The 55,261-nt window shown below is 67.8% G+C and carries 55 protein-coding genes, 1 tRNA gene and 1 pseudogene (2 of these 57 cut by a window edge); 24 read left to right on the top strand and 33 right to left on the bottom strand.

The window, feature by feature from the left end; genetic code table 11:
• The 8 genes in view from dhaK (AC1DXX_RS02000) to AC1DXX_RS01965 are tightly spaced (at most 26 nt apart) and all read right to left on the bottom strand, a layout consistent with a single transcriptional unit that may run on beyond the window.
• Positions 1–409: the start of a dihydroxyacetone kinase subunit DhaK gene (gene dhaK / locus AC1DXX_RS02000; RefSeq protein WP_478132485.1), read on the bottom strand. 575 nt of this gene lie to the left of the window's left edge; 409 of the gene's 984 nt are visible here — the first part of the coding sequence; its start codon is at positions 407–409; its stop codon lies off the left edge, out of view.
• Positions 406–1,038: a dihydroxyacetone kinase subunit DhaL gene (gene dhaL / locus AC1DXX_RS01995; RefSeq protein ID WP_478132484.1), complete on the bottom strand. Its 633-nt coding sequence runs from the start codon at positions 1,036–1,038 to the stop codon at positions 406–408. Before dhaL ends, dhaK (AC1DXX_RS02000) begins: the two co-directional genes overlap by 4 nt.
• Before the next feature lie 8 nt (positions 1,039–1,046).
• Positions 1,047–2,057, bottom strand: a complete 1,011-nt coding sequence (locus tag AC1DXX_RS01990) for an ABC transporter ATP-binding protein (RefSeq protein ID WP_478132483.1) — start codon at positions 2,055–2,057, stop codon at positions 1,047–1,049.
• On the bottom strand, positions 2,044–3,159 hold the full coding sequence (locus AC1DXX_RS01985; RefSeq protein WP_478132482.1) for an ABC transporter ATP-binding protein: 1,116 nt from the start codon (positions 3,157–3,159) through the stop codon (positions 2,044–2,046). Before AC1DXX_RS01985 ends, AC1DXX_RS01990 begins: the two co-directional genes overlap by 14 nt.
• A 1-nt stretch (position 3,160) precedes the next feature.
• Complete coding sequence (locus AC1DXX_RS01980; protein ID WP_478132481.1) at positions 3,161–3,334, bottom strand: hypothetical protein; 174 nt, start codon at positions 3,332–3,334, stop codon at positions 3,161–3,163.
• 8 nt (positions 3,335–3,342) lie between these two features.
• A complete protein-coding gene (locus tag AC1DXX_RS01975) occupies positions 3,343–4,290 on the bottom strand; it encodes a carbohydrate ABC transporter permease (protein ID WP_478132480.1) in 948 nt (315 codons plus the stop codon).
• On the bottom strand, positions 4,287–5,240 hold the full coding sequence (locus AC1DXX_RS01970; RefSeq protein WP_478132479.1) for a carbohydrate ABC transporter permease: 954 nt from the start codon (positions 5,238–5,240) through the stop codon (positions 4,287–4,289). The genes AC1DXX_RS01975 and AC1DXX_RS01970 overlap by 4 nt, the downstream gene beginning before the upstream one ends.
• 26 nt (positions 5,241–5,266) lie before the next feature.
• Positions 5,267–6,604, bottom strand: a complete 1,338-nt coding sequence (locus tag AC1DXX_RS01965) for an ABC transporter substrate-binding protein (RefSeq protein WP_478132478.1) — start codon at positions 6,602–6,604, stop codon at positions 5,267–5,269.
• Positions 6,605–6,826: 222 nt separating this feature from the next.
• On the opposite strand from AC1DXX_RS01965, the gene AC1DXX_RS01960 reads away from it, so the two are divergent.
• The 3 genes from AC1DXX_RS01960 (at position 6,827) to AC1DXX_RS01950 (ending at position 10,033) form a co-directional block, all read left to right on the top strand.
• Positions 6,827–7,858: a LacI family DNA-binding transcriptional regulator gene (locus AC1DXX_RS01960; RefSeq protein ID WP_478132477.1), complete on the top strand. Its 1,032-nt coding sequence runs from the start codon at positions 6,827–6,829 to the stop codon at positions 7,856–7,858.
• A gap of 61 nt (positions 7,859–7,919) precedes the next feature.
• Positions 7,920–8,906, top strand: a complete 987-nt coding sequence (dhaK, locus tag AC1DXX_RS01955) for a dihydroxyacetone kinase subunit DhaK (RefSeq protein WP_478132476.1) — start codon at positions 7,920–7,922, stop codon at positions 8,904–8,906.
• A 116-nt stretch (positions 8,907–9,022) separates the two neighbouring features.
• Positions 9,023–10,033, top strand: coding sequence for a LacI family DNA-binding transcriptional regulator (locus AC1DXX_RS01950; protein WP_478132475.1), 1,011 nt, complete (start codon positions 9,023–9,025; stop codon positions 10,031–10,033).
• A gap of 124 nt (positions 10,034–10,157) precedes the next feature.
• Here AC1DXX_RS01950 and AC1DXX_RS01945 read toward each other — a convergent pair whose 3' ends face one another.
• Together AC1DXX_RS01945 and AC1DXX_RS01940 are read right to left on the bottom strand one after the other, a co-directional pair.
• On the bottom strand, positions 10,158–11,210 hold the full coding sequence (locus AC1DXX_RS01945; protein ID WP_478132474.1) for an L-idonate 5-dehydrogenase: 1,053 nt from the start codon (positions 11,208–11,210) through the stop codon (positions 10,158–10,160).
• A 12-nt stretch (positions 11,211–11,222) separates the two neighbouring features.
• Entirely contained in the window at positions 11,223–12,176 is a 954-nt protein-coding gene (locus tag AC1DXX_RS01940) for a 2-hydroxyacid dehydrogenase (protein ID WP_478132473.1), read from the bottom strand.
• Positions 12,177–12,343: 167 nt separating this feature from the next.
• Between AC1DXX_RS01940 and AC1DXX_RS01935 the strand changes: the two genes are divergently transcribed.
• The 4 genes from AC1DXX_RS01935 (at position 12,344) to AC1DXX_RS01920 (ending at position 14,912) form a co-directional block, all read left to right on the top strand.
• Positions 12,344–13,105, top strand: a complete 762-nt coding sequence (locus AC1DXX_RS01935) for an SDR family oxidoreductase (protein WP_478132472.1) — start codon at positions 12,344–12,346, stop codon at positions 13,103–13,105.
• Entirely contained in the window at positions 13,105–14,013 is a 909-nt protein-coding gene (locus tag AC1DXX_RS01930) for an NAD(P)-dependent oxidoreductase (RefSeq protein WP_478132471.1), read from the top strand. The genes AC1DXX_RS01935 and AC1DXX_RS01930 overlap by 1 nt, the downstream gene beginning before the upstream one ends.
• A gap of 46 nt (positions 14,014–14,059) precedes the next feature.
• Positions 14,060–14,398, top strand: a complete 339-nt coding sequence (locus AC1DXX_RS01925; protein ID WP_478132470.1) for a putative antibiotic biosynthesis monooxygenase — start codon at positions 14,060–14,062, stop codon at positions 14,396–14,398.
• An 85-nt stretch (positions 14,399–14,483) separates the two neighbouring features.
• Complete coding sequence (locus AC1DXX_RS01920) at positions 14,484–14,912, top strand: YXWGXW repeat-containing protein (RefSeq protein WP_478132469.1); 429 nt, start codon at positions 14,484–14,486, stop codon at positions 14,910–14,912.
• 30 nt (positions 14,913–14,942) lie between these two features.
• Here AC1DXX_RS01920 and AC1DXX_RS01915 read toward each other — a convergent pair whose 3' ends face one another.
• The 13 genes from AC1DXX_RS01915 to AC1DXX_RS01855 form a co-directional block, all read right to left on the bottom strand.
• Positions 14,943–16,910, bottom strand: a complete 1,968-nt coding sequence (locus tag AC1DXX_RS01915) for a CHASE2 domain-containing protein (RefSeq protein WP_478132468.1) — start codon at positions 16,908–16,910, stop codon at positions 14,943–14,945.
• Positions 16,911–18,149: a FecR domain-containing protein gene (locus AC1DXX_RS01910; protein ID WP_478132467.1), complete on the bottom strand. Its 1,239-nt coding sequence runs from the start codon at positions 18,147–18,149 to the stop codon at positions 16,911–16,913.
• Between the two features lie 71 nt (positions 18,150–18,220).
• On the bottom strand, positions 18,221–18,937 hold the full coding sequence (locus tag AC1DXX_RS01905; RefSeq protein ID WP_478132466.1) for a response regulator transcription factor: 717 nt from the start codon (positions 18,935–18,937) through the stop codon (positions 18,221–18,223).
• A 105-nt stretch (positions 18,938–19,042) separates the two neighbouring features.
• Positions 19,043–19,888 (bottom strand): OmpA family protein, encoded by an 846-nt coding sequence (locus AC1DXX_RS01900; RefSeq protein WP_478132465.1) that lies wholly within the window; start codon positions 19,886–19,888, stop codon positions 19,043–19,045.
• A gap of 21 nt (positions 19,889–19,909) precedes the next feature.
• On the bottom strand, positions 19,910–21,133 hold the full coding sequence (locus AC1DXX_RS01895) for a hypothetical protein (protein WP_478132464.1): 1,224 nt from the start codon (positions 21,131–21,133) through the stop codon (positions 19,910–19,912).
• Positions 21,134–21,232: 99 nt separating this feature from the next.
• The gene (locus AC1DXX_RS01890; protein WP_478132463.1) at positions 21,233–21,496 is read right to left on the bottom strand and encodes a hypothetical protein; all 264 of its coding nucleotides are present in this window, start codon (positions 21,494–21,496) and stop codon (positions 21,233–21,235) included.
• 43 nt (positions 21,497–21,539) lie between these two features.
• A complete protein-coding gene (locus tag AC1DXX_RS01885) occupies positions 21,540–21,857 on the bottom strand; it encodes an NIPSNAP family protein (RefSeq protein WP_478132462.1) in 318 nt (105 codons plus the stop codon).
• A gap of 39 nt (positions 21,858–21,896) precedes the next feature.
• Positions 21,897–22,874 (bottom strand): Bug family tripartite tricarboxylate transporter substrate binding protein, encoded by a 978-nt coding sequence (locus AC1DXX_RS01880; RefSeq protein WP_478132461.1) that lies wholly within the window; start codon positions 22,872–22,874, stop codon positions 21,897–21,899.
• 30 nt (positions 22,875–22,904) lie between these two features.
• Entirely contained in the window at positions 22,905–24,590 is a 1,686-nt protein-coding gene (locus tag AC1DXX_RS01875; RefSeq protein ID WP_478132460.1) for a thiamine pyrophosphate-binding protein, read from the bottom strand.
• A 122-nt stretch (positions 24,591–24,712) separates the two neighbouring features.
• Positions 24,713–25,600, bottom strand: coding sequence for a helix-turn-helix domain-containing protein (locus AC1DXX_RS01870; RefSeq protein WP_478132459.1), 888 nt, complete (start codon positions 25,598–25,600; stop codon positions 24,713–24,715).
• An 11-nt stretch (positions 25,601–25,611) separates the two neighbouring features.
• Positions 25,612–26,331, bottom strand: coding sequence for a GntR family transcriptional regulator (locus AC1DXX_RS01865; RefSeq protein ID WP_478132458.1), 720 nt, complete (start codon positions 26,329–26,331; stop codon positions 25,612–25,614).
• A 6-nt stretch (positions 26,332–26,337) separates the two neighbouring features.
• Positions 26,338–26,889, bottom strand: coding sequence for a cupin domain-containing protein (locus AC1DXX_RS01860; protein WP_478132457.1), 552 nt, complete (start codon positions 26,887–26,889; stop codon positions 26,338–26,340).
• 8 nt (positions 26,890–26,897) lie between these two features.
• Positions 26,898–28,007, bottom strand: coding sequence for an alcohol dehydrogenase catalytic domain-containing protein (locus AC1DXX_RS01855; RefSeq protein WP_478132456.1), 1,110 nt, complete (start codon positions 28,005–28,007; stop codon positions 26,898–26,900).
• A gap of 148 nt (positions 28,008–28,155) precedes the next feature.
• On the opposite strand from AC1DXX_RS01855, the gene AC1DXX_RS01850 reads away from it, so the two are divergent.
• The 6 genes and pseudogenes from AC1DXX_RS01850 to AC1DXX_RS01825 all read left to right on the top strand — a co-directional run bounded on the left by AC1DXX_RS01850 (position 28,156) and on the right by AC1DXX_RS01825 (position 34,178).
• Complete coding sequence (locus tag AC1DXX_RS01850) at positions 28,156–29,754, top strand: bifunctional 3-(3-hydroxy-phenyl)propionate/3-hydroxycinnamic acid hydroxylase (protein WP_478132455.1); 1,599 nt, start codon at positions 28,156–28,158, stop codon at positions 29,752–29,754.
• A gap of 55 nt (positions 29,755–29,809) precedes the next feature.
• A complete protein-coding gene (locus AC1DXX_RS01845) occupies positions 29,810–30,220 on the top strand; it encodes a nuclear transport factor 2 family protein (protein WP_478132454.1) in 411 nt (136 codons plus the stop codon).
• A gap of 69 nt (positions 30,221–30,289) precedes the next feature.
• Complete coding sequence (locus AC1DXX_RS01840) at positions 30,290–31,912, top strand: sensor histidine kinase (RefSeq protein WP_478132453.1); 1,623 nt, start codon at positions 30,290–30,292, stop codon at positions 31,910–31,912.
• A gap of 10 nt (positions 31,913–31,922) precedes the next feature.
• A pseudogene (locus AC1DXX_RS01835) lies at positions 31,923–32,607 on the top strand (response regulator transcription factor).
• A 165-nt stretch (positions 32,608–32,772) separates the two neighbouring features.
• Positions 32,773–33,252: an SgcJ/EcaC family oxidoreductase gene (locus AC1DXX_RS01830; RefSeq protein ID WP_478132550.1), complete on the top strand. Its 480-nt coding sequence runs from the start codon at positions 32,773–32,775 to the stop codon at positions 33,250–33,252.
• A gap of 176 nt (positions 33,253–33,428) precedes the next feature.
• Positions 33,429–34,178, top strand: coding sequence for a TerC family protein (locus tag AC1DXX_RS01825; protein ID WP_478132452.1), 750 nt, complete (start codon positions 33,429–33,431; stop codon positions 34,176–34,178).
• A 131-nt stretch (positions 34,179–34,309) separates the two neighbouring features.
• Here AC1DXX_RS01825 and AC1DXX_RS01820 read toward each other — a convergent pair whose 3' ends face one another.
• Positions 34,310–35,227: a LysR substrate-binding domain-containing protein gene (locus AC1DXX_RS01820; protein ID WP_478132451.1), complete on the bottom strand. Its 918-nt coding sequence runs from the start codon at positions 35,225–35,227 to the stop codon at positions 34,310–34,312.
• A 71-nt stretch (positions 35,228–35,298) separates the two neighbouring features.
• Here AC1DXX_RS01820 and AC1DXX_RS01815 point away from each other — a divergent pair, with 71 nt between their 5' ends.
• Genes AC1DXX_RS01815 through AC1DXX_RS01805 form a run of 3 tightly spaced genes read left to right on the top strand, consistent with a single transcriptional unit; the run spans position 35,299 to position 40,015 of the window.
• Entirely contained in the window at positions 35,299–36,708 is a 1,410-nt protein-coding gene (locus tag AC1DXX_RS01815) for an aminotransferase family protein (protein ID WP_478132450.1), read from the top strand.
• A 47-nt stretch (positions 36,709–36,755) separates the two neighbouring features.
• Positions 36,756–37,733, top strand: coding sequence for a Bug family tripartite tricarboxylate transporter substrate binding protein (locus AC1DXX_RS01810; RefSeq protein WP_478132449.1), 978 nt, complete (start codon positions 36,756–36,758; stop codon positions 37,731–37,733).
• The gene (locus AC1DXX_RS01805; RefSeq protein ID WP_478132448.1) at positions 37,730–40,015 is read left to right on the top strand and encodes a N,N-dimethylformamidase beta subunit family domain-containing protein; all 2,286 of its coding nucleotides are present in this window, start codon (positions 37,730–37,732) and stop codon (positions 40,013–40,015) included. Before AC1DXX_RS01810 ends, AC1DXX_RS01805 begins: the two co-directional genes overlap by 4 nt.
• A 158-nt stretch (positions 40,016–40,173) precedes the next feature.
• Here AC1DXX_RS01805 and AC1DXX_RS01800 read toward each other — a convergent pair.
• A tRNA-Ser gene (locus AC1DXX_RS01800) sits at positions 40,174–40,263 on the bottom strand.
• 59 nt (positions 40,264–40,322) lie between these two features.
• Positions 40,323–41,654, bottom strand: a complete 1,332-nt coding sequence (serS, locus tag AC1DXX_RS01795) for a serine--tRNA ligase (protein WP_478132447.1) — start codon at positions 41,652–41,654, stop codon at positions 40,323–40,325.
• Between the two features lie 61 nt (positions 41,655–41,715).
• Here serS and AC1DXX_RS01790 point away from each other — a divergent pair, with 61 nt between their 5' ends.
• Complete coding sequence (locus tag AC1DXX_RS01790; protein ID WP_478132446.1) at positions 41,716–42,117, top strand: VOC family protein; 402 nt, start codon at positions 41,716–41,718, stop codon at positions 42,115–42,117.
• Positions 42,118–42,121: 4 nt separating this feature from the next.
• On the opposite strand, the gene AC1DXX_RS01785 is transcribed toward AC1DXX_RS01790, so the two are convergent.
• From AC1DXX_RS01785 to AC1DXX_RS01775, 3 genes are read right to left on the bottom strand one after another with little or no spacing between them, the layout of a single operon-like run.
• Entirely contained in the window at positions 42,122–43,084 is a 963-nt protein-coding gene (locus AC1DXX_RS01785; RefSeq protein WP_478132445.1) for a threonine/serine dehydratase, read from the bottom strand.
• Positions 43,081–44,049, bottom strand: a complete 969-nt coding sequence (gene ispH / locus AC1DXX_RS01780; RefSeq protein ID WP_478132444.1) for a 4-hydroxy-3-methylbut-2-enyl diphosphate reductase — start codon at positions 44,047–44,049, stop codon at positions 43,081–43,083. Before ispH ends, AC1DXX_RS01785 begins: the two co-directional genes overlap by 4 nt.
• A complete protein-coding gene (locus AC1DXX_RS01775; RefSeq protein WP_478132443.1) occupies positions 44,046–44,489 on the bottom strand; it encodes an FKBP-type peptidyl-prolyl cis-trans isomerase in 444 nt (147 codons plus the stop codon). Before AC1DXX_RS01775 ends, ispH begins: the two co-directional genes overlap by 4 nt.
• A gap of 108 nt (positions 44,490–44,597) precedes the next feature.
• Here AC1DXX_RS01775 and radC point away from each other — a divergent pair, with 108 nt between their 5' ends.
• Both radC and AC1DXX_RS01765 read left to right on the top strand, forming a co-directional pair.
• Positions 44,598–45,275: a RadC family protein gene (radC, locus tag AC1DXX_RS01770; RefSeq protein WP_478132442.1), complete on the top strand. Its 678-nt coding sequence runs from the start codon at positions 44,598–44,600 to the stop codon at positions 45,273–45,275.
• Positions 45,275–45,931: a Smr/MutS family protein gene (locus tag AC1DXX_RS01765; protein WP_478132441.1), complete on the top strand. Its 657-nt coding sequence runs from the start codon at positions 45,275–45,277 to the stop codon at positions 45,929–45,931. The genes radC and AC1DXX_RS01765 overlap by 1 nt, the downstream gene beginning before the upstream one ends.
• A 131-nt stretch (positions 45,932–46,062) precedes the next feature.
• On the opposite strand, the gene AC1DXX_RS01760 is transcribed toward AC1DXX_RS01765, so the two are convergent.
• The 4 genes from AC1DXX_RS01760 to fabV all read right to left on the bottom strand — a co-directional run bounded on the left by AC1DXX_RS01760 (position 46,063) and on the right by fabV (position 51,150).
• Complete coding sequence (locus AC1DXX_RS01760; RefSeq protein ID WP_478132440.1) at positions 46,063–48,123, bottom strand: bifunctional 2',3'-cyclic-nucleotide 2'-phosphodiesterase/3'-nucleotidase; 2,061 nt, start codon at positions 48,121–48,123, stop codon at positions 46,063–46,065.
• A gap of 127 nt (positions 48,124–48,250) precedes the next feature.
• On the bottom strand, positions 48,251–49,474 hold the full coding sequence (locus AC1DXX_RS01755) for an NAD(P)/FAD-dependent oxidoreductase (protein ID WP_478132439.1): 1,224 nt from the start codon (positions 49,472–49,474) through the stop codon (positions 48,251–48,253).
• Positions 49,475–49,506: 32 nt separating this feature from the next.
• Positions 49,507–49,926 carry a group II truncated hemoglobin gene (locus AC1DXX_RS01750; protein ID WP_478132438.1) on the bottom strand — a complete coding sequence of 140 codons (420 nt, stop codon included), beginning with the start codon at positions 49,924–49,926 and terminating at the stop codon, positions 49,507–49,509.
• 27 nt (positions 49,927–49,953) lie between these two features.
• Positions 49,954–51,150, bottom strand: a complete 1,197-nt coding sequence (gene fabV, locus AC1DXX_RS01745; protein WP_478132437.1) for an enoyl-ACP reductase FabV — start codon at positions 51,148–51,150, stop codon at positions 49,954–49,956.
• 163 nt (positions 51,151–51,313) lie between these two features.
• Here fabV and AC1DXX_RS01740 point away from each other — a divergent pair, with 163 nt between their 5' ends.
• The 5 genes from AC1DXX_RS01740 to AC1DXX_RS01720 all read left to right on the top strand — a co-directional run.
• Entirely contained in the window at positions 51,314–52,141 is an 828-nt protein-coding gene (locus AC1DXX_RS01740; RefSeq protein WP_478132436.1) for an ABC transporter substrate-binding protein, read from the top strand.
• A 73-nt stretch (positions 52,142–52,214) separates the two neighbouring features.
• On the top strand, positions 52,215–52,910 hold the full coding sequence (locus AC1DXX_RS01735; RefSeq protein ID WP_478132435.1) for an amino acid ABC transporter permease: 696 nt from the start codon (positions 52,215–52,217) through the stop codon (positions 52,908–52,910).
• Between the two features lie 13 nt (positions 52,911–52,923).
• Positions 52,924–53,652, top strand: coding sequence for an amino acid ABC transporter permease (locus tag AC1DXX_RS01730; protein WP_478132434.1), 729 nt, complete (start codon positions 52,924–52,926; stop codon positions 53,650–53,652).
• The gene (locus AC1DXX_RS01725) at positions 53,649–54,392 is read left to right on the top strand and encodes an amino acid ABC transporter ATP-binding protein (protein ID WP_478132433.1); all 744 of its coding nucleotides are present in this window, start codon (positions 53,649–53,651) and stop codon (positions 54,390–54,392) included. The genes AC1DXX_RS01730 and AC1DXX_RS01725 overlap by 4 nt, the downstream gene beginning before the upstream one ends.
• A 16-nt stretch (positions 54,393–54,408) precedes the next feature.
• A protein-coding gene (locus AC1DXX_RS01720) for an isopenicillin N synthase family dioxygenase (protein WP_478132432.1) crosses the window boundary here: on the top strand, positions 54,409–55,261 show its 5' portion. Its footprint extends 155 nt past the window's final position; only the first 853 of its 1,008 coding nucleotides appear in the window; its start codon is at positions 54,409–54,411; its stop codon lies off the right edge, out of view.

The raw sequence follows: 55,261 nt of genomic DNA, 5'->3' as shown, positions 1-55,261 counted from the left end.
TCTCGACCGCCACGTCGTCGTTCACGAGCACGGTCGCGTTCTCGGTGTCGAGCATCTCGCTCGCCATCTGGAAGTTCATGCCGTCGCCGGCGTAGTTCTTCACGATGAAGAGCGTGCCCTTGCCGGTGTCGGTGGCAGCCGCCGCGGCCAGCATCTGGTCCGGCGTTGGGCTGGTGAACACCTGCCCCGGGCAGGCCGCGTCGAGCATGCCTTGCCCGACGAAGCCGGCATGCAGCGGCTCGTGGCCTGAGCCGCCACCGGAGATCAGCGCCACCTTGCCGGTGGCGGGCTTGCGCCGCGCCACGAAGGTGGGTTCGAACTCGACACGCAGCAGTTGCGGGTGCGCCTCGACCATGCCGTCGAGCGATTCGCGCAGCATGCCGTTCACGTCGTTGACGAACTTCTTCATGCGGTTTCCTTCCAGGTGTCGCAGACGGCGGTGATGGTGACCTCGCAGCTCTTCGAGCCCGGGTCGATATGGCCCAGTGCCCGCTCTCCGAGAAAGGACGCGCGGCCCTTGGTGGCCGTCATGTCGCGCGTCGCGAGCATGTTGCGGTGCGCTTCGGCCGTGAGCTGCTCGCACAGCTGCGGCAACGGCGTGCCGTCTTCCGCCAGGCGCTGCAGCGAGCGCGCCGCGGGAATCAGCACGTCGAGCATCGTCTTCTCGCCGAGATCGGCCTTGCCGCGGCTCTTGATGGCTTCGACGCCGGCCGCAAAGGCGGCGGCGAACTGCCGGCGATCCGGCTCGTCGATGCCCGTCAGGCTCTTGCCCATCGCGATGAAGAAGCTCGAGATCAGCGGCCCCGAGGCGCCGCCGATGGTCGACAGCAGCTTCATGCCGATCTTGCCGAAGGCCGCGGCCGGCGCGAGCGGCGCGATCTCCTCGCGCATCGCCATCAGCACCTCGCAGCCGCGGCGCACGTTGATGAAATGGTCGCCGTCGCCGATGGCGCGGTCCAGCGATTCGATCTGGCTTTCGTTGGCGAGGATGGCCGCCTGAACGGCCTCCAGCGCTTCGATGATGTGTAGCGTCTTCATGGTTTTCCTCACTGGGCGATGCGGCCGCCGGCCGCGTCGAAGAAAAGACAGCGCTCCGGCGGAAAGCCGAAACGTGCCTGCGAACCTGGGGCGAGCGGCTCGTCGAGCATCACGCGTGCATGCACTTCCACGCCCTCGCGCTCGGCCACGAACTGGTGCTTGACCAGCGAGCACTCGATGACCTCGAAGCTGGCGGCATCGCCACCGGGCGAGAGCAGCACGTCTTCGGGACGGATGGCCACGTGCGCCGTGCCGGCCGGCAGATGGCCGTCGAACCACTGCGCGGGGAGCACATTGATCGCCGGGGAGCCAAGGCGCTGCGCAACCGGCAGCGTGCGCGGATTGCCATAGACCTCGAGCGGCGCGCCCACCTGCTGCAGCACGCCGCGCTCGAGGATGCCGATGCGATCGGCCATGGTGGTGGCCTCGACATGGTCGTGCGTCACGTAGATCACGGTGGCGCCGGTGCTGCGCTGCAGGCGGCGCAGCTCCACGCGCAGTTCCTCGCGCAACTGCGCATCGAGCGACGAGAGCGGCTCGTCCATCAGGAACACGCGCGGTCTGCGCACCAGCGCGCGGCCGATGGCAACACGCTGCATCTCGCCGCCCGACAGCTCGGTGGCGCGGCGCTTGAGCTTGGCCTCGATGTGCAGCATCGACGCCACCTCTTCCACCCGGCGCCTGATCTCTGCCGGATCGGTGCGCCGCAAGGGCGAGCGCAGCGGAAAGGCCAGGTTGTCGAACACCGTGAGGTGCGGATACAGCGAGTACTGCTGGAACACGAAGGCACAGTCGCGGCTCGCCGGCAGGCTGTCGGTGATGTCGTGGCCGTCCATGCGGATGCGGCCGGTATCGGGCCGCTCCAGGCCGGCGATGAGGCGCAGCGTGGTGGTCTTTCCCGCGCCGCTCGGGCCGAGCAGCACGAGGAATTCGCCGTCCGCCACGCCGAGGTTCAGGTCCGTCACCGCCTTGACCTCGCCGAAGGCGCGGCTCACGCCGCTGAGTTCAATGCTGGCCATGGCGCAATGCCTCCCGGTGGTGGCGCGTGGTTTCGCTCGCGAGCAATTGTTCGGTATGTGCATCGAAAAGCACGATGCGCGCGGTATTGAAACCGATCACGACGCGGTCGCCGGGCGCCGGGCGTTGCGTCTTGTCGACCATCGCCTTCAGCGTACCGGCGGCCGTGGCGAGGTGCGCGATCCAGTGCGAGCCGAAGTACTCGACGTGCTTCACCTCGGCCACGATGCCCTGGTCTTCCGGCACGCCGATGCGCACATGCTCAGGCCGCACGCCGAGCACCGCCGATGCGGCAGCGGCTTCGATGCGCGGCACCGGCACCGGCCGGCCCGCCAGCGACACCATGTCGTCGCCCGCCGTCACGGCGCCCGCGACAGGCACGAAGTTCATCGGCGGCCGCCCGATGAAGCGCGCCACGAACATGCAGCTCGGAAAGTTGTAGATGCCCCCGGGCTCGTCGGCCTGCAGGATGTCGCCCCGGTTCATCACCACGATATGGTCGGCCAGCGCCATCGCTTCGTTCTGATCGTGCGTGACGAAGACCGTGGTGGTGCGCAGCCGTTCGTGCAGCTTGCGCAACTCAACGCACATCAACTCGCGGAACTCGGCGTCGAGCGTGCCCAGCGGCTCGTCCATCAGGAAGGCCTGCGGCTGCCGCACGATGGCGCGGCCCAGGGCAACGCGTTGGCGGTCGCCGCCGGAGAGGCCGCCAACGCGCGCATCGAGCAGGTGCTCGATGCGCAGGATGGCCGCCACGTCGGCCACGCGCCGGTCGATCTCGCTGCGCGCCAACCCTTCGTTGCGCAGCGGAAACTCGAGGTTGCCGCGCACGCCCAGGTGCGGATAGAGCGCAAAGAGCTGGAACACCATGGCGATGTCGCGCTCGCGCGGCCGCAGGTAGGTCACGTCCTGCCCCGCGAAGCGGATCGACCCCGAGGTCGGAAACTCCAGCCCCGCCAACATGCGCAGCGTGGTCGTCTTGCCGCAGCCCGAGGGTCCGAGCAGCACGACGAACTTGCCGTCCTGCAGGGTCAGCGTGGAATCGCGCACGGCGGTGAAGTCGCTGAAGCGCTTGTGCAGGTTTTCGATCTGGATCTCGGCCATGTCAGTGCAGCTTTCCGGCGACCGTGTAGCCCGCCACGCCGGCCAGCAGCACAGCGAAGGAGTAGCTGTAGATGTCCAGCGACCAGGGCTGCATCAGCATCGCGAGGCCCAGGCCGATGAGCACCATGCTCGCGGGCTCCCACACGCGGCGGGACAGCAGCTTGTTGTTGGTCATATGCCTGTTCATTTGCGGATCGCTCCGAAGGTGATGCCGCGCAGCAGATGCTTGCGCAGCAGCACGGTGAACACCAGCACCGGCAGCAGGAACAGCGTGGTGCCCGCAGCCATGGCCGGCCAGTCGAGGCCGCCCTCGCCGATGATGGTTGGAATGAACGGTGGCGAGGTTTGCGCCGTGCCGCTGGTGAGCAGCAACGCAAAGGCGTACTCGTTCCACGCGAAGATCAGGCAGAAGATCGCGGTGGTCGCAATGCCGGTCGCGGCCTGAGGCAGCACCACCTTGATGAAGGCCTGGAAACGCGTGTAGCCGTCGACCATCGCGGCCTCCTCGTACTCGCGAGGTATCTCGTCCATGAAGCCCTTGAGCAGCCACACCGAGAGCGAAAGGTTCACCACGGTGTAGAGCAGCACCAGCCCCAGGTGGGTGTCGGACAGGCCGACCGCGCGGTACATCAGGTAGATCGGGATCGCCACCGCGATGGGCGGCATCATCCGCGTCGAGAGGATGAAGAAGAGCAGGTCTTCCTTCCCTGGCACGCGAAAGCGCGAAAAGGCATAGGCCGCGAGCGTGCCCAGCACCACCGAGAGCAGCGTGGAGCCGAAGCCGATCAGGATCGAGTTCAGGTACCGGTCCGCAAAGCGCGAGGGGCCGACCAGAATCATCTGCTGCTCGCGCGCCAGGCCTTCGTACCAGGTGGTGGGCGGCGGCAGCGCGGCCAGCTCTTCCGTGCTCACGCGGGACCGCGTGGTGAAGAGGTTCACGTAGCCGACCAGAGAGGGCTGCGTCGCGACGCGCGGCGGGTACGCAATGGCGTCCTGCGGCGTGCGAAAGCTGGTCATCAGGATCCACACGAGCGGAATCAGCGAGATGAGCGCATAGCCGATCACCACGAAGCCCGCAAAGGTCTTGGCGCGTGGCGTCGGGTCGAGGGGGCTGTGGACGGCGGTTTTCATCGTTGCTTCACCCGGTCGAGAAAGCGCACCGTCACGAGCGAGAGCCCGTACACCGACACGAAAAGAATGATCGCGAGTGCGGAGCTGTAGCCCGTGCGCCATTTCTCGAAGGCCTCGCGCTTGAGCTTGATCGACGCCAGCTCGGTCACCGAACCCGGCCCGCCGTTGGTCAGCTGGTCCACGAGGTCGAACATCTTGAAGTTCTCGATCACGCGGAACAGCACCGCGAGGATGATGAAGGGCATCACCATCGGCAGCGTGATGCGCCAGAATTTGGTCCACTCGCTGGCCCGGTCGATCTCGGCGGCTTCATACAAATACGGCGGAATCGAACGCAGGCCGGCCAGCAGCAACAGCATCACGTAGGGCGTCCACATCCAGGTGTCGACCAGCACGATCGCCCAGGGCGAAAGCGCGGTGTCGCCCAGCATCGTGAAGGTGCCGGGTCCGCCGAAGAAGTTGACGATGTAGTTGAAGATGCCGTACTGCGGCTCGAAGAAGTACTTCCAGAAGGTGCCCACCACCGCGGGCGCCAGCATCATCGGCAGCAGGATCGCCGTGCTCCAGAAGCTGTGGCTGCGAAAGCGCCGGTTCAGCATCAGCGCCAGGCCGAAGCCGATCAGCAACTGCAACGTGATCGAGCAGGTGAGGAAGTGCGCGGTGGCGCGCATGTTCTCCCAGATCGACTCGTCGTTGAGCACCTTCGAGTAGTTGCTGATGCCCACCCACAGCACGTCGGCGTTCGGCCGGTTGGCGCGGAAGTTGGTGAACGACAGCCAGATCGTCCAGATCAGCGGAAAGATGTTGAAGGCCAGCAGCAGCAGGATCGTCGGGCCGACGAAGAGCCATGCCAGCGCGCGGTCGGACAGCCCCTGGCCGGGGGACCGGCCGCTGCCGCTGCTGTCCACGGCGCGCATCAGGGGCGTGTTGTCGATGGGAACGGAAGACATGGGTGCAGTGCTTCTTCAGATGGCCGTCACTTGATCTTTCCGTCTTCCTTGAAGACCTCGGTCCAGTCCTTGAGCAGACCGTCGAGCGCCTCCTGCGGTGTGCCCTTGCCGGCCACCACGTAGTCGTGCGTGCGCTTCTGCATCGCGAGCAGGAGCTGCGCGTAGCTGGGCTCCTGCCAGAAGTCCTTGACGATCTTCATCGATTCGAGGAACACCGGCGCATACGACGCGCTCTTCTCGAAGCCTGGCTTGTTGAGCACCGCGTTGTGGCACGAGGCGCCACCCGCGTCCCACCACTTCTGCTGCACCGAGGGCTGCGCGAACCACTTGATGTATTCGAGCGCGAGCTCCTTCCTGTCGGAGTACTTCACGACCGAGATGCCCTGCCCGCCCAACTGCGCGGCGGCGATCCTGGCCTTGGGCATCGCGAAGAAGCCAGTCTTGTCGCCGCCCACGTTCGGGTCCTTCGCAATGCCGGGGAAGAAGGCGATGAAGTTCATCTGCATCGCGACCTGGCCCGACTTGTAGGAGTCGAGGTCTTCGGTCATGTAGGCGTTGGAGTGCCCGGGCGGCGTGCAGCAGTCGAACAGCTCCTTGTAGAACTTGAGGCCGGCCACGGCCTCGGGACCGTTGATGAAGCCTTTCATGTCATACGGCTTCTTCGGGTTGTCGTACTGCATGCCGTAGGCGTACATGGTGTTGGTCACGCCCATGGTGATGCCCTCGGAGCCGCGCTCGGTGTAGAGCGCCGCGCCGTAGACCTTCTTGCCGTCGACCACGCGGTTCTGGAAGAACTGGCCGATCTGCTTGAACTCGTCCCAGGTCTTGGGGGGCGCGAGGTCGCGGTTGTACTTGGCCTTGAACTCCTTTTGCAATTCCGGCTTGGCGAACCAGTCCTTGCGGTAGGTGAAGGCCACCGCGTCGCCCATGGCGGGCAGCGCCCAGTAGTTCTGCGTGCCCTTGGGCCAGGTCGAGTAGCCCTCGACGGTGGCGGGCATGAAGTCGCTCATCTTGATGCCGTTCTTGTCGAAGAACTCGTTGAGCTTGATGTAGTGGCCCTCGGTGGCGGCCGAGCCTATCCACTGGCTGTCACCGATCAGCAGGTCGCACAGCTTGCCCTTGGAGTTGAGCTCGTTGAGCATGCGCTGCGCGAAGTTGGGCCAGGGCACGAACTCGTACTTCATCTGCACGCCGGTCTTGGCAGTGAAGTCCTTCGACAGCTCCACCAGCGCATTGGCCGGGTCCCATGCAGCCCAGCACAGCGTGAGCTGCTTGGCCTGCGCCTGCGCGCCGCCCGACGAAACCGATGCAGCCACCGCGAGCAGTGCCGCGCCCAGAGTCGATCGCCTGTTGAACCACCTCATGTCCGTCTCCTGTTCGTTGGGAACCCGCGTGGCGCCCGCCACCCGAGAACTGGAGTGAAGATTAAAGATTGCAATAAATAAATCAATCAACGCAAACCCTAAGACCTCAATGCCAGGTTGGCGGGTATTTGCAGGGGGCCGGGATACCCCGGTGAAGGCCGGTACGCGACTTCGGCGACACTGTTGATTGATTTATTGAGGCGCTTTTTCGCCTTCCAGCCCTTGGCCACTTCCGTCACCATCACCCAGATCGCCGAGACGGCGGGCGTCAGCACCGCCACCGTGGACCGCGTGCTGAACAGCCGCCCAGGCGTGAACCCGGCCACCGTGCAGCGCGTGCGCGACGCCATGAAGGAGCTGGGCGGGGCCGTGCCGATGCGCGGCCGGCCGCGCTCGACCGACAGCTACCGCTTCGCCTTCGTGCTGCCCTCGGCGCGGCGCGGCTTCTTCGACCTCGTGGACCGCGTGGTGGCGCAGGCGGCCGGCGACTTCCGCCATCAGCACATCACCGAGGTCACGCGCCGCCTGCCGGCCCACGACCCCGCGGCCTTCGCCGAGGAACTCGCGCGCCTTTCCGACATGGACGGCGTGGCGCTGCTCGCGCCCGACACGCCGGCCGTGAAGCTCGCCGTCAACGAACTGGTGCGCGCCGGGGTGCACGTGGTCACGCTGTTCTCCGATGTCGCGGGCTCGATGCGCGAGACCTTCATCGGCGCCGACAACCGTGCCGCCGGCCGCACCGCCGGCCTGCTGCTGGGCCGCGAGGCGCCTGCGGGCCAGGGCCACTGCGCCCTGCTCTCGCCGGCCACGCGCTATGCCGCCGAGATCGACCGCGGCATCGGCTTTGCGCAGGTGCTCGAAGAACGCTTTGCAGGCGCCAGGCTGCTGCGCGTGGACGACATGCCCGAATCCGAGGACGAGGCCTACAGGCGCGCACTCGAAGCGCTGCACCCCAAGGCCACGGACGGGCGGCTCACCGCTGTCTACAACGTCGGTCCCGGCAGCCACGGCGTGCACCGGGCGCTGGCCGAGCACGGCTACGACGCCTCGCTCGGCGTGGTCGCGCATGACCTGCTCGACGTGCACCGCACGATGCTGATCTCCGGCGCGCTGAGCTTCGTGCTGCACCAGGACGTGCACTACGCCGTGACCACGGCGGCGCGCGTGCTGCGCGGCCTGTGTGAAGGCGTGCGCGGCGCGCTGGCGGTGAGCAACCCGCGCGTCGACATCCTGACTGCGGAGAACCTCGCATGACAGCCGCGCGCCGCGGCCCCACCATTCGGGGTTTCCGTTCGCTCCGCGAGGACACCACGCGATGAAGAAGTTCATCAACTATGCCGACGACGCCATCGTCGAAAGCCTGTCGGGCTTTGCCTCGGCCCATGAAGACTTGCTGCGCGTCGAGTTCGATCCCACCTTCGTCTGCCGGCGCACGCCCAAGAAGGGCGGCGTGGCGGTGGTGGCCGGCGGCGGCTCGGGCCACGAGCCGCTGCACACCGGCTATGTGGGCCACGGCATGCTCGACGCGGCCTGCCCCGGGCAGGTGTTCACCTCGCCGACGCCCGACCAGTGGATGGCCGCGGCGCGCCGCGTGAACACCGGCCGCGGCGTGCTCTTCATCGTGAAGAACTATGCCGGCGACCGTCTCAACTTCCAGATGGCGAGCGACATGCTCACCGACCTCGACCACCTGATGGTGGTGGTCGACGACGACGTGGCGGTCGAACAATCCCCCCACGCGAGCGGCCGCCGCGGCGTGGCCGGCACCATGATCGTGGAGAAGATCGTCGGCGCCGCCGCCGAAGCCGGCGCCGACCTGTTCGAGTGCAAGGCGCTCGGCGACCGCTTCAACAGCGGAACCGCATCGATGGGCGTGGCCTTCAACAGCTGCATCGTGCCGGCCTCGGGCGTGGCCACCTTCGAGATCGGCGAACAGGAGATGGAGCTGGGCGTGGGTATCCACGGCGAGCCCGGACGGCAGCGCATGGCGTTCCGGCCCGCGGTGGAGATCGTCGACCTGCTGCTCGACGCCATCCTCAAGGACCTGGCACTGGTGCGCGGCCGCGAGGTGCTGCTGCACGTCAACGGGCTGGGCGGCACGCCGCTGATGGAGCTGTACCTGCTGCACCACCACGCGCGCCGGCGGCTCGCGGCCGAAGGGCTGGTGGTGGTGCGCACGCTGGTGGGCAACCACACGACCTCGCTGGAGATGGCGGGAGCCTCGCTCACCGTCTCGGCGCTCGACGACGAATCCAAGCGGCTGTGGGATGCGCCAGTGCACACGGCGACGCTGCGCTGGTAGGCGGCACAGACGTTGTCGGCAACTTGCCGGCTGTCGCATATCYTCGAACCCGGATTCCAAAAGAGAGCCACTTGCCCCCGACCAAAGCCCCCGCTCCCCTTTCCCGCCCGGCGACGATGGCTGACGTGGCCGCGCGCGTCGGCGTCTCGAAGATGACGGTGTCGCGCGCGCTCAACCGCAGCGTGGGCAGCGACCGCGTGACCTCGGAGGCGCTGCGGCAGCGCATCCTCCAGGCCTGCGAGGAAATGGGCTACGTGATCGACCAGACGGCGCGCACGTTTTCAAGCAAGCGCTCGGGCTTCATCGCGGTGCTGATTCCGTCGCTCAACAACTCCAACTTCTCGGAGACCGCGCAGGGCATCACCGCGGCGGTGGAAGCGCGCGGCCTGCAGCTGCTGCTGGGCTACACCGACTACCGCGTGGAGAACGAGGAGCGCCTGCTGCGCGCCATGCTCGCGCGCCGGCCCGAGGGCGTGATCCTCACCGGCGGCGCACACACACCCGCCGCGCGCGCCATGCTGCAGGCCGCCGGCGTGCCGGTGGTCGAGACCTGGGACCTGCCCGACGAGCCCATCGGGCACACGGTCGGCTTCTCGAACGCCGAAGCGGCCGGCGCGATGGTGCGACACCTGCACGGCAAGGGCTACCGGCGCATCGCCTACATCGGCGGCACGTCGAACCGCGACACGCGCGGCGCCGACCGGCAGCGCGGCTATGCGCGGGCGATCCGCGAACTGGGCCTGCCCGACGGGCGCGTGATCAGCTTCGGCCAGCCGCCGATCTCGATGACGCAGGGCGGTGAAGCGGTGGTGCAACTGATCCGGCAGTGGCCCGATGTGGATGCAGTGCTCTGCGTGTCCGACCTCTCGGCCTTCGGCGCGCTCATGGAATGCCAGCGCCAGGGCTGGGACGTGCCGGGCCGCATCGCGATCGCGGGCTTCGGCGACTTCGAGGTGGCGCGCGCCTGCCATCCGCGGATCACCACCGTGGCGGTGGATTGCGTCGGCATCGGCAAGGCGGCTGGCGAGCTGCTGCTGCGCGTGATGGATGGTGCGCGCGATGGTCACCGTCCACCAGCGGAGACCGTGATGATCCCCTTCCACATCGAGCAGCGCGAGAGTTCGTGAGACGAGCTGAGCTCGCCCCCAGGCTGCGCGCACTTCGTGTCGCTTCGCCAACCCCCTACCGGGGGCAACACCGGCGGCCCGGCAAAGCCGGTTCCGCGGTGTTTCTGGCCTTGGCCGCGCCTGGTTATGCGTCCGCGAAGTCGATCAGCACCTTCATCGCCTGCTTTCGGTCGCTCGCCAGCTCGAAGGCCTGCCGCGCCTGCAGCATGGGGAAGGTGTGCGACACCACCGGTGAGAGATCCACACGCCCTTCGTTGATGAGCCGCACCGCAAGCGCGAACTCGGCATGGAAGCGGAAGGAGCCGCAGATGCTGAGCTCCTTGGCGACCACCATGTTCTGCGGAATGCTCACGTCGCCGCCCAGGCCCAGCTGCACGACGACGCCGCGCGGGCGCATCACCTCGAGGCCGTCGCGCAGGGCGCGCTCGTTGCCCGAGCATTCGAGCATCACGTCGAAAGTACCCTTGTCGGCCGCGTAGCGCGACACCCAGGTCTTGTCCTGCGCGACATTGACGGTGCTGTCGGCACCGATCGCGCGCGCGATCGCAAGCGGCTCGTCGATCACGTCGGTGGCAACAATCTCGGCGGCGCCGTGCACACGCGCCGCCGCAATGGCCAGCACGCCGATGGGGCCGCAGCCCGACACCAGCACGCGCTTGCCCAGCAGCGAGCCCGCGCGCGACACCGCATGCAGCCCCACCGAGAACGGCTCGGCGAGTGCCGCGAGACGCAGCGGCACATGCTCGGCCACCTTCACGCACTGCGTGGCCTCGCAAAGCAGCATGTTGCGGAAGGCGCCCTGCACATGCGGCGTGCGCATCGCGCTGCCGTAGAAGCGCATCTCCAGGCACTGGTTGGGCAGCCCTTCGAGGCAGAACTTGCAGGCGCCGCACGGCCGGCTGGGATTGACGGCCACCTTGTCGCCGATGCGGACGCTCTCGACGCCGGGCGCCACGGCCACCACGGTGCCGGCCACTTCATGGCCCAGCACCATCGGCTCCTTGATGCGCACGGTGCCAAAGCCGCCGTTGTGGAAGTAGTGCAGGTCGGAGCCGCAGATGCCGCCCATGCCGACCTTCACCAGCACCTGGCCCGGGCCGATCTCGCCGGCATCCTGTTCGTCGAGGCGCAGGTCGTCCGGGGCGTGGATGACGAGGCACATACAGCGCATACGCATGGGATTTTTCCTTCAGGCCACGGGAGTGATGAGCGGCAAGCCACCGAAGTGCGCCTGCAGGTTGCGGCGCACCAGTTCGCCCATGGCGCGGCGCGTCTCTTCGGTGCCGCTGCCATGGTGCGGGTGAAGCACCACGTTGTCGAGTGCCGCGAAGCGCGGGTCGATGCGCGGCTCGTTGAGGAAGACGTCGAGCGCCGCGCCCGCGATGGTCTTCTGCTCCAGCGCCTGCAGCAGCGCGGCCTCGTCCACGGTGGTGCCGCGCGAGACGTTCACCAGCCAGCCGCGCGGGCCGAGCGCCTGCAGCACCTCGGCGTTGACGATGCCGCGCGTGGCCTCGCCGCCGGGCAGGATGACGATGAGCACGTCGCACCAGTCGGCCATCGCCGGCAGGCTGGCAAAGTGGCGGTGCGGACTGTCGTCCTTCGGCGTGCGGCTGAAGTAGCCGAGTTCCATCTCGAAACCCGAAAGCCGCCGCGCGATGGTGCTGCCGATGCGCCCGATGCCGGCAATGCCGATGCGCTGGCCGAAGAAGCGTGTCGCCAGCGGCATCGGGCCCTTCGACCATTCGCCGCTGCGCACGAACCGGTCGCCGGCCGGAATGCGCCGCTGCAGCGCCAGGGTGAGCCCCACGGCGAGGTCGGCCACGTCGCCGTTGAGGACGTCGGGCGTGTTGGTGACGCGAATGCCGCGCGCGCGGCAGGCGGCCAGGTCGATGCCGTCGGTGCCCACGCCGTAGCAGGCGATCAGTTCCAGCTTCGGCAGCGATGCGATGAGCTCGGCGTTCGCGCCCAGTTCGCCCCGGGTCGCGATCGCCTGGATGTCCGGCGCATGCTCGGCAACGAAGGCCTGCCGGTCCGGCGCCTCCCACAGGCGGTGCAGGGTGTAGGCCGCCTGCATCGGCGCCATGTCCCATTCCGGGTAGGGGCCTGGCATCAGCACATGCGGGAATGTCGAGGTGGCGGTCAAGCGGTTCTCCTGCGGGATCGGTCCGGAATTAGATACCGGTAACTTTAATAGCGCATCGTACCGCAGCGCAACACAGGTTTCACCGGTTGACGATCAAATAAGATACCGGTAACGTATTCAACCTGTCCACCGTGCGTACGGGTCCGCGTCCATTCCAGGAGTGCTTCTTGAAACTGTTCGATCTGTCCGGGCGCATCGCCCTCATCACCGGCTCCAGCAAGGGCATCGGCTTTGCGCTGGCCGCGGCGCTGGGTTCGGCCGGCGCGCGCGTCGTTCTGAATGCCCGCGATGCCGCCTCGCTCGCGGCCGCCCGCGACGCCTTGCGCGCCCAAGGCGTGGCCGCCGAAGCGGTGGCCTTCGACGTCACCGACGCCGCTGCGGTGGAAGCCGGCATCGCCCGCATCGAGGCCGAGATCGGCCCGATCGAGATCCTCGTCAACAACGCGGGCATGCAGCACCGCGGCCCCTTCGCCGAGTTTCCGATCGACGCCTGGCACAAGATCACCACCACCAACATCGACAGCGTGTTCTTCGTCGGCCGCTTCGTGGCGCAGCGGATGATCGAGCGCAAGCGCGGCAAGATCATCAACGTCTGCTCGGTGCAGAGCGAGCTGGGCCGCCCCGGCATTGCGCCCTACGCCGCCACCAAGGGCGCGGTGAAGATGCTCACCAAGGGCATGGCGATCGACCTCGGCAAGCACGGCATCCAGGTCAACGGCCTCGGGCCGGGCTACTTCAAGACCGAGCTGACACAGGCGCTGGTGGCCGACGAAGCCTTCACCGCGTGGCTCTCGGGCCGCACGCCGTCCGGCCGCTGGGGCGATGTGCAGGAACTGGGCGGCGCGGCCATCTTCCTGGCCTCGGATGCGTCGAGCTTCGTCAACGGCCACATCCTCTACGTGGACGGCGGCATCACCGCCAGCCTCTGATGCCGCCCGGCATGAGCGTGCCGGGCCAGCGCGTGGCCGTGATCGGCGTCGGCATCATGGGCTCGGCCATTGCGCGCCGGCTGCTCGACTGCGGCCATGCGGTGAACGTATTCGACCTCGACACGGCCAAGGTCGACGCCCTGAAACAGCAAGGCGCTTCAGCCGCGAACACCGCGGCTGAAGCGGCTGCGGCGAGCGACTTCGTCATCACCAGCCTCAACGCCGCGGCCGTGGTGGAGCGCGCGGTCTTCGGCGAAGCCGGCGTGGCCGCCGCGACGCCGGCGGATGCGCGGCGCCTGCTGATCGACATGTCGTCCATCGATCCGCCTTCCACGCGCCGGCTCGCGCAGGCGCTGCGCGAGCGCACCGGCATGGGCTTCGTGGACGCGCCGCTGTCGGGTGGCGCGCCCAAGGCGCTGCTCGGGCAACTCACGGTGATGGCGGGCGGCACTGCCGACGACGTGGCGCGTGCGCGCGCCGTCATGGACAGCCTGTGCGCCAACTACACCCACATGGGCGAGAGCGGCGCGGGCCAGACCACCAAGCTGGTCAACCAGCTGCTCTGCGCGATCGGCTTCCAGGCCGTGGCCGAGGCGGTTCGCCTGGCGGAGGCCGGCGGCGTCGACGCGTCGAAACTGGCGGCCGCACTGGCCGGCGGACGGGCCGACAGCCAGATCCTGCGCGAGTTCGGACCCAAGATGGCCTCGCGCGACGACACGCCCACCGGCCGCATCGACAACATGCTCAAGGACCTCGAGGCGGTGCAGGCCTTTGCGCAAGGCCAGCGCCTGCCGCTGCCGCTGACGGGCGTGGTCTCGGAGCTGCATCGCGCCTTCGTGGCGGCCGGGCTCGGGCCCGAAGACACGGCGGCCATGATGCGGCAGTTCAACGGCTATGCCCGCGGCTGAACGCACACCGGCTCACAAGCTACCGAATACAGGAAAGAAGGAAACCATGTTCATCCGCTGCGCGTTTTTCAAGGGACAGGTCAAGCCCGGCCTGGAAGAGACTTTCACCCGCTACGTGCACGAGAAGCTCGTGCCGCTGTGGACCCGCTTCCCCGGCGCGCTGGAAGTGCGCGTACTGCGGCAGCTGGAAAGCGACGTGAGCGACCCGGAACTGGCGATGGTGCTGGCGATCCGCTATGCCAGCCGCGAGGACATCGCGCGGGCGCTCGATTCGCCCGTGCGCTACGAAAGCCGCGAGGTTTCCAAGGGCCTTCTCGAGATGTTCGACGGCACCGTGTTCCATACGGTCTTCAGCGCGGAGGAGTTTCCACTCGCCGCCGGATGAGGATTCGTGCGGGACCGACCCTGTCTTCGTTTTTCGCCGTGATGCGTTGTTAAAGTCCAGTCACAACACAACCACGGGGACTCTCATGAGGATCACCAACATCCTGCTGGCCGCCACGATGGCCGCATCCGCCTTGCCTGCGCTGGCACAGGTGTCTGTCAACATCAACGTGCCCGGCATCGTCCAGATGGCCCCGCCAGCACCCCGCTACGAAAGCATGCCCGGCCCACGGCCCGGCCAGGTCTGGGTGCCTGGGCATTGGCAATGGAACGAGCGCGCCTACGCCTGGCGCCCCGGCTACTTCGTGGCCGCACGGCCGGACTACGCCTATGCGCCGGGCCAATGGGTGCGCGCCGATGGCGGCTGGCGCTGGAGGGAAGGCGACTGGCGCCGTGCGGAACGCCGCGCCGAACGCGAGGAAAGACGCCAGTACGACCGGCACGACGACCATGACGGCGACCGCCATGGCGGCTATCACTGCCCTCCGGGACAGGCGAAAAAGGGCCGTTGCTGAACGAAGTTCGCGCCACGCCGCTTCTTTTTTCTAGACCGCTCGATCCCCCGGCAGGGTGACACTGAACGTCGTGCCCTGCCCCACCGTGCTGCTGACGGCGACCGAGCCGCCATGGCGCTCGACCACCGTCCTGACCAGGCTCAGGCCCAGCCCGTGGCCCTCGACGCCGTCCTTCTGCTGGAAGCGGCTGTAGCGCTCGAACAGGCGAGGCAGGTCCGAAGCCCGGATGCCCTCGCCCTCGTCGCGGACCGTCACCACGGCCGCCTGGCCCGGCTTCCACGCCAGGGCGATCTCCGCGCGGCTGCCCGGCGGTGCGTACTTGACCGCGTTCTCCAGCAGATTGAACAGCGCCCGCCCGAGCAGGCGGGGCTCCGCCTGCAGCCAGCAGGCGCTGTCCTCGTCGGCCTGCGGCTCCGGCTGCGGCAGCACGAGCGCGAGCCGGATGCCCTTCTCCCGCGCGAGCGGCCAGGCCCGCTCGTACACCTCGCTCAGGAGCTGCGCCAGGTCGACCTCCATCCACACGTAGTCCTCACCCTCGGCGCGCAGCTGCAGCACGAAGTCGTCGGCCAGCGAGAGCGTGGTCTGCACCTGCCGCTCGATGCGCGCGTACAGCTCGACGCTCTCGGCGTTGCGCGGCGGCTGCGTGCGCAGCAGCGCCAGCACCGCCGACTGCGGCGCGCGAAGGTCGTGTGAGAGCAACTGCAGGGCCTCGGTGCGCTGGCGCTGGGCCTGCTGCTCGGCCTGCAAGCCGCGGTCGAGCGCCTCGACCACGTGCTGCCAGCCGTCCCGCGCCGGCAGGGCCGATCCGGCGTGCATGGCATCGGCCCGCCGGTACAGGTCGGCCAGCAGCACCATCAGCCGGCGCCAGCTCCACAGCAGGTAGCCCAGCAAGGCGGCCAGCAGCCAGAGGCCCACCGGCAGCCACAGGCGCCAGTGCAGCTGGAGCACGGTGGTGGCCGCGAGGGCCAGCAGGCCGAAAACCGACAGGCCGAGCAGCCCGGTCTGCGGCCCCGAGCGCCACAGCCAGACCATCCAGCCCAGCAGCGCGAGCGCTGCGGCAACGGTCTGCAGCCACGGGCCGGCCGCCACGAGAGTACGGCCTCCCAGCAGGCCGTCCAGCGCCGCGGCGCTGATCTCGACGCCCGGCATCAGGCCCGAGCCGCTGGAGAAGGGCGTCGGGTACTGGTCGCCGACGCCGGTGGCGGTCAGGCCCACCAGGATGGTCTTGCCGCGCAGTGCGGCGTCGGGCACCTCGCCGTTCAGCAGGCTCACGTAGGGCACGGCCTTGTGGTGCCCCGGCGGGCCGGAGAAGGGGATCAGCATGCGCGATGTGCGCAGCCAGCCCGTGCCGTCGGGCGGTTCGTCGGCGGCAGCCCTGGGTGCGGGCGCGGGGACACCGCTGGCCTGCGCCAGCGCCAGGGACAGGGAAGGCCAGCGCCGGCCCTCGGTGCCCTCGCGCAGGTACAGGCTGCGGACCACGCTGTCGTCGTCGAGCACCACATGCACATGGCCCAGCCCCGTGACCGCCCGCTCCAGCAGCGGCAGCGGGCGCAACGCCTCGGGCACCTGCCCGCTCGCCGGCGGCGTGTGCACGCTCACCGGCAGGAACACCGGGCTGACGGCCCTCAGGGCCTCCAGGGCCTGCGCGAAATCCGCATCGGCACGGGGCTCGGTGGCCGTTTCGGTGAACAGCATGTCGAAGGCCACCGCGCGCGGCGCAGCTGCGGCGAGGCGCCGCACCAGCCGCGCGTGCACGTCGCGCGGCCAGGGCCAGCGGCCCAGCGCGCGCAGGCTGGCGTTGTCCACCGCCACGATCAGGATGTCGGGGTGGGCGGGCCGGGTGTCGCGCTGCAGCAGGCCGTCGTACAGGGCCAGGTCGAACCGCTCCAGCACCTGGCCCCGCTGCATCAGTCCGGCGAAGGCCAGCACGATCAGCAGGCACGCGAGCCATTCGCGCCGCAGGCGGCGTGCTGCGTAAAGCGCAACCTTTGCGGGCAATCAGCGCACTCCCTCGACCAGCAGGGGCAGCACCGGGCCGACCGTCTCCGAATGCTGGCCTTGTGCAACCGTGTCGGCGCGAACGCGCCAGAAATACTGGCCCGGCGGCAAGGCCTGCACCCGCACCGCGTGACCGCGCAGGCCGTCGGCCCGCACGATCACGCGCGTGAAGGCCGCGTCCTCGGCAATCTCCAGGCCATAGGTGCTGTCGGCGATCGGGTTCCAGCCGAATTCGATCTCGTTGCTGGCGGCGATCCAACGCATCCGGCCGCCCAGCGATGCCGATGCGGACGCCCGCGAGAAGCCGCTGACCGTCACCTGCCCCTCGATGCCTTCCGGCGTCACGGCCGCCACCCGCGCGAAATAGCTCCCGAAGGGGAGCCCGTCGAACAGCGCCAGTTCGCGCGGACCGGAGCGCACCACATGCCGCTCGGCCACCAGGTCCAGGAATTCGGCATCGTGTGCGAGTTGCGCGCGGTAGCCGGCAGCGCCGCTCACTTCGGTCCACGCCAGCAGAACGGCGGGCTGGTTTTGCGGCAGGCCCGCATCGATCCATGCGGGGGCCGGCAGCAGTTCCTGAACGACACCGCCCTGCGGGCCTTCGTCGATGACCACCCCCTGCGGTGCCGACAGCAAGAGGTCCGGCTGTGTTGCCGTGCGGACCACGATGCGACTCTCCAGCACGCTCACCGCCACGCGGCGCCCGTCGGCCAGGTTCACGCGGAAGTGGGTGCCGCGCACGCCCACGGTCGCCATGCGCGTGCGCACGCGAAACGTGTCCTGGCCCGACGGAACTGCACGGGGGGGCACACGCGATTCGACCTCGCCCGCCTGCAGGTCGAGCAACGCGGCGGCGCGCCCCGCCGCATCGAAAAAGCGGACCAGCCGGACCGTGGAGTTCGACGGCAGCGTGCACAGCGAACCATCGGGCAGCCGCAGCGTGACGAAGCTGCCGGGCCCGGTGCGCACCCGCGCGCCCTCGGGAAGCCGCATGGCGGGTTGCGCTGCGCCGCTGCTGCCGCCGGACTCGGCACGCACATCGCCGCTGACAGCCACCACAACAGCATGCGTCTCCCCATCGGCGAAATGCAGGACCTTGCCGACCGGCAGCTGCCGCGGCTCGCCCACGCCGTTGCGCTGCTGGATCGAGGGCCACAGCAGCGGCCGGCCGAAGTGCTGCCGCGAAATGCCCCACAAGGTTTCTCCAGGCTGCACGACGTGCGGGGCCGGGGCTTGCAAGGGCGGTGCCGGTTGGGCGGCGAGGGCCATGGGCAGGCACAGACAGGCAACGGCCGACCATCTGCTTGCAGTCATGCGATGCGGTCCAGCCGATAGCCGAAACCGTAGACCGCCTGCAACTGGAACCCTCTGTCGATGGTCAATCCCAGGCGGGTTCGCACGCGCGATACATGGGTGTCGATCGTGCGCGATGCCGCCTGTCCCGCCCACAGCGCCTGGTTCAGGTGCTCGCGCGACAGCGGCCGCCCCAGGTGGCGAAACAGCAGGCGGGCAACCTCGAACTCCCTGAGCGGCAGGCGGAACTCTTCGGCGCCGTTCCGGATGGTCTGCCGCGCGGCACTGAAATGCCAGCCCTCGATCTCGTCGTCGCGCGGCTCGACAGGTTGCGAGCCCACGCTGCGCAGGAGCACCTGAAGGCGGGCCAGCAGTTCGAACGGTCGCCACGGCTTCACGAGGTAGTCGTTCGCCCCCCCGTTGAGCGCCTGCACCACCTCGAACTCGCCGCCCCGTGCGGTGAGCATCAGCACCGGCACGTTGGAGCGAAGGTCGTCGCGCACACGGCGCAGCACGCTGTAGCCCGACAGATCCGGCACGGACCAGTCGAGAATGAGGATGTCGAAGCTGTCGCGTTGCAGCATCTCGAGGAAGGCTTCCCCTCTCTTTTGATGCACGACCTCATGGCCGTTATTGACCAGAAGTTCCATCACCGCCTGCGCTTCGGCGGGGGAGTCTTCAAGCAGTGCGATGCGTCTGCGCGCCGCTTGGGCGGCGCTGGACTTGTAGCTCACGGACGATTCCCGCACGGCGCCCCCTGCAATGCGCCGCGTTGTTGCGTCCTCGTCCGGACAACGCAGACAGCGATCTCGTCGATGGTGCCGCGGGGCAATGACAATTTATCGTTCACCAGTGACTTCGAGTTCCACGCGCCGGTTGGGCTGCAGGCAGGCAATGAGTGGGGTGCGTTGCGCGCTGTCGGCGCACTGGACCAGCGGCTGCGTCTTGCCGACACCGAGGGCCCGCAGCGCCGACTGCGGCAGGCCCTGCGCGATCAGGTAGTCGCGCACCGTGGCTGCGCGCGCGATCGAAAGCGCCTGGTTGTAGGCGTCGCCGCCCAACCTGTCCGTGTGGCCGATGACGGTGACCGTATCGAAGCGCTTGTACTGGCCCTTGAGCTGGGCCGCCAGTTCGTCGAGCTGCTTGCGTCCCCCGGGCAGCATATCGGCCGTGCCCGACTTGTCGAAAGCGAAGAGCGCGTCGGCTGCGACCTTGAACCGCTGCGGTGCGGCCGCGGCCGCCACCGGCCGCACCACCTCGCTGACCTTGGGCTGGAGGTAGCCCGCGCAGGCCGGGTCCTTCCAGTACATCGCGTCGGTGACGCCGTCCTTGTAGACCACCTTGTACTGGCAGGTGACGAACTCGTCGCCGCGGCCGGTGCGGAAGTTGAACAGGTAGTCCCATTCCTTCGGGCCGAACAGGCCCTCGCTGAAATGCGGGTAGCTGAGGAGCTCGCGCACCTGGTTCTTCGTCATGCCGCGGCCGATGCGGCGCAGCTGTTCCACGTCGATGAAGGTTCCGCCCTTGAGCCAGGCGCTGCCCGCGTCGGGAAAGCCCACGGATTCGTTGGCGGCCGGCGTTGCGGCCGCCCGATCGGGCGTGTTGTTGGCGCTCGAGGCGCAGCCGCCCAGCATTGCCGCCAGCGCGGCCAGCGCGAAGAATTGGATCGTGTTCTGTTTTTTCATGGATGTTGCCCCTCTTGCCGGTCAGTCGAACGAGAACCCGAAGCCCACGCGCACGATGGCCTTGCTGCCACCGGACCCCCAGCCCACGCCGGCATGCAGGGTGGTCTGTCCGTTGTCCGAGCGCTTGAGCAGGTTGAAGCCGATGCCGGCCTGGCCGTTGTAGCCGGCCACGGCCCCGCTCACGTGGTAGCGGCCCGGCTCCACCGGCGTGACCACCGCCATCGCTGCCGAGGCCGCGATACCGCCCGAGAGCATCCGGGTGTTGGCATTGACCTTGTCGTCCAGTGCGTTGATGCGGTTGTTGATGGCGCCGACCGCGCCGTTGAGCTGGTTCACGTTGACCGCGTCGTTGGGCGCAACGCCGTTGGCGACGTTGTGGACCGCCACCGGGCCGGTCGAGTTGCTGCCGCCCATGGTCACGCTGTTGTAGTTGGTGGTGCCGTCCACGTTGGTGTCGTACTTGACGGTCGACTGGTCGATCACCGCCACCGTGCCTTGCACCGCCCTCAGTTGCGAGACGTTCACCGCGTCGCTGTCGGCCGCGCCCGCGGCCACGCCGGTGATCTGGCGGAACTGGCCGTTGGCCGCGTCGCCCACCGACACGGCCGCCAGCGTGCTGGTGGTCGCGCCGATCGCGATGCGTTGCGAGTCCGTGGCCGTCGGCGGTACATAGCCGGCCACGCCTGCGGCGGTGGACGCGACCGAGCCGGCGCCGAGCGCGACGCCGCCGGCCTGGGTCACGCTGGTCCCCGCGCCGATGGCCACCCCCTGCGCGGCGGCGGCCACCGCATTGGGACCGACAGCGACGGAGTTGGCGCCGGTCGCGCCGGAATTCGCCAAGGTCGAATTGCCGGCCAGGGTGGAGTTGGTATGGAAGTACGGGGTCTCGTCCACGCTGATCCACTGGCCGTTCTTCCAGACGGCCAGGCCCGCTTGCAGACCGTTGACCCCCGTTGTTTCCGTGCTGTTGTAGACCACCATGCCTTCGACAGGCTGGTTGCCGTTGAGGCCCCAGGTGTTGCGGTCGGTCAGGGCGATGCGTGTGACAAGGAAGCCGCGATTGGGACTTTCGAGTTCGAGCACGGAACCAGGATTGATGCCCAGGGGGTTGGCGCCGATCTTGACTTGCGCCTGCGCAGTACCGGCCGCGCCCAGCAGCGTGAGGACCGCAACTGCCAACGCGGTACGTGCAACGTGCGATGTCTCGCCGCGGCTGCTCGGTGGGGAGCCATAGGAAGTGTTCATTTGTTCATGCCCTGAAATGAGTGTTTCAAAAAGTGAACAAATTCTGTTGGCGCCCCCCTGATCACCAAAGACCAAGACACAGTTGTTGACGTTCTTTTGTTAACTATTTCTCATAACAAATTCGATGCCCTTGAGGTTCAGGTTCACGACCTGGTCGAACTCCTCGTCGGTGCAGTCGACGAGGAGCTTGCGGATGTTGAGGGCCGGCGCGGCCGCCGCGATGTCGATGCGCCCGTGCGCCGACAGCGTGTGCTCGGCCAGCGAGCCCAGGGCATGCGCCGAAGCCTGACCGATGCCCGACGCCGCGCCGATTACCACGGCTGTCCTGTCGGTGAGATCGAAGAATCGCCGGTAGTCCTGCATGCGCTGTGTCCGTGGTCCGTGAAAAGGAAATCAGAAACGTGAATCAGGGCTTGAAGAAGGCCGTCGGCACCATCAGTCGCGTCTCCTGCGACACGAGGTACGCGGCCTGCGCACTTTTCTCGAGGTAGCTCGCCCATGCCGGGTCGCGCTGCATGGCCGCGCGCCTGGCGGCGCGGTCGGCCGCGTCGGCGAAGACCCAGATATGGGTGTAGCTGTTGACGTTGCCGGTCTCGGTCTGCAGGTAGGCCAGCGGCTCGCCCAGGTGGCGGCGCTGTGTGTCGAAGCCGTGCTCGGCGTAGAGCGCCAGGTGGCGCTTGAGCGTGCCGGGGCGGCAGGTGTAGGTGCGGACGTCGTAGAGCATGCGGTTCCTTCTTCTTCGGGAGCGGGGTTGTCGAAAAAATCAGTCTGCGGTGGCGCCTGAGCGCGCCACCAGGGCGCCCCATCGCGTCACTTCCTGGGCGACGAAGGGCTGGAAGGCCTCGTGCCGGTCGCCGATGGGGTCGGCGCCGAGTTCCTTGAGGCGTGCCTGCACGGCCGGGTCGGCCACCGCCTGCGCGATGGATGCGGAGAGCCTGGCCACCACCGGCGCCGGGGTGCCGGCCGGCGCGAAAAGGCCGAACCAGGAGCGCGCATCCATCTGCGGGTAGCCGGCCTCGGCGAAGGTGGGCACCGCGGGCAGGTTGGCGCGGCGGGCCTTGCCGGTGACCGCCAGCGGCCGCAGCTTGCCGGCCTGCACCTGCGTCAGCACCTCGGGCAGGTTCGCGAACATCGCCTGCACCTGGCCGCCGATCAGGTCGGTCTGGGCGAGCGCGCCGCCCTTGTAGGGCACATGCAGCATCCGCGCGCCGACGAGCGTGTTGAACTGCTCCCCGGACAGATGGGCAGCGGTGCCGGTGCCGCCGGAGGCGAAATTGACCTTGTCGCCGGCCGCCTTCGCGAAAGCAGCGAACTCGGCCGCGCTGCGCGCCTGCACCTCCGGGTTCACCACCAGCACCAGCGGCACCGAGGCCAGGTTCGACAGCGCGGCGAAGTCCTTCGTCAGGCTGTAGTCGAGCTTGCGATAGAGCGTCGCGTTGATCGCGTGGCTCGAGGTCGCCATCAGGATGGTGTAGCCATCGGGTGCGGCGCGGGCCACCGCCACGGCGCCGATGTTGCCGTTGGCCCCGGCCCTGTTGTCGACGACGACAGGCTGGCCGAGCTGGTCCGAAACCTTCTGCCCCACCACGCGGGCGATCACGTCGGTGGCGCCGCCGGCGGCGAAGGGCACCACGATCCGGATCGGGCGCACCGGGAAATCGGTCGCGCCCTGCGCATGGGCCTGCACKAGCGCGCAGGCACCCAGTGCCACCAGGGCCGAAGCCCGCAGCAATGTGTTCATGTCTTGTCTCCTGGTTGTCGAAAAAGTCGTTCAGGCCGCGGCGCGCAGGGCCTTCTCGCGCAGCTCGCTGAGGGTGGCGCGCGGCGTCAGGATCTCGGGCTCGATGACGAGTTCGATGAGTGCGGCGCCGCCGCCGGCCAGCGCGCGCTGCAGCGCCGGCGCGAAGTCCTCGCTGCGCGCCACGCGCTCGGCATGCAGGCCGAAGGACTGGGCGTACAGCACGAAATCGGGGTTGCACAGGTCGGTGCCGATCGGCCGGCCCGGGTAGTTCACTTCCTGGTGCATGCGGATCGTTCCGTACATGCCGTTGTTGAAGACGATGAAGACGATGGCGAGGTCGTGGCGCCTGACGGTCGCGAGCTCCTGTGAGGTCATCAGGAAGCAGCCGTCGCCGGCCAGGCAGATCACCTGGCGGGCGGGATGCTGCAGCTTGGCCGCGATGGCGGCCGGAACGCCGTAGCCCATCGCGCCGCTGGTGGGCGCGAGCTGCGTGTGCGGCCGCGAGAACGGGTAGTAGCGGTGCGCCCAGGCGCTGTAGTTGCCGGCGCCGTTGGTGAGGATCGCATCGGGCTCCAGCGTCTCGGCGAGCGCCTGGATGACGCGGGCCGGGTCGAGCTTCGCCTGGCGCGTCGACGGCGCCGTGTAGCGCTCGTAGTTGCCGCGCAGCCGGCCGAGCCACTCGCGCCAGGGCGCCGCATCGACCGGTGGCAGTTCGGCCGCGGCCGCGGCGAACGGGTCGAGGCTGCTCGACACCTTGAGCGCCGGCTGGTACACACGCCCCAGCTCCTCGGCGCAGGCCAGCACGTGCACGAGGCGCTGGCGCGGCACGGGCACCTCGAGCAGCGTGTAGCCGCCGGTCACGATCTCGCCGAGCCGGGTGCCCACGGCGATCAGCAGGTCGGCCTCGCGCACGGCCTTGGCCAGCTCGGGATTGACGCCGATGCCGACCTCGCCGACGTACTGCGGGTGGCGGTTGTCGAACAGGTCCTGCCGCCGAAAGGCACAGGCCACCGGCAGGCCGTTCTGCACGGCAAAACGCTCGATGGCCTCTCGGCCATCGGCGCTCCAGCCCGGCCCGCCGAGCAGCAGCAGCGGCCGCTGCGCAGCGGCGAGCTGCTCGCGCAAGCGACGCATCGCATCGGGCGCGGGGTGCGACTGCGGCACCTCGACGCGCGGCGCCACCACGGCAAAGGCGGAGTCGGTCAGCATGTCCTCGGGCAGCGCGAGCACCACCGGGCCGGGGCGGCCGGACATCGCGACCGACCAGGCGCGCGCCATGAGCTCGGGCACGCGCGCCGCGTCGTCGATCTGCGCCACCCACTTCACGAAGGGACCGAACATGCGCCGGTAGTCGATTTCCTGGAAGGCCTCGCGCTCGATCATGTCGCGCCCGACCTGGCCGATCAGCAGGATCATCGGCGTCGAGTCCTGGAAGGCCGTATGCACGCCGATGCTCGCGTTGGTCGCCCCGGGGCCGCGTGTCACCATGCAGATGCCGGGGCGGCCGGTGAGCTTGCCGTGCGCCTCGGCCATGAAGGCGGCCGCGCCCTCGTGGCGGCAGACCACGACGCGCATGGCGTCCTGCTGCGCGTAGAGCGCGTTCAGCACGTCGAGGTAGCTTTCGCCCGGCACGCAGAACACGGTGTCGGCGCCTTGCGCGAGCAGCGCGTCGACGATCAGCTGGCCGCCGGTACGAAGTTGGGGGGAGTCGTTCATCGCCGGCGATCGAACCGCCATCGCGGCGGTGGAGTTGAGGAGGGATGAACTCTAAGCAGCCGCCCCCACGAGGTGGTAGGACGATTGCGAACCCGTTTGGTACTTTTTTCCCAGCCCGGACGTCAGCGCGGCGTGCCGTACCGCTTCTTGAATTCGCCCGGCGTCAGCTGCGTGTGCTTCTTGAAGAAGCGGCTGAAGTAGGCATGGTCTTCGAAGTGGAGATGAAACGCGATTTCCGCAACCCCCATCGCCGTGTTGCTCAGCAGCCGCTTGGCCTCCAGCACCAGCCGCTCGTGCACGACCTGCCCCGCGGTCTTGCCGAGCGTGCGCTTGACGGCGTCGTTGAGCTGGCGCTCCGTGACGTGCAACTTGTCCGCGTAGTCGCGCAGCGGACCGAAGTCGAGGTAGTGCTGGTCGACCAGCAGCTTGAAGCGCCTGGTCAGCGAGTAGCTCTGCGGGGAGCCGCCGTGGGCGCTGCGCTCCGGATAGAACCTGCGCAGCCGGGTCAGCAGCACGAGGAGGTAGGAGCGCACGATGTCCAGGCGCCCCGTCTCCTTGCCCTGGACCTCCTTCTCCATCGCCAACAGCAGCGGCAGCAGCTCTTCGTGCTGGGAGGGGCTGAGGTAGAGCACCGGTGCATCCGCCGCGATGTGGAAGAACGGGTATTGCGCGATCTCGTCGGAACGCGGGAACATCTGGACGAAGAACTCGGGGCTGAAGTTGATGGCGAAGCCCTTGGGCGGCACCGTCGAGTGCCAGCCGTGAAGCTGCCCCGGCGAAACGAAGAACACGGTGTTCGCACGCGCGTCGAAGCTCTCGAAATCCACCAGGTGCGTGCCGTCGACCTCGCTCATCCAGAGCAGGTGATAGTAGTTGTGGCGGTGCGGAAAGCCGCGCGGTATGTCGGGCCGATCCTCCAGCCGCACCAGGTCGAAATAGAACGCGTCTTCCTCCCCGCTGAAGTCGGAACTGTCGAAGACGGGGAAATCGGCAACGGAAGGGTTTTGCACAGGGGTGCCCCCTACGACTCCGCGGCCTGAACTGCCTGGAGGGCGGCCAGCACGTTGCGCTGCGTGCTCTGGATGTGCTCCTCGAGCAAGGCGCAGGCCGTGTCCGCGTCGCGGCGCAATGTCGCGTCCATGATCTTCCGGTGCTCGTTCGACTTGCGGCGTGCGGTCTTCCTGTGGCGGGCGGAAAACCGCCTGTAGCGCTCCGCCTGGTCGAACAGGCTTGCGCCCCAGACACGCTGGCGCGACGAGGGGCATGCAGCCAGCAGTGCGAGGTGGAAGGCACGGTGCAGCTGCGACCAGTCGTTGTCGAGAATGACCGGCCCGTCGCTCAGGCGTGACTCGACCTTCTCCAGGCGGTGGTACGCGGCCAGCAGGTCCGCCTCCCAGGCATCGTCGCCGTGGGCGATGGCTTCCCGCAGCGCCGGCACGTCGAGCATGACGCGCATGCGCGTGATGTCGGCCAGGTCGTCTTCGGAGATCGGTGCCACGCGGAAGCCACGGCGCTCGTCGGCGCGGATCAGCCCCTCCTGCGCCAGCCGGCTGAGCGCCTCGCGCAACGGGCTGCTCGAATAACCGTAGGCCGACTGGAGTTCGTCGAGCTTGAGCTTGGTGCCGGCTTCGAAGGTACCGGTCAGAACGTCTTGCCGCAAGCGCGTGAAGGCCTGTTCGACCAGCAGCGGTTCGTGGACGGGTGGGGTTTCCTGTTTGCGCATGGAAACAATTTTATGCATGGGCCTTCATCCTCCACCGCCTGCGCGCCTCGCGCCCACCAGCACGAACAGCATGGTCGCGGGCTTGTCGCCGAGGTTGCGCCATGCATGCCGGTTGCCCTGCTGCACGGCGACGTCGTGCCGGCACAGCAGCACCTGCGCGCCGTCGTCCAGCTCGAGCGTGATCTCGCCTTCGAGCACGATGTCGTAGTCGATGCTGTCGGTGGTGTGCATGCCCGGGTGGTCGGGCTCGAAAGTTTCGGCCAGGCCGGGCACCAGGCGGCTGGCCTCGGCGCCGAAGGCGGCCGCATCGAACTCGGCGCGCATCATCACCGCGTCGGGCGGGAACCTGACCATCATGACGCGGGTGCCGCCCGCGGCCGGCGCGAAGCTTGCCTCCGGCGTACGGTCAGCTGCGGCGCCCGCGCCCACGGTGTCGGCGGCCTCCGTCGCCCACAGCAGCGCCGCAGCATGGCCGGGCAGGGTCGTGAACTCGACGCTGCGCGGCGCAACGCCATCCGAGAGCACCCGGGCCTTGCCGTCGGCGCCCGTGCCTGCCACCACGCGTCTGATTTTCATGATGGGCCTCAGGGGTTGATGACGAAGTTGCTGAAGCCGCCGTTGCGGCTCGCGATGCCCGAGATCGCCTCGTTGATGCGGTCCAGCGGATAGCACACGTGCTCGAACACCGAGAGGTCGAGCGTGCCCGCCTCCGCCATGTCGGCCATGTCCTGCCCCTCGCCGGCGGTGAACCAGGCCGAGCCCTCGATGCTCTGCTGCTCGTCCATCATGGTGTGCAGGTCCATGCCCACCATGCCTGCGATGGCGCCGATGTTGTAGGCGCGGCCTCCGCGCTTCAGGGCGCGCACGCCCTGCTGGAATGTCTCGTGCGATGCGCCGGGGCCCAGCGCATCGATGAAGGTGTCCACCCCCAGTCCGTCCGTGCGCGCCTTGGCCCATGCATCGATCGCCTCGCCGTCGGCGCTGGAAAAGACCTCGATGCGATCGGGTGCCAGCGCCTTGACGCGCTCCAGCAGTTCGCGGTTGCGCCCGGTGCCCAGGATGCGCGTGGCGCCCATGGCCAGGCCGAAGAGCGCACCGCCGATGCCCAGGGTGCCGCTGATGCCGTTGATCAGCACGCTTCGGCCGGGGCCGACCTGCGCCTTGCGCATCGCGGAGTACATGGTGCCGAGGTAGCCGAAGCGCGCCGCCTGGTTGAAGCTCACGTTGTCCGGCAGCTTCACCAGCGCGTACTGCGGCGCGATCATGTATTCGCACAGGCCGCCGTAGGGGTAGTTCTTGTAGAGCTTGAGCGAGTTCTGCGAGAAACCGAAGTAGCCGCTGAACGCGTAGTGCGTGCAGTTGATGAGGTCGCCGTTGCGGCAGGCGCGGCAGCCACCGCAGTAGAGGCTCGGATTCACGTAGACGCGGTCGCCCGGCTTCCACGTGTGCACGTGGGAGCCGACCGCCGTCACTTCGCCGGCCGGGTCCAGCCCGAAGACCGCGGGCAGCGGCGGCAGCGGGAGCTCCGGAAACCAGGTCGTCCAGTTGGCCAGGATGTTGCCGAGATTGGGCACGATGCCGCACGCACGAACCCTCACCTGGACGTCGTTGGCAGCGGGTTGGGGAATCGGCAACTGCTCGACCTCCATCGGGGCGCCGACCTTGTGCAGTCGGGCGGCTTTCATCGTCGTCATGGTGTCTCCTTGTGGATGGGAACTGAATGCACAAAGTGTGTTTTGTGCATTCTTTTCGACCCTGCGGCACGAGGCCATCGGTGACAACCCTCGGTGCATAAAAATATGTTTTATGCACAATCCTGGATTCACGCACTCGGAATCGACCATGCTCCAACAGAACCCAGAACCCGTCGACGTGGCGATCGTCGGCTTCGGCCCCGTCGGCGCGACGCTCGCCGCGCTGCTCGGCCAACGCGGCCTGCGCGTTGCGGTCTTCGACAAGTCGGAACAGATCTACCCGCTGCCGCGTGCCTTTGCGCTCGACCACGAGGCGCTGCGCGTGTTCCAGGAAATCGGCATCGCCGGCACGCTCGCGCCGCACATGACGCCCTATCGCCCCACGATCTACCAGGGAAGCGACGGCGAACCCATCCAGCATTTCGACATGGGACCGTCGCCCTACCCGCTGGCGTGGGCGCCGTCGTACACGTTCAACCAACCGGCGCTGGAAACATCGCTGCGCCAGGCCGTCGGCAAGCTTCCCGGCGTGTCGGTCCATCTCGGGCACGAGGTGCTGCAGCTGAGCCAGTCGCCGGCCCATGCGCAGCTCGGCGTTCGCAGGCCCGACGGCACGCAGGCGCAGCTGCAGGCACGCTACGTCGTCGGCTGCGACGGCGGCACCAGCCCCACACGCAAGCAGATGGGGCTGAAGCTCAAGAGCCTCGACTTCGACGAGCCCTGGATCGTGGTCGACATGCACGTCGACGAAGACAAGCTCGACCGGCTGCCCGCGACCAATGTCCAGTACTGCCACCCGTCGCGGCCCTGTACCTACGTCGTGGGCCCGGGCACCCACCGGCGCTGGGAGTTCCTGCTGCTGGCCGACGAGGCCGAGCAGCGCGAGATGCCGCACGCGTCCATCTGGAAGCTGCTCGCCCCCTGGCTCACGCCCGCGGACGCACGCATCTGGCGCGCGGCGACCTACCGCTTCCATGCGGTGGTTCTCGAGCAATGGCGCCAGGGACGCGTGCTGCTGGCAGGCGACAGCGCGCACCAGATGCCGCCCTTCCTGGCCCAGGGCATGTGCCAGGGTTTGCGCGATGCCGTCAACCTTGCCTGGAAGCTCCAATGGGTGCTCGAGGAGCGCGCGCCCGAGAGCCTGCTGGACAGCTATGGCGACGAGCGCGGGCCCCAGGTGGAAGACGTGACGGCGACCGTCAAGCGACTGGGCCAGATCATCTGCGAACGCGACCCGGTGCGTGCCGCCGAACGCGACCTTCGCCTGCGCGAGCAGCAAGGCGGACAGGTGCGGATGCAGCTGCGCCAGAGCCTGTTGCCCGGCGTGCGCCACGGCCTGATCGACCGCGACGCGTTGCCTGCGGGCACGCCCTTCCCCCAGGCGATGGGATGCATCGAACCCGGCGTTGCGCCGCAAATGATGGACGACCTGTTGCAGCCCGGGTTCCTGCTGGTGCTTCGCCATGCGCCCGATCCGGCGGTACGCCGGGCGCTGGAGACATCGGCAGCAAGCCTCGGGGTGCAGATGCTGTGCATCGATGCTGCGGCGACGGGGCCCGGCGTGATGAAGCTGGCCGAAGCCGACGGCATCCTGGCGGCCTGGTTCGAGCGCCATGCATGCGAGGCCGCACTCGTCAGGCCGGATCACCTGGTCTACGGGGTGGCACGCACCCTCCAGGACGCCGGGGCCCTGATGCAACGCGCCTCCCGGGATCTCGGCACCCGATCTCCGGCTCTCGCTGCGTGAGAAGAACATCCAGCGCGACTGCATCCGAAAACATCCACTGCCGGGAACACACACCATGAACGAAGCCGCCTCCCGCCCGCCCTCCGACACCGAATCCCTCCTGCTCGATCTCGAAGCGCAGCGATGCGACGCCATGAAGCGCGCCGACTTCGCGCGCCTGCGCGAGATTCTTCATCCGGGTCTCGTTCACGTTCACGCCAAGGGCCAGACCGACAACTACGAAAGCTACTTCCGCTCGGGCGGTACCCATGTCGCCTACAGGCAGATCGACCGTTCGGAGCTGAAGGTCCAGGTACTCGGCGGCACCGCCCTCATGACGGGCCGGCAACTGCTCGTGGCCGTGCGCAAGGACGGCAGCGGCACCGTGCGCATCGACTCGCGCGTGATGCAGGTCTGGGCCCTGGAGAACGACCGCTGGCGGCAGTTGGCGTTCCAGACCACGCCGCTGGAAATGAGCGTCTCCTGATTTCGCGGCAAGCCTCTCGTTCATCTGTTGTTCATCCGCTGGCGCGTGCCGTGGCGCTAAAGTCGCCGCATGTTTCGCCTCCGCCTGTCGCTCGCCTTCGCCGTTCTCGTCGCGCTGGTCTGCATACAGGCCGGTTTCGTCTACTGGGGATCGAACCGGGTCAACGACTACGCCCAGCACAGCCGGCTGGCCAGCGACATCCTGTCGGAACTGCTGGAACTGTCGGCCAGCAAGCAACGGCTGCGCGTCTGGGCGTCCCAGCAGCTGATGGATGCGAACGCATCGCCCGAGGTGCGCGACAGCCTGCTGGCGCGCATGCAGGCCAGCACGGAGACGCTCCGGAACCTCGCGCGGCGCGACCTTTCCCTGTGGGGCGGAATCGCGGCACGCGAAGGCGTGCCCATACCGCCGGAGGTCGATCAACTCGTCGCGGTCAGCGACCTGCTCAACGACAACATCGCCGCGGTCCGCGCCCGGCTGCTGAAACTCGCACCGCTGGAGCGTGGCGCCGAGTTCGCCAGCGTCTGGCAGGAACTGAACGAAGTCTTCGACAAGGCGCGCGGCCGCGACTTGCGCGAGTTGATCAACGGCGCCATCGAACGGCAGCGCAATGTCATGCCTGTTGCCCGTGCCGCGACCGAGCGCGGCCTGGACCAGCTGCGCCAGCAGACCATCGGCCTGGCCGCCCTCACGCTAGCGGCCGCCATCGTGCTTGCGCTGTATCTGAACCGGCGGCTGCAGCGGCCGCTGGACCGCCTGCTGGAAGGCACGCGGGCCTTGCGGGCCGGCGAACTCGACCACCGCATCGCGCTGGGTTCGCACGACGAGTTCGGCCGCGTCGCCGAGCACTTCAATGCGATGGCGGCCGAACTGCAGCGGCACCGGCGCGACGCCGATGCCGCACGCCGCCGGCTCGAGGAGGCCGTGCTGGAGCGCACCGGCGAACTGAGCGCCGCGCACGAGGCATTGCAACAGATCGACCAGCGGCGCCGCCAGCTTCTCGCCGATCTCAGCCACGAACTTCGCACGCCGGCCACCGCGATCCGCGGGGAGGCGGAGATCGCCCTGCGCGGCGCCGACAGGCCGCCGACCGAGTACCGGGAGACGCTGACGCGCATCGTGGGCGGCGTGAAGCAGCTCACCGGCGTGATCGACGACCTTCTTCTGGTCGCCAGGGCCGAGGCAGACCAGTTGGCGATGCGCTTCGGCACGGTCGACCTGTCGGAGTTGCTGGGCGACGCCACCGAAATGGCGGGGACGCTGGGTGCACGGCACAACGTTCGCGTTGCGCTCGAGCCCCGCGAAGCCGGCCTGCCCCCGGTCATGCTGCAGGCCGATGCCGACCGGCTCCGGCAGGCCCTTGTCATCGTGCTCGACAACGCGGTGCGCTATTCGCGCAACGACGCAACGGTGCGGGTGAGCTGGCGGCCGATCGACGGCCGCGTACAGGTGGTCGTGGCCGACGAGGGAATCGGCATCGATGCGGACGAGTTGCCGCAGGTGTTCGAGCGCTTCGTTCGCGGCCGCCGCGCGCGCCTCCACCGGGCCGACGGAACCGGCATCGGACTGTCGATCGCGCAGGCCATCGTGCATGCTCACCACGGCCGCATCGACGTCGAGAGCATCCCCCTGCAGGGCACCACGGTGCGCATCGAATTGCCCCGCCTGTACAGTCCCCCCGTCCCGTCCTGACCCGAGAAACATGAACATCCTGGTTGTCGAAGACGACGCGCGCGTCGCCGACTTTCTGCTGCGAGGCCTGAGCGCCGAGGGTTACCGCGTGCAGCTGGCGCGCACCGGGCCCGAAGGCCTCGAACTCGCGCGCGGCAGCGATCTGTCGCTGCTGTTGCTGGACCTGATGCTCCCCGGCCTGAGCGGCCTAGAGCTGTGCCAGACGCTGCGCGCCGAAGGCCACCACGTGCCCGGTGCTGATGCTCACCGCGTTGAGCAACACCGAGGACAAGGTCAGCGGCCTGCGCCTGGGCGCCGACGACTACCTCACCAAACCCTTTGCGTTCGAGGAGCTCCTGGCGCGCATCGAGGCCTTGCTTCGCCGCGGCCGGGAGCAGAGACCCAGGGCCACCACGCTGCAGGTGGCAGACCTCGTTCTCGACCGGGAGCGCATGGAGGTGATCCGTGCCGGCAAGCTCGTTCCGCTGACCGCCAAGGAGCTTGCGTTCCTCGAGCTGTTGATGACGGCGCCCGGCCGCGTCTACAGCCGAGAGCGTATCCTTTCCAATGTCTGGGGAACCAACGAAGATCCGCTGACCAACATCGTCGACGTCTATGTCCGCCGCCTGCGTGCCAAGATCGACGATGGCCATCCCGTTCCGTTGCTGAAGACGGTGCGCGGCCTGGGTTACCGGCTGGATGCCGCGCCGGGTTGAGGCGGTTCATGCGATGTTCATGTGCGCGTCACGCCGGGTTCATGGCGGACAGCAGGTGATGTTCAGGGAGATACCGAAGAATGAAGTCCTGTATCGCAACAACGATGCAGTACCGGAAATCCCGGTAATCGACTGTCCATTGCAAAAAAGGAAAACTCCATGAACATGCTTCGTACGCTCTCCCTCTCGGCAACGACGGCGGCGGTCCTCGTCATCTCGACATCTGCCTTCGCGCAAGCGCCCGCCGGGGCGACTTGCACGCCGGCCACCGAGCCGCAGATCGCGGCGCTGTTCGACCGCTGGAACGACTCGCTGCGCACGCTGGACCCCGACAAGGTCGTTGCCAACTACGCGACCGACGGCGTGCTGCTGCCGACCGTTTCGAACCAGCCGCGCACCAATCCGGCGGAGATCCGCGACTACTTCGTCAAGTTCCTGAAAAGCGCGCCACAGGGCACGATCGACCACCGCATCATCAAGATCGGCTGCAATGTGGCACAGGACGTGGGCACCTACACCTTCAAGTTCAAGGACGGCAAGAAGGTGCATGCCCGCTACACGTACGTCTACGAGTGGGTGAACGGCCAATGGCTGATCGCCCATCACCACTCCTCGGCGATGCCCGAGGTTGCCGCTCGCAAGTAGGCCCCCTCCGTCACGATCCCTCGATCGCCGTAGGATAGCGGCGCTCGAATCGTCGGCGGGGTCGCATTGCCCAGCCCGAATTGCCCACGCGACAGCCCGCCAGGAAGTCGCGTGGCATTCTCCGTCCCTGCGTCCGATCAACCCTCTCCTGGCGCTGCCGTGCCGAAAGAACTTCCATGCTCGAACTCTTGACGAATCCTCAGGTCTGGATCGCCTTCGCGACCTTGACTGCGCTTGAGCTCGTGCTGGGCATCGACAACATCATCTTCATCTCCATCCTGGTCGACAAGCTGCCTCCCGCCAGGCGCGAATTCGCGCGGCGGGCCGGGCTGTTCATGGCCATGTTCATGCGCATCGGACTGCTGCTGGTCCTCGCGTGGATCGTGGGTCTGGTCGCTCCGCTTTTTTCGGTGCTCGGCCAGGACATCTCGGGCCGAGACCTGATCCTGATCCTGGGCGGTCTGTTCCTGATATGGAAGAGCACCACCGAGGTCCATCAATCGCTGGAGGGCGCGCACGAGCAGAAGTCCAGCGCAGTCAAGGCGACCCTGGCCTCCGTCCTGCTCCAGATCATGGTGATCGATCTCGTGTTCTCGCTGGACTCGATCATCACCGCGGTCGGCATGGTGGACGACGTCCGGGTGATGATCGCTGCGGTGGTCGCGTCCGTGTTCCTGATGATGCTGTTCGCCAGCCCGATCGGCCGCTTCGTCTCGAACCACCCCACCATCAAGATGCTGGCGCTGGCCTTCCTGGTGGTGGTGGGCGTCGTCCTTGTCGCGGAGGGCTTCGATCATCATGTGCCCAAGGGCTACGTGTACTTCGCGATGGCCTTCTCCATGGCCGTGGAGATGCTCAACATCAGGATGCGCAAGAAGGCAGCCAGGGCCGTGGAATTGCACCCGCCCCGCATGCCGGGCGCTTGAAATCAACGCGGCTGCATCCGCAGCGCACCGTTGCGGCAGGAGCGACGCCTGCCAGCAGGCCGCTTTGCAGGTATCCGCAGTACCCCCGGTACGTTGGGGGCGATCCCGACGCCGCGGCGAGTTTTGTCTGTTCAGACTGACGGCCGGAACCCGGAAAGGGCGAACATCCTTGCCTTGAGGGCCTCGATGAATGCGGTCACGCGCGCGGGCCTGTAGATGCCCGGAGGCAGCGCGACGTGAATGGCGATCGGTTCGAGCCACCAATTCGCCAGCACCCGCTGCACCCGGCCGGTCTTGAGGTCTTCCTGGCACATCCAGGGGGCCGCCGCGCCGATGCCGGCTCCGTTGAGGATCGCACGGTAGCTCGACAACAGGCTGTCGGTCTGGATCGRCGTGTCGAGCGTCACCATGCGGGAGCGGCCCGATCGATCCAGCATGCGCACATTGCCGGTCACGTAGGGCACGAGCCCGACGCAGGGCAACTGCGGAAGACGCGCGATGCTGACGGGCCCCAGCTTCTTGAGCAATTCGGGCGTGGCGATCAGCACGCGTTCCATCGAGCCGAGCTTGCGGCTCACCAGGCCGGGATCGCGCACCTCCCCCACGCATACCCAGCATTCCGCACCCGATGCGGCCAGGTCGATCACGCGATCGGTCAGCGTGAGTTCGACGCGCAGCGCGGGATGTGCCGCGCGCAGGTCGGTCACGGCATCGGTCAGGAAGCCCGTTCCGTACCCCGAAGGCCCGATCACGCGCAGCGTGCCTTCAGGCCGGCTCTGCCCGCCCTTCAGGCGATGCGACAGGCCTGACCAACGGTCGCCGAGGTCGCGGGCCTCGACGAGCAGCGAGCGCCCTTCGTCGGTGAGCGAAAAGCTCGCGGTCGTGCGCAGCGCCAGCTTGCAGCCGAGCAGCCGCTCCAGTTCGAGCAGTCGCCGGCTGACCGTGGGCTGCGTCGTGCCCAGCAGCCGCGCCGCCTTGCTGAGCGATCCGCTCTCGCCGATCTTCTGGAAAGTGTCGAGCAGGTCGAGTCGGTCATGTACGTGCTTCATGCGCCGAACGTATAACACTTCATCACTCCATGCGTCTACCGCAAAGCGGCTGCGATTCGTATCGTCGGGTCATGAACACCTCGAATCACAGCGCGGCCGGCGTCGCCCGGATCGGCGACGAGCCCAAGGGCGGCTCCGTCCTCGGCTTCTACGCACCCAAGGGGTCGGCCCGTCCGCCGCGCGTCGCGCGCGGCGAGGGCATCTTCCTGTGGGATGCAAACGGCAAGCGCTATCTCGATGCAACCGCCGGCGCCGTCGTCGCGAACATAGGCCACGGCAATCCGCGCGTGCTGGCCGCGATGACCGAACAAGCATCGAAGGTGACCTTCGCGTACCCGCGCTTTTTCGAGAGCGAGCACAACATCGCGCTGGCCGACAGCGTCTGCGAACTCGCGGGCGAGGGCTTCGACCGCGCATTCTTCGTGTCGGGCGGATCGGAGGCCAACGAGGCCGCGATCAAGCTGGCGCGCCAGTACGCGGTCGTGACTGGCCAGGGCAAGCGCTCGAAGGTGATCTCGCGCGATCCGAGCTACCACGGCTCGACGCTCGGTGCGCTGGCGGTCACCGGCGATGCCAACACGCTCACCCTGTACGGCCCGATGGTCCGCCCGATGCCCAAGGTGCCGGCCCCCTTGTCATACCGCGTGCCCGATGGCCACACGGTCGAGTCGCACGAGAAGGCGTGCGCCGACGCGCTCGAACAGACCATCCTGCGCGAAGGCCCGGAGACGGTGCTGGCCTTCATCCTCGAACCCATCGGCGGCCTCTCGACCGGCGCGGTGGTTTCCTCGGCGGCCTATTTCCAACGCGTGCGCGAGATCTGCGACCGCCATGGCGTGCTGGTGATCTTCGACGAGATCATGAGCGGCGCCGGCCGCACCGGCGCCTTCCTCGCCGCGCACCACTGGGAGGGCGCGCGCCCCGACCTCGTCACGCTCGCCAAGGGCCTGGCCGCTGGTTACACGCCGCTCGGCTGCCTGCTCGCACCGAACAGGATGGTCGATGCGATCGCGGGTGCCGGCGGCTTCGTGCACGGCCACACCTACTTCACGAATCCGCTGTCGTGCGCGATCGCGCGCGCGGTGGTCGACGAGGTCGTGCGGCAAGACCTCGTGACGCGCGCACGCGACATGGGCGAACTGCTGATGGCACGCCTGCGCGACATCGCGTCGCGCTCGCCGATCGTCGGCGACGTGCGCGGCAAGGGCCTGCTTACCGCCATCGAGATCGTCTCCGACAAGGCGAAGCGCAGCCAGCTCCCAGTCGCTTTCAACGCGCCCGCGCGGCTCACCGAGCACGGCTTGAAGCATGGCATCGCGCTCTACAACCGTCGGGCCAACCTCGGCGCCTTCGGCGATTTCCAGATGATCACGCCGCCGCTCACGATCACCGAATCGGAGATCGACGAGTTGGCCGACCTGCTCGAAAAGTCGCTGGCCGATCTCGCCGACGAGGTCGCGCGCAAGGGCCTCGCGCGCTGAACCCGGCGACCGCATCGATTTCGCAACCCCACCCAGGAAAGCCTCCGATGAAACTCTCGTTCACGCTCAAGGCCGCGCTCGCCTGCACCGCATTGGCCTTCGCCGCCGCGGCCGCGGCACAGATCAACACCGCGCACGGTCCGCTGAAGCTCATCGTCGGCTACCCGGCCGGCGGCTCGGCCGACGTGCAGGCGCGCACGCTCGCCGACAAGCTGTCCGCCGAACTCGGCACGACCGTCGTCGTGGACAACCGCACCGGCGCAGGCGGCGCGATCGCGGCCGACTACGTTCGCACCGCGCCGGCGGACGGACTCACCGTGCTGCTCGCCAACATGCACATGATGGTGATGCTGCCGCTCACCACGAAGTCGGTGCGCTACGACCCCGTCAAGGACTTCAAGCCCGTCGGCCGCATCGTGAGCTTCTACGAAGGCATCGCGGTGCCCGCGGAGCTGCAGGCCAAGGATGTGAAGCAGTGGCTCGACATCGCCGCCAAGGACCCGAAGAAGGYCAACTACGGCGTGCCCGCACCGGGCAGCGTCTCGCAGTTCATGGGCTACCGGCTCGGCAGCGACGCCAAGGCGGGCCTCGTGGCCGCGCCTTACCGGGGCGCCGCGCCGCTGGTGCAGGACCTGCTCGGCAACCAGATCTCGGCCGGCATCATGCCCATTGCCGATCTCGTCGCGCACCAGCAGTCGGGCAAGCTCAAGGTGCTGGCGGTGAACGGCGCCAAGCGTGCCGCCTTGCTGCCCGACGTGCCGACGCTCAAGGAACTCGGCCAGCCGCACTTCGACAACCTGGAATGGACCGGCCTCTTCGTGCCGGCCGGCACGCCGCGGCCCATCGTCGACCAGCTGCATGCGGCGCTCGGCAAGGCCCTTGCCAACAAGGACGTGCAGGAACGGCTGCTCAAGCTCAGCAGCGATCCGAATCCGAGCACGCCCGAAGAACTCTCGGCCCTCATCGCCGACGACATCAAGCGTTGGGGGCCGGTGGTGAAGGCCTCGGGCTTCACGTCAGAATGACAGCGACCGCCCCGCACCCGATCCCGCCGCACAAACCGCTGGAGTTGCCCGGCCTCCACGGCTACGCCGATGCCAAGACCGTGGCGGCGGGCGATCTCGTCCGCTTCCACGTCAGCAGCGACGTGCCTTACGAGTTCGCGGTCTGCCGGCTGGGCAGCGACGTCGAAGGACGCAGCGATGACGTGGCGCTTGAAGCGTTCGCGCCGCTTCGGGCGCGCGTCCAGCCGATCCACCCCGGCTCCTATGTGCATGTCGAACGCGGTTTGCCGGCTGGCCTGCCGCTGCGCGGATTGAGCTTCGAATGCTGGATCAAGCCCTGGACGGTCGATGTCAGGCAGACCATCGTCAGCCAGCACGACGACCCCGCGCACCGCGGTTTTGCGCTCTTCATCGAACCAGGCGGCGCGCTGTCGTTCCACCTGGGAGACAACGCCGCGCCATCGCACGGCCGGCTCGCGACGCGCCGTTGGCAGCACATTGCCGCCACGTGGAACGGCGAGCTCGCAACACTCTGCATCGATGGGGGGTGTGTCGCGGAGTGGCCCGCACCGCAGGCCGTCGAGCCCGCAACCACGCCGCTGCGGCTCGGCGCAAGCGCCATCGGCGGCCAGGCCGACCTGTTCCTCGAAGCCGACCTCGTCATGCCGGCGCTGTACGACCGGGCGCTGTCGGCCAGCGAAATCGCCGCGCGCCGCGAACAACGCGGTTTGCAGATCGCAACGGGCCGCTCGGTACTCGCCTGCTGGCCGCTGCGGGAAGAACGCGGCTCGCAGGTGGCCGATGCCAGCGGGCACCAACGCACCGGCCGCATCGTCAACCACGCAACCTGGATGATCGTCGGCCCGGCCTTCGAGCCCGACAAGGTCGGCCACCATGAAGAAGACGAATCGCCCTACGACCCGCTCCACGATCCGACGCGCGGGCACGGCCTGCGTTTTGCCGGCGACGATCTCTACGACTGCCGCTGGGACGCGGTGCACGAATTCCGCGTTCCCGACGACGCCCGATCCGGCGTCTACGTCGGCCGCGCGCGCTTCGACATCGAAGGCCGCAAGGCAGACTACGACATCACCTTCATCGTGCGCAAGCCCGCGCACGTGGCGCCCGCCCCCATCCTCGTGCTGTGTGCCGTCAACAGCTGGCTCGCCTACGCCACCACGCCCTTCGCAAAGAACGTGGTCGACGATCCGGTGTGGCCGCGCCGTTCGGAAGGCCTCGAGAACAGCCATCCCGAAGCGCCGGCCTTCAGCAGCTACGTCTACCACCGCCACGGCCAGCCCTGCTACCAGGTCGGCTTGCGCATGCCCTGGCCCAATGCCAGCCCCAATGCGCTCTACGACCCGGCCGCGAGCGGCTTCAGCCAGTGGACGCGGCTCGAACGCCACCTGCACGTGTGGCTCGACAAGCAGGGCTACGACTACGACGTGATCGGCGACATCGACCTGCACCGCGACCCGTCGCTGCTCGCGCGCTACAAGACCGTCTTCATCAACGGCCACAGCGAATACTGGTCGCTGCCCGGCGTGGAGGGGCTCGACGATTTCCTGAAGCGCGGCGGCAGCGCGGTCGTGCTGTCGGGCAACACCATGTACCTGCGCGTGAGCTACGACGAGGACTTCACCGTCATGGAGCAGCGGAAGGTCAACGGACCCGATCACGGCGAGGCCAGACCGCCCGTCGGCCCGCCGGCCGGCGCGTTCGGCGAGCAGTACCACAGCCAGGACTGGGCGCGCGGCGGACGGCTCAAGGCATCGGGCCGGCCGGCCGCCGACATCATCGGCCTCGAAACCGCAGGCTGGGCCTTCGCCGATGGCGACGACTTCGGCGTCTACCACGTCGAGCTGCCGGCGCATGCGCTCTTCAACGAGCCTCGGCCGCTGGGCCTCGGCAAAGGCGAAACCTTCGGCCACGCGCCCGGCGGCGGGCTGCCGCGCGCCATCGGACACGAGTGGGACCTGACCCTCTCGACCCTCGCGAAGATGACGAAGCGCCGCCCCCCGGGTGCGTCCCTGCCCGTTGCACAGGAAGGCATCGAGGTCATCGCCAAGGGCATCCGGCGCGTCCCGGGCAAGTTGGACGCCTACCTCGACTACTACTCGAGACTCACCGAATCACTCGACGGACTTTCGGCCGAGATGATCTATTGGGAGCGGCCGCAAGGCGGGCGCGTGTTTCATGCCGGCGCCGTCGGCGCGGCCTGGGTGGTCGGCAGCGACCCGCTCTTCGGAAAACTGCTCGGCAACGTGCTGCATCGTTTCGGCGTAGCACCCGCACATCGCTGATTCACCGCTCGACCGATGCCTACCGAGTACCGGTGCGGAACTGCTTTTCAAGGTGGGGAATCGCTGGAAACGCAGGGCCACAGAAACGGCCAAGGCCTTGATTCTGTGCAGGTTTCAGTGGGGAACAGGCAAAAAAATAGCCCCTTGGGGGCCATTCTTGGAGGAGAGGGAGGGATTCGAACCCTCGGTACTATCGCTAGTACGCCTGATTTCGAGTCAGGTACATTCGACCACTCTGCCACCTCTCCGGTGCTGTCGAGCCTGCGATTATAGCGCATAAAAACGGGGCTTTTGAAGCCCCCGCGCGTCAGCCGCGCAACAGTTCCAGCCCGCCGAGGTACGGCCGCAACGCGGCCGGCACCTTGATCGAACCGTCTTCGTTCTGGTGGTTTTCGAGCACCGCCACCAGCGTGCGCCCCACCGCCAGGCCCGAGCCGTTGAGCGTGTGCACGAGTTCGTTCTTGCCTTGCGCGTTCTTGAAACGGGCCTGCAGGCGGCGCGCCTGGAAGGCTTCGCAGTTCGAGACCGAGCTGATCTCGCGGTAGGTGTTCTGCGCCGGCAGCCAGACCTCGAGGTCGTAGGTCTTGGTGGCGCCGAAGCCCATGTCGCCGGTGCACAGCAGCACCACGCGGTAGGGCAGCTCCAGGGCCTGCAGCACGGCTTCGGCGTGGCCGGTCATCTGCTCGAGCGCGTCGTAGCTCTTCTCGGGATGGACGATCTGCACCATCTCGACCTTGTCGAACTGGTGCTGGCGGATCATGCCGCGGGTGTCGCGCCCCGCGCTGCCGGCTTCGGAGCGGAAGCACGGCGTGTGGGCCGTGAGCTTGATCGGCAGTTGCGCCTCGACCACCACCTCGTCGCGCACGAAGTTGGTCAGCGGCACTTCGCTGGTCGGAATCAGGTAGAGCGCCGAGTGGTCGGGCGCGGGTTCGCCGTCCTGGCCGCCCTTCTTGGCGGCGAACAGGTCACCTTCGAACTTGGGCAACTGGCCGGTGCCGCTGAGCGTGGCGGCGTTGACGATGTAGGGCACGTAGCACTCGGCGTAGCCGTGCTTCTCGGTCTGGATGTCGAGCATGAACTGGGCGAGCGCGCGGTGCAGCCGGGCGATCGGCCCCTTCATGACGGTGAAACGCGAGCCCGCGAGCTTGGCGCCCATCTCGAAATCGAGGCCGAGCGGTGCGCCGAGGTCCACATGGTCCTTCGCCGCAAAGGCCAGCGGCGTGGCGTCTGCGCCGGCGCCGCCTTGCGGGCTCCAGCGGCGCATTTCGACGTTGCCGGCTTCGTCCTCGCCGACCGGCACGCTGGCGTGCGGCAGGTTGGGCACCGCCAGCAGCAGCGCATGCAGTTCGGGCTGGATTTCTTCGAGGCGTTTGGACTGCGATTCCTGCTCGGCCTTGAGCGCGTTGACCTCGGCCATCAGCGCATCGGTCGATTCGCCCTTGGCCTTGAGCGGGCCGATCTGCTTGTTCAGCGTGTTGCGGCGCGCCTGGATTTCCTCGGTGCGGGTCTGTACGGTCTTGCGCTCGGCCTCGAGCGCGGTGAACGACGGCACGTCGAGGTAGGGCTGGTTCTTCTTGCGTTTTTCGAGGCCGGCCACAGCGGAGGCCAGGTCTTTGCGGAGCAGATTGATGTCAAGCATAGGGAGATTTTAGGTGGGCGTAGCATCGCGCTCCCCCACACCTCAACCGAAGGGAAAAGCGATGCAAGCCTATCTGACATTCAACGGCAACGCCGCCGAGGCGCTCGCCTTCTACGCGAAGGCGCTGGACGGCAAGGTCAGCTTCAGCATGACTTTCGGCGAAAGCCCGATGGGCGGGGAAACGCCCGCCGCGCACAAGGACAAGATCATGCACGCCACGCTGGAGGCCCGCGGCCACCAGCTGATGGCCTCCGACGCCCCGCCCGAGTGGAAATTCGAAGGCTACAAGGGCTTCTCGCTGTCGGTGCAGGCCAACAACGTGGACGAAGGGAAGAAGCTCTTCGATGCGCTGGCCGCCGGCGGCCAGGTCACGATGCCCTACGGCCCCCAGTTCTGGGCCGTGGGCTTCGGCATGCTCACCGACAAGTTCGGCGTGCCGTGGATGGTGAACTGCGAGAAGTAAAACCTCAGGCGACCGTCGACGGATCGACGTTCGCCCCGCAGACGATCAGGCACACCTTCTCGCCTTCGCGCGGCACATAGGCGCCGGTCTGCAGCGCCGCCAGCGGCAGTGCGGCGGCCGGCTCCACGGCGAGCTTCAGCTCCTTCCACAGCCATTGCTGGGCCGTGCGGATGGATGCGTCGGACAGCAGCAGCGCGTGTTGCACCTGCTGCTGCGTGATCTCCCAGGAAATCGCGCCGATGCGGCGCGCGCCGAGCGAATCGGCCGCAATGCCGCCGACTTCGACATCGACCGGCTCGCCGGCCTCGCGGGCGCGGAACAGCGTCGGCGCTTTCTCGGGTTCGAGCGCCACGACGCGGGCGCGCCGCTCGAACCAGCCGGCGAGGCCGCCGATCAGGCCACCGCCGCCGACGCTCACGAGCACCGAATCGGGCAGGCCGCCCTGCGCTTCGATTTCGACCCCCAGCGTGCCCGCACCGGCCACGACTTCGGGCTGGTCGTAGGCATGGGTCAGCAAGGCGCCGGTTTCCTTCTGGCGCGTGAGGCAGGCAGCCAGCGCATCGGGATACAGCTCGCCGACCACGATCACCTCGGCCCCCAGCGCCCGCAGGCGCTCACGCTTGGCTTCGGGCGAGACACCGGGCAGGAACACCTGGCAGCGCACGCCCAGCGCCTTGGCAGCGGCCGCGGTGGCAATGCCGGCATTGCCGCCGGAAGCGACGACCACGCCGCTCTCGGGAATGTCGTTGGCCAGCAGCCGGTTCATCATGCCGCGCGCCTTGAAGCTGCCACTGACCTGCATGTGCTCGAGCTTGAGCCAGACCTCCACGCCCGGCAACGCCAGCCCGAAGGCCGCCGCAGGCAGCTTCCAGAGCGGGGTCTGGCGCAGGAAGTGGCCGGAGCGCTCGCGCAGCCGGCGGGAGGCGCTCTCTATTTCAGAGCGCCAGTTTGTCGTTGAATGGTTCAAGAGATATGTCCAGGAGGGGGAATGTCGTCGAGCTTGAGGCCCTTGGGGAGCGGAAACTTGATGGTTTCCTCGATGCCGTCCATCTTGCGGACCGACACCGCGCCCAAGGCCCGGACGCGATCGATCACCTCCCGCACCAGCACCTCGGGCGCCGAGGCGCCGGCCGTGAGGCCGATGCGGCCCTTGCCCTCGAACCACTCGGGCTTGAGCTCGTCGGCCGAATCGACCATGTAGCTCTCGGTGCCCAGGCGCTGCGCCAGTTCGCGCAGCCGGTTGCTGTTGGAGCTGGTGGGGCTGCCGACCACGATCACGAGGTCGACCTGCGGGCTCATGATCTTCACCGCGTCCTGGCGGTTCTGCGTGGCGTAGCAGATGTCCTGCTGCTTGGGCTCGCGCACCTTCGGAAAGCGCGCACGCACGGCGGCCGCGATCTCGGCGGCATCGTCCACGCTGAGCGTGGTCTGCGTGACGACCGCGAGCTTCTCGGTTTGCGCGGGCGAGACCTTCGCCACGTCTTCCACGTCTTCCACCAGGTGGATGCCGCTCGTGAGCTGGCCCATCGTGCCCTCGACCTCGGGGTGTCCCTTGTGGCCGATCATGATGAACTCGTAGCCTTCCTTCGCGAGCTTGGCCACCTCGACGTGCACCTTGGTCACCAGCGGGCAGGTGGCGTCGAAGACGTCGAAGCCGCGGTCGCGCGCCTCCTGCTGCACCGCCTTGCTCACGCCGTGCGCGCTGAACACCAGCGTGGCGCCGGGCGGCACGTCGGCCAGGTCCTCGATGAAGATCGCGCCCTTGGCCTTGAGCTCGTTCACCACGTAGGTGTTGTGCACGATCTCGTGGCGCACGTAGATCGGCGCGCCGAACTTGGCAATGGCGCGCTCGACGATCTCGATGGCGCGGTCCACGCCCGCGCAGAAGCCGCGCGGCTCGGCGAGGAGGACTTCCTCGATGCCGGGGTTCATAGCACTCCGATCAGGCGGACCTCGAAGGTCACGGGTTGGCCGGCGAGCGGATGGTTGAAGTCGAAGCGCACCGCGGTCTCGTTCGATTCGATCACCGCGCCCGCATAGCTGCCCGTGCCGTCGGGCGTGGGGAACTGCACCACGTCGCCGACCGCGTACTGCTCGTCGGGGTCGCCCATCTGCGCGAGCAGCTTCTTGGCCACCCATTGCTGCATCTCGGGGTTGCGGTCGCCGAAGGCCTCGCCGGCCGGCAGCTCGAAGGTGGCGTGCGTGCCCTCCTCCAGGCCCAGCAGGCGCTGCTCCATGGCGGGCGAAAGCTCGCCGGTGCCGAGCGACAGGGTCGCGGGCTTGTCGGCGAAGGTGTTGATGATGTCGCCCGCAGGGCCGGCCAGCCGGTAGTGCAGGGTCAGGAAGGAGCCGGAAGTCACAACATGGGACATGGGAGCAGCGGAGGTAGGCAAAGACAAGGTGGGTGTCCCGATAAACTGGACTGCATTTTAAGGACGGGGAGCTTCCACCCGTCTCCTCCAAGGTTTCCCAAGGTTTCGATGGCTTTCAAGGATCTCCCCGCCAACGCCCGTCCGCGCGAAAAACTCATCGCCCGGGGCGCCGCCGCATTGGCCGATGCCGAGCTGCTGGCCCTGCTGCTGCGCACCGGCGTGCCGGGCAAGAACGTGCTGCAGATGGCACAGGAGCTGCTCGAGCGCTTCGGCGGCCTCTCGGGGCTGCTGCACACCGGCGCCGAGGACCTCAAGGCCGTCAAGGGCATGGGCGGCGACGCCAAGCGCGCCGAACTCATCGCGGTGCTCGAGCTGGCGCGCCGCGCAATGGCCGAGCAGCTCAAGGAACGCACGGTGTTCGACTCGCCCGATGCGGTCAAGCAATACTTGCAACTGCACATCGGCTCGCGGCCGCACGAGGTGTTCGTGGTGCTGTTCCTCGACGTGCAGCACCGGCTGATCGTGCTCGAGGAGCTGTTTCGCGGAACGCTCACGCAGACCAGCGTCTACCCGCGCGAAATCGTCATGCGCGCCCTGCACCACCAGGCCGCGGCCGTGGTGCTGGCGCACAACCATCCGAGCGGCAGCATCGAGCCCTCGCGGGCCGACGAATCGCTCACGCAGACGCTGCGGGCCGCGCTGGCGCTGGTGGACGTGCGCGTGCTCGATCACGTCATCGTGAGCCCCGGGCAGAGTTTCTCGATGGCCGAGAAAGGGCTGCTCTGATGGCATCGCGTCCCCCTTCCCTGAAGAACCTCGCCGACCTCAAGCAGGTGCAGCGCGCGCTGGCGGAAACCCGCGAGCGCGAAGCGGCCGAGGCGGCTGCCAGGGCCGCCGCCGAACGCAAGCGCGCGGCCGAGAAAGACCTGTTCACGCGCGCCATCGGCGCCACCGAGCCGCTTCGCCGCAAGGCCGCGGTGCAGCTCGCCCCCGAGCCGCCCGCGCCGATCCCGGTGCAGCACCAGCTCGACGAGCAGCGCGTGCTGCGCGAGTCGCTGTCCGACGAATTCGACGTGACCACGCTGCTCGACGTCGACGATGCCATGAGCTTCCGCCGCCCCGGCATCGGCACCGACGTGACGGCGCGGCTGCGCAAGGGCGACTGGGCCATCCAGGCGCAGGTCGACCTGCATGGCCTGCGCAGCGACGAGGCGCGCGAGGCGCTCGGCGGCTTCATCCGCAATGCCTACAAGCAGGGGCTGCGCTGCGTGCGCGTGGTGCACGGCAAGGGCCTGGGCTCGCCCGGCAAGCAGCCGGTGCTCAAGACCAAGGCGCAGCGCTGGCTGATCCAGAAGAACGAGGTGATCGCGTTCGTGCAGGCCAAGCCCGCCGAGGGCGGGGCCGGCGCGCTGGTGGTGCTGCTGGCGCCGGCGCGGCGCTGACTTGCTCCCTCTCCCCGAGGGGAGAGGGCTGGGGTGAGGGCATGCGGCGTTCGCTTCGACGCCGCGCTTTGTCGAACGCACTTCCCTCACCCTAACCCTCTCCCCGAGGGGAGAGGGGACAAAGCGGAAGGTTACTTGCTCAGGTCGAGCTTGTAGACCGAGCGGCCCTTGCCGCTGCCGTCGTCCGCCGTGAGCAGCGAGATGTTCGTCAACCCCGCATCCGTCGCTGCACTGAGCTGTCCCTGCCCCGAGGTGAACACCACGTTGCCCGCCGTCGTCACCGGGGTGAAGCGCCAGCTGCGCGCCGCGCCGTTGGCCGCACGTGTGATGGCCTTCTTCGCCTTGATGTACGCGATCAGCACATCGCGGTTCGCATCCGGCGACGCATAGATCGTTGCGCGGCCGTCGAGCGCCGGGATGAAGCTCGCGCCGCTCGTCGCCCGGTAGTTGTTGGTCGCGATCACGAATTCCTTGGCCAGGTCGATGGCTGCGCCCAGGTACGTCAGGTTCTTGATGCGGCTGCCCACGGCCTGCGTCACGTCGATCTCGTACTGCACGTCGGGCGTGGTGAACATGTCGAAGTTGTAGCCCGGGAAGGTGCTGATGAGCTGCTGGTCCGCCGTCGCGGCCGGGTCGATCCTGTTGAAGCGCTTGGCCGCGGCCTCGAGCCAGCCCTTGATCTCGGCGCCCGTGACCTTCACCGCATACACCGTGTTCGGGTACAGGTAGAGATCGGCCGCGCTGAAGATCGCGAGGTTGCCCACGGCCACGTCGGTGTAGTCGCGCCCCCCCTCGAAGCCCGACTTGAACGGCGCGCTGACCGACAGCACCGGCAGGCTCGCGTACTGCGGCAGGCTGGCCTGGATGTAGTTCTTCACATAGTCGGCCTGCGCCTGGTTCACGATCTGGATCGCGCCCGGGTCGCCCACGTCGGCGAAGAAGGTGTTCATCCGGAAGTCGGTGGTGCCGATCGGCGTCTTCACGTAGCTGATCGCGGCCTGGTGCTGCGTGTCGATCAGCGGCGCGACCGTCGGGTCGGCATCGACGTACACGGCCTTGTTGGCGCTGTCCTTGCCGGTCTGCGTGGAGCGCGCCTCGACCAGCGTCTTGCTCTTGTCCACGCCCCAGGCCTTGCCGTCGTACACCAGTTCGAGCTTGATGAGGCCGAGCGACTTGCCCCACGAAGACGCCATCACCGCGGGCACGCCGTTGACGGTGCCGGCCGCGTTGTCCACGCCGGTCTGCGTGAAGCCGGGCTTCGCCGAGACGCGATCGGGGAAGGTGGCATGCTGGTGACCCATCATCAGTGCATCGATGCCGGGCACCTTCGACAGATAGAGGGCCGAGTTCTCCATGGTCGGCGAATAGGGCGAGCCGTCGAGCCCGCCGTGCTGCAGCGCGACCACGATGTCGGCGCCCTTGGCGCGCAGCTCGGGGATGTACCGGGTGGCGGCTTCCACCGTGCCCTCGGTGCGCAGCTTGCCTTCGAGGTAGCGCTTGTCCCAGTTCATGATGCCGGGCGTGGTGAAGCCGATGACGCCGACCTTGACCGGCACCGTGACGCTCTTGCCGTCGGGCCCGGTCGCGGTGAACTGCCTGTCCAGGATGACGTAGGGCGCGAGCAGCGGCTTGCCGGTCTTGACGCTCTGCACATTGGCCAGCACCAGCGGGAAGTTCGGGCCGACGCACTTCTTGCTCGCATCGACGCCGTCGACATCGAGGCCGCCGCCGATCGCCTGGTTGAGAAACTCCAGCCCGTAGTTGAACTCGTGGTTGCCCAGCGTGCCGGCATCGAAGCCGCCGGCATTCATGGCCTTGTACATCGACAGCGGCTGCGTGCACGGAATGCGGTTGATCAGCGCCTCGTAGTCGGCCAGCGCCGTGCCCTGGATGGTGTCGCCGCTGTCGAACAGCATCGTGTTCGCATATTCCTTGCGCGCCGCCTTGATCAGCGTGGCGGCGCGTTCGTAGCCGTACGACTTGTCTTCGGCCAGCTTGAAATAGTCGAAGCTGAGCACGTTGAAGTGCAGGTCGGTGGTCTCCAGCAAGGCGACCGTGGTGCGCGTGCCCGCGGCCACGGGGGCTGGTGCCGGAGCAGGCGCCGGCACGGTGGGCGGAAACACGGTGCCGCCGCCGCTTCCGCCGCCRCAGGCGGTCAGCACGGTGGCCATCACGGCGGCACAGGTGGACATGGGTGCAAGGCGCCAAAGCGCCGCAGTCGCTGAACTCTTCATCGGGCGTCTCCCTCGGATTTGGAAAGACGCAGTCTCTGAAAGGTGAATGACAGGGTGGTGAATCCACGCCTGTCATGCAGCGCGGCTACGACAGGTGATTCTTTAGTGGTATCGACGCATCCGCGATCGCCACGGCATCCGGGCTGCGGCCTGCTTCGAGCAGCTTGCGGCTCATCATGTGATCGACCGGCGCATTGACCGACTCGACGCAAGCGAGCTGTCCGTCGACATAGTGGAACAGCGAGAACGCCTCGGGCTTGGGGCCGGCGCGGCGCACGCTGGTCAGGCCCGGCGTGCCTTCGGCCGGCATCAGGCCCACCATCTGCAGCCGCATGCTGCCTTGGTCGGACCAGAACCATGCGACCGCATCGTGCGTGCGCGCGGCGCCGGTCAACGTGGCAACCGCGGTGCGCGCCTGGTCGTTCGCGTTCTGCACCGATTCGAGCCGCAGCGCGCGGCCGGCGCGGCGATCGGGAAAGCGCGTGCAGTCGCCCACGGCGAGCACATCGGCTGCGCTGGTCTGCATGTGGCCATCGACCACGATGCCGTCGGCGCACTCGATGCCGGCGGCCTGTGCCAGCGCGGTCTCGGGCACGGCGCCGATGCCGAGCAGCAGCAGGTCCACGGGCTGCTTCACGCCATTGACCTGGATCGACAGCAGCCGATCGCCTTCGACCTCGAACGCGCCCGTCTGCGCGCCGAGCACGATGTCGATGCCCGCCGCGCGATGCGTGGCGAGCACATGCGCCGAGAGCTCGGGCGACACGGCGCGGCCCAGCAGGCGCGGCGCGCTTTCGATCACCTGCACGCGCTTGCCGAGTGCCTTGGCCGTGGCCGCCACTTCGAGCCCGATGAAGCCGCCGCCGAGCACCGTGACCTGCTCCGCCGAAGCGAGCCGCGAGCGCAGGCGATGCGCTTCGTCGGCGGCGCGCAGGCTCGCGACGTTCTCCAGCCCCTGCTGCAAATCCGGCATCTGCCGCGCGCGCGTACCGGTCGCCAGCACCAGGCGCTCCCACGGCAGGATCGCGCCCGAACGCAGCGTGACGGTGTGCGCCTCGCGGTCGATGGCCACGGCGGCATCGCCCAGGTGCAGCGTGATGCCCGCTTCGCGGTACCAGTCGACCGCCTTGTGCGGCTGCGTGGTTTCGTCGGCGTTCTTCAAGAAGGCCTTCGACAGCGGCGGGCGGTGGTACGGCTCGCAGGCTTCCTCGCAAACCAGGTGCACGCGCGCGCCCAGCCCGGCCTCGGCAAGGCCRGCGCAAAGCTGGGCTGCGGCGTGGCCGCCGCCGATGATGACGATGGAATTCATGAGCGAAAGTCTTTCGGAGTCGGTGTCTTTTTTTACTCGCCGCGGTTGCGCATCCAGTCGGCTGTCTGGAAGAAGGAGTCGCGCAGGCGCGCACGCAGCGCCTCGGGCACGCCGGTCTCGCCCATCGCCTGGTCCATGCAGGCCAGCCACTGGTCGCGCTCCTTGATGCCGATGCTGTGGCCGCCAATGCTCTGCGGCAGATGGCGCGCACGCAGCATCGGATGGCCGAAGCGATCGGTGTAGTGCTGCGGGCCGCCGAGCCAGCCGCAGAGGAACCAGAAGAGGCGCTGGCGTGCGTTGTCGAGGCTGGTGCCGTGCACGGCGCGCAGCTGCGCATAGGCGGGCTCGAGCTCCATCAGGTCGTAGAAGCGCTCGACCAGCGCCTGCACCTTGGGCTCGCCGCCGATCCATTCGAACGGGGTGCCGGCGGGCGGCTTTTCTTGAATCTGCATGGGCGGGAGTATCCCTCCGTGCGCCTTCTAGGCCTGGACGAGGTTCGGAATCCCCACATCGGGATTCACGTCGGCTTCGTAGTCCACGCCTTCGACCGCAAAGCCGAAGAGACGCAGGAACTCGGTCTTGTAGCCCGCGAAATCGGTGAGTTCGTGGATGTTGTCGCTCGTGACCTGGGGCCAGAGTTCCACCACGCGGGCCTGCACGTCCGGATGCAACTCCTTGTAGTCCGCGCGCAGGCGGCCTTCCTCGTCGAGGCGCGGCGAGCTGCCGTACAGGCTCTCGGCATAGAGCCCGTAGACCTGCTCGATGCAGCCCTCGTGCGTGCCCTGCGCCTTCATCACCTTGAACAGCAGCGACAGGTACAGCGGCATCATCGGAATGGCAGAGCTTGCCTGGGTCACCACGGCCTTCAGCACCGAGACCCGAGCGTCGCCCCCCTTGGCCGCCAGCCCCGCACGAATGCCGAGCACCTTCTGGTCGAGATCCTTCTTGGCGGCGCCGATGGAGCCGTTCCAGTAGATGTCGTGGGTGATCTGCTCGCCGAGGTAGGTGAAGGCGGTGGTCTTCGCGCCATCGGCCAGCACGCCGGCGGCCTGCAGCGCGTCGATCCACATCTGCCAGTCTTCGCCGCCCATCACGGCCACGGTGTTGTCGATCTCTTCCTGCGTGGCGGGCTCCAGCACCGTTTCCTTGACGACCTCGTTGTCGGTGTCGAGGCCGCGCAGGGTGACGGCCTTGCCGATGGGCTTCAGCGTCGAGTTGAAGACCTCGCCGGTCTTCGGGTGCGTGCGCCGCGGTGCGGCCAGGCTGTAGACGACGAGGTCGACCTGGCCGAGATCCTCGCGGATCGCATCGATGGTCTTCTGCTTCAGGTCGTCGGAAAAACCGTCGCCGTTGATGCTCTTTGCGTAGAGGCCCTCTTCCGCGGCTGCACGGTGGAAGGCGGCCGAGTTGTACCAGCCGGGCGAGCCGGGCTTGCTTTCGCTGCCGGGCCGCTCGAAGAACACGCCGAGCGTGCCGGCGCCACAGCCGAAGGCCGCGGTGATGCGGGCGGCCAGGCCGTAGCCGGTCGATGCGCCGATGACCAGGACCCTCTTCGGTCCGCCTGCGATCTTTCCTTGGGCTTTGACGTAGTCGATCTGCTGCCTGACGTTGGCTTCGCAACCCGTGGGGTGGGTCGTAACGCAGATGAAGCCGCGCACGCGCGGTTTGATGATCATGAAGACCTCGCTGGATGAGATGCCGGGGAAGCCCGCGAATTTAACCCAGCCCGGACATGAAGCCGCCCATGCTGACCATATGTATATGTCGATTGACGATTTAATAATCTGAGGTTTTATTGATATGGTTCGAGCCTCAATTTCCCTTGGAGAGAGAACAACCATGCGCCACACCCTGCTCGCCGCGGCCTTCGCCGCCTCCGCCCTGCTGACGGGCATTGCCGCCCATGCCGACCAGCTCGCCGACATCAAGAAAAAGGGCGAGCTCGTGGTGGGCGTGCTGGGCACCGACGAGCCCGCCACCTTCGTCGATCCCAAGACGCGCCAGATCGTCGGCTACGAGGTCGACCTGGTGAACGCCATCGCGAAGAAGATCGGCGTGAAGCCGGTGCTCAAGCAGATCGCCGTGGCCGCGCGCATTCCCGAGCTGCAGCAGGGCCACGTGGACCTGGTGGCCGCCGGCCTCACGCACAACAAGGAGCGCGAGGCGCAGATCGACTTCTCGCTCACCACCTTCGTGACCGGCCAGAAGGCCATCGTGAAGAAGGACAGCGGCATTGCCGAGGTGCCGCAGCTCGCCGGCAAGAAGGTGCTGACCATCCGCGGCGGCACGCAGGAGCCCAACATCCGCAAGGCCGTGCCCACCGCCGAGGTCGTGACCTTCGACACGAGCCAGCAGGCCTTCCAGGCCCTGCAGCAGGGCAAGGGCGTGGGCTATGTGGACGACGAGGCCGCCCTGCTGCGCAGCTACGCCAAGCTGGGTCCGCAGAAGGCCCAGTACGTGGTGCTCAAGCAGAACCTGAGCACCGAGGCGCTGGCCATCGGCATCAAGAAGGGCGAGAGCGGCCTGAAGGCCGTGGTGGACGACACGCTGCGCGAACTCGAGAAGTCGGGCGAAGCGCAGAAGATCTTCGTCAAGTGGTACGGCCCGGACACGGCCTCCGGCTTCCAGACGCGCGACTTCAAGCTCGAGTCCGACAAGATCGACTGAGCCCGCCTTTCTCCTTCCCCTTCCGGGGGAAGGCCGGGATGGGGGCTCGCGGCCTCTGATACTGTCGCCCCCCATGCCCCTGTTCGACTATTCCTTGCTGCTGACCGGCAAGTACCACGACATGCTGGTCGCGGGCCTGCTGCTGTCGCTGCAGCTGCTGGCGGCCTCGCTGGTGCTGGCGCTGCCCATCGCGCTGGTGGTGGCGCTGCTGCGCCTTTCGCCGCTCGCGCCGCTGCGCTGGCTGGGCTTTGCGTACGTGGAATCCATCCGCAACATCCCGCTGCTCGCGCACATGCTCTTCTGGTACTTCGGCGCGCCCGAGCTGCTGCCCGAAGGCATCAGGCAATGGCTCTACGCAGGCCATATCGAGGCCTACAGCGCCATCATCGCGCTCGCGCTCTACACGGCCGCCTTCATGGCGGAGGACATCCGCAGCGGCATCCGCGCGATCCCGACCGTGCAGTTCGAGGCGGGGCGCGCGCTGGGTTTCAACTTTCTGGCCACCATGCGCCGCGTGGTGCTGCCGCAGGCATTGCGCGTGACGGTGCCGCCGCTGATCTCGCAGACGCTGAGCCTGTGGAAGAACACCTCGATCGCCACCGTGATCGGCGTGGCCGAGCTGATGTACCAGGCCGGGCAGGTCGAGAGCGCGACCTTCCGCAGCTTCGAGTCGTTCGCGTTTGCGAGCGCGGCTTACCTCACGGTCTCGCTGGTGATCACGGGCCTTGCGACCTGGTACCACCACCGTTTCCCGGTGAGAACCATGTGAAGGCATTGATGAAATGCTAGACATCGTCAACGACTACTGGGTCTACTTCCTCATCGGGCAGTACCCGAACGGCCCGCTCGGCGGGCTGGTGCTCACGCTGCTGCTCGCCTCCTGCGGCCTGGTGCTCGCACTGCCACTGGGCATCGTGCTCGGCCTGGCGCGCGTGAGCCCGTGGCGCTGGCTGCGCTGGCCGGTGACGGGCTTCGTCTTCGTGGTGCGCGGCCTGCCGCTGCTGATGGTGATCTTCTGGGCCTACTTCTTCCTGCCCAGCGTGACGGGCGTGAAGACCGACCAGTTCACCACCATGCTGATCGCGCTCGTGGTGTTCGATGCCGCCTACCTCGCCGAGATCGTGCGCGCCGGCATCCAGGGCCTGCCGCGCGGCCAGATGGAAACCGCCCGCGCGCTCGGGCTCGACTACGGCCGCGCGATGCGCCTCGTGGTGCTGCCCCAGGCGCTGCGCAGCATGCTGCCTTCGCTGGTGAACCAGTTCGTCTCGACCATCAAGGAGACCTCGCTGGGCTACATCATCGGGCTGGCCGAGGTGTCGTTCATCGCGACGCAGATCAATACGCAGGTCTTCACCAAGCCGGCGCAGATCTACGGCATCCTCGGCCTGACCTATTTCATCCTGTGCTTCGGCCTGTCGCGCTTCGCCTACTGGCTCGAACGCAGGCTCGCGCGCCGCGGCATGTCCACCCTGGCCTCCACCTCCGCCTCGACCCCCAAGGTGTCCGCATGATCGAACTCCAGAACGTCAACAAGTGGTACGGCAGCTACCAGGCCCTGGTCGACATCAACGAAACCATCCACAAGGGCGAAGTGGTGGTGGTGTGCGGGCCCTCGGGATCGGGCAAGTCGACACTGATCCGCACCTTCAACCGGCTGGAGCCGATCCAGTCGGGCCGCATCCTCTTCGAGGGCCAGGACATCCATGCGCCGGGCACCGACGTGAATGCGTTCCGCTCGCGCATCGGCTTCGTGTTCCAGCAGTTCAACCTGTTCCCGCACCTCACGGTGCTGCAGAACTGCACGATGGCGCCGATGCAGCTGCGCGGCCTCACGCGCAAGGAGGCCGAAGAGCGTGCGCTTGCGCTGTTGCACCGCGTGGGCCTGGCCAACAAGGCCAACGCATGGCCCAGCGAGCTGTCGGGCGGCCAGCAGCAGCGCGTGGCCATCGCGCGCGCGCTCGCCATGCAGCCGCCGCTGATGCTGTTCGACGAGCCCACCAGTGCGCTCGACCCCGAGATGGTCGGCGAGGTGCTGCTCGTGATGCGCGACCTCACGCGCGACGGCATGACCATGGTCTGCGTGACGCACGAGATGGGCTTCGCGCGCGAGGTGGCCGACCGCGTGCTCTTCATGGACGAAGGCAAGGTGCTCGAACGCGCCACGCCCGACGACTTCTTCAACCGGCCGCAACACCCGCGCGCGCAGCAGTTCCTTTCGGACATCCGCTCGCCGTTCGCGCGCGACGCATGACATGCTCCGAACGCCCATGACCACCACCGACCACACGCTCCCGCTGATCGACGTTGCGCCGCTCGTGGCCGGTGCGCCCGGACGCGATGCCGTCGCGGCGCAGATCGGCGCCGCATGCCGCGCGCACGGCTTCTTCTACGTCACCGGTCATGGCGTCGACGCGGCGCTGGTGCAACGGCTCGAAGACCTGAGCCACCGCTTCTTCGAACTGCCCGAGGAAACGAAGATGCAGTGGCGCATGGCCCTCGGCGGGCGGGCATGGCGCGGCTTCTTCCCGGTCGGYGGCGAGTTGACCTCGGGCCGGCCCGACTGGAAGGAAGGCCTCTACCTCGGCACCGAGCTGCCCGCCACGCATCCGCTGGTGCAGGCGAAGACGCCGGTGCACGGGCCCAACCTCTTCCCCGATGTGCCAGGCTTGCGCGAAACCATCCTCGGCTACATGGCCGCCGTCACGCAGCTCGGCCACCGGCTGATGGAGGGCATCGCGCTGAGCCTCGGCCTGCCGGCCGCGTACTTTGGGCAGCGCTACACGGCCGATCCGCTGATCCTGTTCCGGCTCTTCAACTACCCCTCGCAGCCCGTGCCCGAAGGGCTCGACGTGCAATGGGGCGTCGGCGAGCACACCGACTACGGCCTGCTCACCATCCTGCACCAGGACACCGTGGGCGGCCTCGCGGTGCACACGCCCGGCGGCTGGWTCGACGCGCCGCCGATCGCCGGCTCGTTCGTCTGCAACATCGGCGACATGCTCGACCGCATGACCGGCGGGCTCTACAAGTCGACGCCGCACCGCGTGAAGCGCAACATCTCGGGCCGCGACCGGCTGTCGTTTCCGCTGTTCTTCGATCCGAACTTCGAGGCCCGCGTGC

Source organism: Variovorax sp. P4_B10 (assembly GCF_056402375.1).
Note: the sequence above shows the minus strand (reverse complement) of the source record. Positions and strands in the feature narration are given on the sequence as shown.

Excerpts from the sequence above, each read along its gene's own strand:
- AC1DXX_RS01725 (WP_478132433.1), top strand. The coding sequence starts at position 53,649 with ATGATCGAACTCCAGAACGTCAACAAGTGGTACGGCAGCTACCAGGCC.
- serS (WP_478132447.1), bottom strand. The coding sequence starts at position 41,654 with ATGCTTGACATCAATCTGCTCCGCAAAGACCTGGCCTCCGCTGTGGCC.
- AC1DXX_RS01980 (WP_478132481.1), bottom strand. The coding sequence starts at position 3,334 with ATGACCAACAACAAGCTGCTGTCCCGCCGCGTGTGGGAGCCCGCGAGC.
- AC1DXX_RS01765 (WP_478132441.1), top strand. The coding sequence starts at position 45,275 with ATGGCATCGCGTCCCCCTTCCCTGAAGAACCTCGCCGACCTCAAGCAG.
- AC1DXX_RS01925 (WP_478132470.1), top strand. The coding sequence starts at position 14,060 with ATGTTCATCCGCTGCGCGTTTTTCAAGGGACAGGTCAAGCCCGGCCTG.
- AC1DXX_RS01845 (WP_478132454.1), top strand. The coding sequence starts at position 29,810 with ATGAACGAAGCCGCCTCCCGCCCGCCCTCCGACACCGAATCCCTCCTG.
- AC1DXX_RS01750 (WP_478132438.1), bottom strand. The coding sequence starts at position 49,926 with ATGCAGATTCAAGAAAAGCCGCCCGCCGGCACCCCGTTCGAATGGATC.
- AC1DXX_RS01855 (WP_478132456.1), bottom strand. The coding sequence starts at position 28,007 with ATGACGACGATGAAAGCCGCCCGACTGCACAAGGTCGGCGCCCCGATG.
- AC1DXX_RS01985 (WP_478132482.1), bottom strand. The coding sequence starts at position 3,159 with ATGGCCGAGATCCAGATCGAAAACCTGCACAAGCGCTTCAGCGACTTC.
- AC1DXX_RS01730 (WP_478132434.1), top strand. The coding sequence starts at position 52,924 with ATGCTAGACATCGTCAACGACTACTGGGTCTACTTCCTCATCGGGCAG.
- radC (WP_478132442.1), top strand. The coding sequence starts at position 44,598 with ATGGCTTTCAAGGATCTCCCCGCCAACGCCCGTCCGCGCGAAAAACTC.
- AC1DXX_RS01890 (WP_478132463.1), bottom strand. The coding sequence starts at position 21,496 with ATGCAGGACTACCGGCGATTCTTCGATCTCACCGACAGGACAGCCGTG.
- AC1DXX_RS01735 (WP_478132435.1), top strand. The coding sequence starts at position 52,215 with ATGCCCCTGTTCGACTATTCCTTGCTGCTGACCGGCAAGTACCACGAC.
- AC1DXX_RS01740 (WP_478132436.1), top strand. The coding sequence starts at position 51,314 with ATGCGCCACACCCTGCTCGCCGCGGCCTTCGCCGCCTCCGCCCTGCTG.
- AC1DXX_RS01875 (WP_478132460.1), bottom strand. The coding sequence starts at position 24,590 with ATGAACGACTCCCCCCAACTTCGTACCGGCGGCCAGCTGATCGTCGAC.
- fabV (WP_478132437.1), bottom strand. The coding sequence starts at position 51,150 with ATGATCATCAAACCGCGCGTGCGCGGCTTCATCTGCGTTACGACCCAC.
- AC1DXX_RS01965 (WP_478132478.1), bottom strand. The coding sequence starts at position 6,604 with ATGAGGTGGTTCAACAGGCGATCGACTCTGGGCGCGGCACTGCTCGCG.
- AC1DXX_RS01975 (WP_478132480.1), bottom strand. The coding sequence starts at position 4,290 with ATGAAAACCGCCGTCCACAGCCCCCTCGACCCGACGCCACGCGCCAAG.
- AC1DXX_RS01920 (WP_478132469.1), top strand. The coding sequence starts at position 14,484 with ATGAGGATCACCAACATCCTGCTGGCCGCCACGATGGCCGCATCCGCC.
- dhaL (WP_478132484.1), bottom strand. The coding sequence starts at position 1,038 with ATGAAGACGCTACACATCATCGAAGCGCTGGAGGCCGTTCAGGCGGCC.
- AC1DXX_RS01815 (WP_478132450.1), top strand. The coding sequence starts at position 35,299 with ATGAACACCTCGAATCACAGCGCGGCCGGCGTCGCCCGGATCGGCGAC.
- AC1DXX_RS01990 (WP_478132483.1), bottom strand. The coding sequence starts at position 2,057 with ATGGCCAGCATTGAACTCAGCGGCGTGAGCCGCGCCTTCGGCGAGGTC.
- AC1DXX_RS01970 (WP_478132479.1), bottom strand. The coding sequence starts at position 5,240 with ATGTCTTCCGTTCCCATCGACAACACGCCCCTGATGCGCGCCGTGGAC.
- AC1DXX_RS01825 (WP_478132452.1), top strand. The coding sequence starts at position 33,429 with ATGCTCGAACTCTTGACGAATCCTCAGGTCTGGATCGCCTTCGCGACC.
- AC1DXX_RS01860 (WP_478132457.1), bottom strand. The coding sequence starts at position 26,889 with ATGAAAATCAGACGCGTGGTGGCAGGCACGGGCGCCGACGGCAAGGCC.
- AC1DXX_RS01830 (WP_478132550.1), top strand. The coding sequence starts at position 32,773 with ATGCTTCGTACGCTCTCCCTCTCGGCAACGACGGCGGCGGTCCTCGTC.
- AC1DXX_RS01790 (WP_478132446.1), top strand. The coding sequence starts at position 41,716 with ATGCAAGCCTATCTGACATTCAACGGCAACGCCGCCGAGGCGCTCGCC.
- AC1DXX_RS01775 (WP_478132443.1), bottom strand. The coding sequence starts at position 44,489 with ATGTCCCATGTTGTGACTTCCGGCTCCTTCCTGACCCTGCACTACCGG.
- AC1DXX_RS01945 (WP_478132474.1), bottom strand. The coding sequence starts at position 11,210 with ATGCGTATGCGCTGTATGTGCCTCGTCATCCACGCCCCGGACGACCTG.
- ispH (WP_478132444.1), bottom strand. The coding sequence starts at position 44,049 with ATGAACCCCGGCATCGAGGAAGTCCTCCTCGCCGAGCCGCGCGGCTTC.
- AC1DXX_RS01865 (WP_478132458.1), bottom strand. The coding sequence starts at position 26,331 with ATGCATAAAATTGTTTCCATGCGCAAACAGGAAACCCCACCCGTCCAC.
- AC1DXX_RS01805 (WP_478132448.1), top strand. The coding sequence starts at position 37,730 with ATGACAGCGACCGCCCCGCACCCGATCCCGCCGCACAAACCGCTGGAG.
- AC1DXX_RS01950 (WP_478132475.1), top strand. The coding sequence starts at position 9,023 with ATGGCTGACGTGGCCGCGCGCGTCGGCGTCTCGAAGATGACGGTGTCG.
- dhaK (WP_478132476.1), top strand. The coding sequence starts at position 7,920 with ATGAAGAAGTTCATCAACTATGCCGACGACGCCATCGTCGAAAGCCTG.
- AC1DXX_RS01900 (WP_478132465.1), bottom strand. The coding sequence starts at position 19,888 with ATGAAAAAACAGAACACGATCCAATTCTTCGCGCTGGCCGCGCTGGCG.
- AC1DXX_RS01895 (WP_478132464.1), bottom strand. The coding sequence starts at position 21,133 with ATGAACACTTCCTATGGCTCCCCACCGAGCAGCCGCGGCGAGACATCG.
- AC1DXX_RS01930 (WP_478132471.1), top strand. The coding sequence starts at position 13,105 with ATGCCGCCCGGCATGAGCGTGCCGGGCCAGCGCGTGGCCGTGATCGGC.
- AC1DXX_RS01840 (WP_478132453.1), top strand. The coding sequence starts at position 30,290 with ATGTTTCGCCTCCGCCTGTCGCTCGCCTTCGCCGTTCTCGTCGCGCTG.
- AC1DXX_RS01850 (WP_478132455.1), top strand. The coding sequence starts at position 28,156 with ATGCTCCAACAGAACCCAGAACCCGTCGACGTGGCGATCGTCGGCTTC.
- AC1DXX_RS01885 (WP_478132462.1), bottom strand. The coding sequence starts at position 21,857 with ATGCTCTACGACGTCCGCACCTACACCTGCCGCCCCGGCACGCTCAAG.